At 39.6% G+C, this 57671-nt stretch carries 40 protein-coding genes (1 of these 40 cut by a window edge); 27 read left to right on the forward strand and 13 right to left on the reverse strand.

The window, feature by feature from the left end:
* Positions 1-471: 471 nt before the first annotated feature.
* Positions 472-1143, reverse strand: coding sequence for a S24 family peptidase (locus CRO54_RS19260; protein WP_097133700.1), 672 nt, complete (start codon positions 1141-1143; stop codon positions 472-474).
* A 121-nt stretch (positions 1144-1264) separates the two neighbouring features.
* Here CRO54_RS19260 and CRO54_RS19265 point away from each other — a divergent pair, with 121 nt between their 5' ends.
* From CRO54_RS19265 to CRO54_RS19285, 5 genes are all read left to right on the forward strand, one after another.
* Positions 1265-1453, forward strand: coding sequence for a hypothetical protein (locus CRO54_RS19265; protein ID WP_097133701.1), 189 nt, complete (start codon positions 1265-1267; stop codon positions 1451-1453).
* A gap of 95 nt (positions 1454-1548) precedes the next feature.
* On the forward strand, positions 1549-1734 hold the full coding sequence (locus tag CRO54_RS19270; RefSeq protein WP_097133702.1) for a hypothetical protein: 186 nt from the start codon (positions 1549-1551) through the stop codon (positions 1732-1734).
* Between the two features lie 1693 nt (positions 1735-3427).
* Entirely contained in the window at positions 3428-9571 is a 6144-nt protein-coding gene (locus CRO54_RS19275; RefSeq protein ID WP_097133703.1) for a T9SS type A sorting domain-containing protein, read from the forward strand.
* A 699-nt stretch (positions 9572-10270) separates the two neighbouring features.
* Positions 10271-16384: a T9SS type A sorting domain-containing protein gene (locus CRO54_RS19280; RefSeq protein ID WP_097133704.1), complete on the forward strand. Its 6114-nt coding sequence runs from the start codon at positions 10271-10273 to the stop codon at positions 16382-16384.
* A gap of 568 nt (positions 16385-16952) precedes the next feature.
* Positions 16953-18443: a YfgM family protein gene (locus CRO54_RS19285; RefSeq protein WP_097133705.1), complete on the forward strand. Its 1491-nt coding sequence runs from the start codon at positions 16953-16955 to the stop codon at positions 18441-18443.
* Positions 18444-18599: 156 nt separating this feature from the next.
* Here CRO54_RS19285 and CRO54_RS19290 read toward each other — a convergent pair whose 3' ends face one another.
* The 4 genes from CRO54_RS19290 to rsfS all read right to left on the reverse strand — a co-directional run bounded on the left by CRO54_RS19290 (position 18600) and on the right by rsfS (position 23078).
* Positions 18600-19676, reverse strand: coding sequence for a 3-oxoacyl-ACP synthase III family protein (locus CRO54_RS19290; protein WP_097133706.1), 1077 nt, complete (start codon positions 19674-19676; stop codon positions 18600-18602).
* Between the two features lie 79 nt (positions 19677-19755).
* A complete protein-coding gene (locus CRO54_RS19295; protein WP_097133707.1) occupies positions 19756-20400 on the reverse strand; it encodes a LutC/YkgG family protein in 645 nt (214 codons plus the stop codon).
* Positions 20401-20598: 198 nt separating this feature from the next.
* Complete coding sequence (gene ftsH, locus CRO54_RS19300) at positions 20599-22683, reverse strand: ATP-dependent zinc metalloprotease FtsH (RefSeq protein ID WP_097133708.1); 2085 nt, start codon at positions 22681-22683, stop codon at positions 20599-20601.
* A 20-nt stretch (positions 22684-22703) separates the two neighbouring features.
* Positions 22704-23078: a ribosome silencing factor gene (rsfS, locus tag CRO54_RS19305; RefSeq protein WP_097133709.1), complete on the reverse strand. Its 375-nt coding sequence runs from the start codon at positions 23076-23078 to the stop codon at positions 22704-22706.
* A gap of 46 nt (positions 23079-23124) precedes the next feature.
* Here rsfS and CRO54_RS19310 point away from each other — a divergent pair, with 46 nt between their 5' ends.
* The 7 genes from CRO54_RS19310 to CRO54_RS19340 all read left to right on the forward strand — a co-directional run bounded on the left by CRO54_RS19310 (position 23125) and on the right by CRO54_RS19340 (position 29755).
* Positions 23125-23904, forward strand: coding sequence for a biotin--[acetyl-CoA-carboxylase] ligase (locus tag CRO54_RS19310; protein ID WP_097133710.1), 780 nt, complete (start codon positions 23125-23127; stop codon positions 23902-23904).
* A gap of 44 nt (positions 23905-23948) precedes the next feature.
* On the forward strand, positions 23949-24398 hold the full coding sequence (locus CRO54_RS19315) for a protein-disulfide reductase DsbD N-terminal domain-containing protein (RefSeq protein ID WP_097133711.1): 450 nt from the start codon (positions 23949-23951) through the stop codon (positions 24396-24398).
* Between the two features lie 63 nt (positions 24399-24461).
* Entirely contained in the window at positions 24462-24902 is a 441-nt protein-coding gene (locus CRO54_RS19320) for a protein-disulfide reductase DsbD domain-containing protein (RefSeq protein WP_097133712.1), read from the forward strand.
* Between the two features lie 78 nt (positions 24903-24980).
* On the forward strand, positions 24981-26672 hold the full coding sequence (locus CRO54_RS19325; protein ID WP_097133713.1) for a protein-disulfide reductase DsbD family protein: 1692 nt from the start codon (positions 24981-24983) through the stop codon (positions 26670-26672).
* Positions 26673-27656, forward strand: a complete 984-nt coding sequence (pfkA, locus tag CRO54_RS19330) for a 6-phosphofructokinase (protein ID WP_097133714.1) — start codon at positions 26673-26675, stop codon at positions 27654-27656.
* Between the two features lie 92 nt (positions 27657-27748).
* Positions 27749-29287, forward strand: coding sequence for a YifB family Mg chelatase-like AAA ATPase (locus tag CRO54_RS19335; RefSeq protein WP_097133715.1), 1539 nt, complete (start codon positions 27749-27751; stop codon positions 29285-29287).
* 168 nt (positions 29288-29455) lie between these two features.
* Positions 29456-29755: a GIY-YIG nuclease family protein gene (locus tag CRO54_RS19340; protein ID WP_097133716.1), complete on the forward strand. Its 300-nt coding sequence runs from the start codon at positions 29456-29458 to the stop codon at positions 29753-29755.
* A 167-nt stretch (positions 29756-29922) separates the two neighbouring features.
* Here the strand turns inward: CRO54_RS19340 and CRO54_RS19345 are convergent, their stop codons facing one another.
* The 3 genes from CRO54_RS19345 to CRO54_RS19355 form a co-directional block, all read right to left on the reverse strand.
* A complete protein-coding gene (locus tag CRO54_RS19345) occupies positions 29923-30150 on the reverse strand; it encodes a hypothetical protein (protein WP_097133717.1) in 228 nt (75 codons plus the stop codon).
* A gap of 3 nt (positions 30151-30153) precedes the next feature.
* Positions 30154-30429, reverse strand: coding sequence for a hypothetical protein (locus CRO54_RS19350; RefSeq protein ID WP_097133718.1), 276 nt, complete (start codon positions 30427-30429; stop codon positions 30154-30156).
* A gap of 129 nt (positions 30430-30558) precedes the next feature.
* Positions 30559-33528, reverse strand: coding sequence for a DEAD/DEAH box helicase (locus tag CRO54_RS19355; protein WP_097133719.1), 2970 nt, complete (start codon positions 33526-33528; stop codon positions 30559-30561).
* A 659-nt stretch (positions 33529-34187) separates the two neighbouring features.
* Here CRO54_RS19355 and CRO54_RS19360 point away from each other — a divergent pair.
* From CRO54_RS19360 to CRO54_RS19370, 3 genes are all read left to right on the forward strand, one after another.
* Positions 34188-34862, forward strand: a complete 675-nt coding sequence (locus CRO54_RS19360) for a GIN domain-containing protein (protein WP_097133720.1) — start codon at positions 34188-34190, stop codon at positions 34860-34862.
* A gap of 108 nt (positions 34863-34970) precedes the next feature.
* Positions 34971-35552: a Crp/Fnr family transcriptional regulator gene (locus CRO54_RS19365; protein WP_097133721.1), complete on the forward strand. Its 582-nt coding sequence runs from the start codon at positions 34971-34973 to the stop codon at positions 35550-35552.
* Positions 35553-35632: 80 nt separating this feature from the next.
* Complete coding sequence (locus tag CRO54_RS19370; RefSeq protein ID WP_097133722.1) at positions 35633-37096, forward strand: FAD-binding oxidoreductase; 1464 nt, start codon at positions 35633-35635, stop codon at positions 37094-37096.
* A 42-nt stretch (positions 37097-37138) separates the two neighbouring features.
* On the opposite strand, the gene amaB is transcribed toward CRO54_RS19370, so the two are convergent.
* Both amaB and CRO54_RS19380 read right to left on the reverse strand, forming a co-directional pair.
* A complete protein-coding gene (gene amaB / locus CRO54_RS19375) occupies positions 37139-38680 on the reverse strand; it encodes an L-piperidine-6-carboxylate dehydrogenase (RefSeq protein WP_097133723.1) in 1542 nt (513 codons plus the stop codon).
* Positions 38681-38820: 140 nt separating this feature from the next.
* Entirely contained in the window at positions 38821-39282 is a 462-nt protein-coding gene (locus CRO54_RS19380) for a nuclear transport factor 2 family protein (RefSeq protein ID WP_097133724.1), read from the reverse strand.
* A 241-nt stretch (positions 39283-39523) separates the two neighbouring features.
* On the opposite strand from CRO54_RS19380, the gene CRO54_RS19385 reads away from it, so the two are divergent.
* From CRO54_RS19385 to CRO54_RS19415, 7 genes are all read left to right on the forward strand, one after another.
* Entirely contained in the window at positions 39524-40927 is a 1404-nt protein-coding gene (locus CRO54_RS19385; RefSeq protein ID WP_097133725.1) for a tetratricopeptide repeat protein, read from the forward strand.
* Between the two features lie 157 nt (positions 40928-41084).
* Positions 41085-41846, forward strand: coding sequence for a phosphosulfolactate synthase (locus CRO54_RS19390; RefSeq protein ID WP_097133726.1), 762 nt, complete (start codon positions 41085-41087; stop codon positions 41844-41846).
* A gap of 56 nt (positions 41847-41902) precedes the next feature.
* Positions 41903-42652: a shikimate dehydrogenase family protein gene (locus CRO54_RS19395; RefSeq protein ID WP_097133727.1), complete on the forward strand. Its 750-nt coding sequence runs from the start codon at positions 41903-41905 to the stop codon at positions 42650-42652.
* An 88-nt stretch (positions 42653-42740) separates the two neighbouring features.
* The gene (gene gldD / locus CRO54_RS19400; protein WP_097133728.1) at positions 42741-43331 is read left to right on the forward strand and encodes a gliding motility lipoprotein GldD; all 591 of its coding nucleotides are present in this window, start codon (positions 42741-42743) and stop codon (positions 43329-43331) included.
* 89 nt (positions 43332-43420) lie between these two features.
* The gene (locus CRO54_RS19405) at positions 43421-44062 is read left to right on the forward strand and encodes an MBL fold metallo-hydrolase (protein WP_097133729.1); all 642 of its coding nucleotides are present in this window, start codon (positions 43421-43423) and stop codon (positions 44060-44062) included.
* Positions 44063-44090: 28 nt separating this feature from the next.
* Positions 44091-45326, forward strand: a complete 1236-nt coding sequence (locus CRO54_RS19410; RefSeq protein ID WP_097133730.1) for an ABC transporter permease — start codon at positions 44091-44093, stop codon at positions 45324-45326.
* Positions 45327-45329: 3 nt separating this feature from the next.
* A complete protein-coding gene (locus tag CRO54_RS19415; RefSeq protein WP_097133731.1) occupies positions 45330-45716 on the forward strand; it encodes a hypothetical protein in 387 nt (128 codons plus the stop codon).
* A 307-nt stretch (positions 45717-46023) separates the two neighbouring features.
* Here the strand turns inward: CRO54_RS19415 and CRO54_RS19420 are convergent, their stop codons facing one another.
* The 3 genes from CRO54_RS19420 to mqnB form a co-directional block, all read right to left on the reverse strand.
* Positions 46024-46878, reverse strand: coding sequence for a 1,4-dihydroxy-6-naphtoate synthase (locus CRO54_RS19420; RefSeq protein WP_097133732.1), 855 nt, complete (start codon positions 46876-46878; stop codon positions 46024-46026).
* A 52-nt stretch (positions 46879-46930) separates the two neighbouring features.
* Entirely contained in the window at positions 46931-48049 is a 1119-nt protein-coding gene (locus CRO54_RS19425; RefSeq protein ID WP_097133733.1) for a PAS domain-containing protein, read from the reverse strand.
* Positions 48050-48199: 150 nt separating this feature from the next.
* The gene (gene mqnB, locus CRO54_RS19430) at positions 48200-48832 is read right to left on the reverse strand and encodes a futalosine hydrolase (protein ID WP_097133734.1); all 633 of its coding nucleotides are present in this window, start codon (positions 48830-48832) and stop codon (positions 48200-48202) included.
* Positions 48833-49282: 450 nt separating this feature from the next.
* Here mqnB and CRO54_RS19435 point away from each other — a divergent pair, with 450 nt between their 5' ends.
* The 5 genes from CRO54_RS19435 to CRO54_RS19455 all read left to right on the forward strand — a co-directional run.
* Entirely contained in the window at positions 49283-49693 is a 411-nt protein-coding gene (locus CRO54_RS19435) for a 6-pyruvoyl trahydropterin synthase family protein (protein ID WP_097133735.1), read from the forward strand.
* A gap of 12 nt (positions 49694-49705) precedes the next feature.
* Entirely contained in the window at positions 49706-50341 is a 636-nt protein-coding gene (folE, locus tag CRO54_RS19440; RefSeq protein ID WP_097133736.1) for a GTP cyclohydrolase I FolE, read from the forward strand.
* A 168-nt stretch (positions 50342-50509) separates the two neighbouring features.
* The gene (fabD, locus tag CRO54_RS19445) at positions 50510-51394 is read left to right on the forward strand and encodes an ACP S-malonyltransferase (protein WP_097133737.1); all 885 of its coding nucleotides are present in this window, start codon (positions 50510-50512) and stop codon (positions 51392-51394) included.
* Between the two features lie 168 nt (positions 51395-51562).
* Entirely contained in the window at positions 51563-55291 is a 3729-nt protein-coding gene (locus CRO54_RS19450; protein ID WP_240775144.1) for a sensor histidine kinase, read from the forward strand.
* 32 nt (positions 55292-55323) lie between these two features.
* Positions 55324-57671 carry the 5' portion of a hypothetical protein gene (locus CRO54_RS19455; RefSeq protein ID WP_240775143.1) on the forward strand. Its footprint extends 1066 nt past the window's final position, so only the first 2348 of its 3414 coding nucleotides appear in the window; it begins with the start codon at positions 55324-55326; its stop codon lies off the right edge, out of view.

Genomic DNA, 57671 nt, shown 5'->3' on the forward strand with positions numbered 1-57671 from the left:
AGTTAACCAAGCATGGTGTTAGATTCCTCCGGATGTTGGAATGACGTGCTTAGGAAAGGAAGAGCGGAAATGAATCCGGCGTGTTCCCATTTCCGTCATTTCGAATGAGGAACGAAGAGAAATCTAACGTATAGTTAACCAAGCATGGTGTTAGATTCCTCCGAATGTTGGAATGATGTGCTTTGGGGAAAGAAAGGAAAAGAAAATTACCGATAAGTCAATAACCAATTAATCAAAAAACTAAAATCCATTAGCAATTGAACATTCACAATTAACATCCCTAGCAGGTCATCCCTGTTGCTGTAAATAGTCCATTATTTATTGCCGTTGGTTTCAACCAACGGTATAAAAAGAAAATATTTCGGTTTTTAACCCATCACTATCTCGCTGATCAGGATTACAAACCGAGCCTTAGCGAGCTCACGCAATAAATCCCGATTAGCAACTGTCACCCATCAGGCAGCCAACCCTTTACTCCATCCTTAAAACCCCAACCACAATAGCAATGTTATAGATGTTTTTTCTGTGGATGTGAAATGGAGGATAATTCTTTTCGTTTTCCGACCGGCACCACAATACATCCTTGTCATGCTCGTCTTGGTAGAGGAACTTAATTAAAGTGCCCTGATTGGTGTTGAGTACATAAACTCTGCCCCATTGAAAAAAAGTAGGGTTGCCAATGGGCTTACAGGCCAGCAAATCGCCATTGCTAAATTTGGGGTGCATATCCGAGCCATTTACGCGAACCAAGTATTTGGCGCCCTGCTCATTGAATTCCGGAATCACATAGGTTTCCTTAACGATAATTCCATGATGGTTTTGCTCGCTATTGACAAAGCCGGGCACCGATTCGGTAGAAATAAGTGGTATAGCTTGACCTGGATTTATCGTACTTAGCATTGGCTCGTTGTCAAGGCTAGAAATATCAGTTTTCGACGACCTGAGCATCATGCCTTTGCCTGTAAGCAGCCATTCTAAATCCAGATTAGGGTATATCTCTATAATTCGTTCTAGTTTGTCTATTCCTATACTTTTGGTAATGCTGTTTACATAACCGTTAGATGCGTTTATGCTTTTTTCGAAAGCGTTTATGGGAATGTTTATCTCTGAAACAAAGTCTTTAATTCGTTTTTTTACGCTCATTATCAGTGGTTTATGCAAGATAGAGTTAATTAGAGTATCATTCTATTGCATATTTCAGCTAATTAGACTATTAGTCTATATCTTTGTATATGTGTTAACAAAAGTAAATATTAATTTAATAATGGCGAAAGAAATACGATACCCCGAAAATTTGCCTCTAAGGTTTGAAGTCTTCAAAAGTGGCAGAAAAATGAAGGAGCTTGCCAAAGCAATTGGCATCTCCAGAGAATTGCTGAGCTATACGATTAACGGACATTACAAGGGAATCAACGTGGTCCCCAAGTTAAAGAAGGAACTGGGAATTGAATAGAAATCAAGAGTTAGGATCCAGCAATTTTTAGCGAAAAGCCAATTTATCAGCCTGTCTTTGTATTGTAACCAACCAACCAAACAACCAAAAAATGAATGAACGAACCAAAGATACGATACCCCGAAAACTTAGTTTTAAAAGCGGAGGTAGAAAAAAGCGGTAGAACAATAGAGGAGCTCGCCGATGCGATCGGTGTATTTAGCCTATTGCTGAGCCACACCATTAACGGTTATTACAAAGGAACCAACATTATCGCTAAACTGAAGAAAGAGCTTAGATAATGGTTAATTATCAATTGTTGATGATAAATGAGGGGCTGAGATTAGTTAATTAAGGGGCTGATAATAGTAGACCATAAATTATTAATGATCAATGAAAGAGATAAGGGCTAATAATAGCTACACCGGTTTGTAGGCGATTGCAATTAACCATTAATAATTAACCATTAATAATTAACCATTAGCTATCAATATCCGTTTTATTGTGTGACTAAGTAGATTTTTATTAACTGATTATCAATTACTTATAAACGTTAGAGCTATAGGAAGTGAACATGTAGCCCGTATTTTAGTCATGCAGATGATTAGTTTTTACATTTGGCTTATTATTAAGGAATTGCGAGTCGGTCGCCACTTTTGGGCTGCCCATTTAAGCAGTTGACTAAAATAACGATGTACAATGTGCCAAGCCGATACACCATGAACTATTCTACACTAAACTATCAGCCTAGCGCTGATGACAGCCGTTACTCCAGAACCATTTTAAGCTGTGAACCGAGCCAAAGCGTGCTCAAGGTGTAAACCTCGATACTTGACCCTTATAAGTGCTCCCTCTTTCTTCGTTTAAGCCTCCTACTTTAGAAAATATCCAATTGAATAAATTACCAATAAGTCAATGACCAATTACCAATGAACTAATGAACCAATTGACGAATGGCGTACTTAGGAAAAGAAGAGCGGAAATGAAACCGCAGAGACTACTCCGATTTCCGTCATTTCGAATGAGGAACGAAGAGAAATCTAGCGCATAGTTGACCAAGCATGATGCTAGATTCCTCCGAATGTCGGAATGACGTGCTTGGGAGAGGGGAAAGGAAAAAAACCAATGAACCAGTGACCAATGAACTAATGACCAATGAACTAATTAACCAATGCTGTGCTTAGGAAAAGAAGAGCGGAAATGAAACCGCAGAGACTACTCCGATTTCCGTCATTTCGAATGAGGAACGAAGAGAAATCTAGCGCATAGTTGACCAAGCATGATGCTAGATTCCTCCGAATGTCGGAATGACGTGCTTGGGAGAGGGGAAAGGAAAAGAAAGCAATGAACCAATGACCAATTAACCAATGACCAATGAACTAATGAACCAATGCTGTGCTTAGGAAAAGAAGAGCGGAAATGAAACCGCAGAGACTACTCCGATTTCCGTCATTTCGAATGAGGAACGAAGAGAAATCTAGCGCATAGTTGACCAAGCATGATGCTAGATTCCTCCGAATGTCGGAATGACGTGCTTGGGAGAGGGGAAAGGAAAAGAAAGCAATGAACCAATGAACCAGTGAATCAATGACCAATGAACTAATGACCAATGAACTAATGACCAATGAACCAGTGACCAATGACCAATGAACTAATGAACCAATTGACGAATGGCGTACTTAGGAAAAGAAGAGCGGAAATGAAACCGCAGAGACTACTCCGATTTCCGTCATTTCGAATGAGGAACGAAGAGAAATCTAGCATAGTTAACCAAGCATGATGCTAGATTCCTCCGAATGTCGGAATGACGTGCTTGGGAGAGGGGAAAGGAAAAAAATAAATTACCAATGAACCAGTGAACCAATGACCAATGAACCAATGAACTAATGTTGAGCTTGCGAACCGAGCCTTGGCGAGCTCACAACGTAAATCCCGATACTTCGGGAAACCAAAAAACAATTAATAATTAACCATTTATCATTAAACATTTCTATCATGAAAAAAAGACTACTTCTTTTATTAGCGATGGGACTAGGCTTTGGAGCCCATGCCCAGCTCGTTGGAGGTACCGTTTACCCCATTAACGGAACCGACAACGTGAGCCCGCGTACCTTTGCTTCGCTACGCTCGGCAGTAACCTATGTAAACACCGCGGGTTTAAGCGGTACTGGCCAGGCCATTCTGGAGTTTACGGCACCTTATGCCAACGAAGCCGTAGCTAGCCCAATTATTATTAACGCTTTGCCTGGTGCCAGCGCTACTTTGGGTTTAACCATTAGGCCGGCAACGGGTATGACCGTAAGTTTAACGGCAAATTTATCAGGCCAACGCCTTATCGACCTTAATGATGCCGATTATGTGACCTTAGACGGCAGACCGGGCGGCGTGGGAACCAGCAGTGCCTTTACGCTGGAGAACACCAATACCACTAATACTGGAGGAACTAGTGTGGTAAGGTTAATTAACGATGCCCAATTTAACAAACTAAGCTACCTAACCTTTAAAACGGCGGCAGCAGTAAATACGTTATCTGGTGCGGTTTTACTAAGCACTAGTGCGGCAGGTACTACAGGTAATACCGATAATAGCATTAGCCACAATACCTTTACCTTTGCCAGTACCTATGTAGTGGCAAATGCACCGGGAATACAAATAGCCTCGGCTGGTACGGCTGCTAGGCCCAACAACAGAACCCAAGTACTAAATAATAATTTTGAGTATTGGGGTGGCAGGGGCGCTATTTTAGCAAACGATGGTGCAGCCTGGCAAATTAACAACAACCATTTCTATAATACCTTTGCCACCCAACCTTTGGTTGCCGATGGCAATAATGGTTTTGCGGCAATCTATTTAGCTGGCAGTACCGGTGGCCACACCATAGATGGCAACTTTATTGGTGGTAAAGCGGCAAATGCGGGCGGTGCCAAAATGGATATCACAGCGCAAAATGTACAGTTCATTTATGTAAGCAGTACTTCTACGGCCGCCAAAACTACCGTACAGAACAACACCATTGCCAATATCAATGCGAGTACACCAACTAACGGGATTACATCTTACTTTAGAGTTATCTATACGCCTGGAAGCCAGATTGTAGATATATTGAACAATACCATTGGCTCGGCCAGCACCGCCAATAGCTTGGTAATGACTAGAAACGCCACAGCAAATGGTACTTATCCAATGATACTATTGGACAACACAGGAGATACGCCCAGTAACGTTAAAAATAATACCATCGCCAATCTGCAGTTTAATGACCTTGCCGGCGGCAACAATTTCTTTTATGGAATTCTTGCAAATGCAGGCACTGGTGGTAAAATCATCGACGGCAATACAATTACCAAGCTAAAGCTGAGTGGCGCTTTGAGTGTTGCAACCATGATCATAAACTCTGTGGACGGCGAGATTACCAACAACAATATTGGTTCGCAAACACTTACCAACGATATTGTGGTAGAAACCACCCGCACGGGTACCTCTAGTGCTGTTTATAGCACTGGCGATTATGCCACTAAAATTACCGGTAACCAGATAGGCGGTTTTAGCGTTAAAACTACACTGGCTACAGCGGCCTCATCAAATTTCTACGGTATTTATGCTGTAAATTCTCTTTCAGCGGGCACGCTTAAAACCGTAGAAAACAACTTGGTGGGTGGTACCGTGGCCAATAGCTTACAAACCATTCCTGGTGGTGGTGCGGGTACAGCGCAAGTTGGTATCGCAGGAATATTTACTAATGGATCAATTAACCGTAACAATACCGTCAGAAACATCACAGCCGATGAGACTGGTACGCTAGTCGGCATCCAATTTGGTAGTACTGTATCGGGAAATATAGAAAGCAATACGATCGAAAATCTGACCCTAAATGGGCAGGCTTCCAGTTCCTATGTTGCTGGGTTGACACTTAATGCTGTTGGCGGTACTACCCCAATTATCGACAATACGATCTCAGGAATTAAGAGCAGCAATGCTGTTGCTTTATCAAGTGTAGGCATCAAACATGTAATGGGCATTTATGGCAATGGTAGTGGCGCACTTAGCAGCAATAAAATTTCTAACCTAGAGGCTACCGGTGCTGGAGCCACTTCGGTATATGGTATAGTATCTAGGTCTGGCAATGTCTTGAAAAATAGGATCTACGATCTGAAGAGCAGCAATGCTACCGTTGGTGCAAGTATAGGCGGTATAGCTTTAACCGCAACTTCAAGTACCACTGCCTCATTTACCGTTTCGAACAACGTAATCAATGTAAATTACAGTGGAGATGTGCCTGCTTATGGTATCCTGGCAGAGTTTGCAGGTACTGGAACAGACCCCGCTTTAACCATCAGAGCATTTTACAATACCATTTTGTTAGAAGGTACGGCTAGTGGTTCAGCTATTTCTTCGGCTATTTACCGTACTAGTGATAGCCCGTTAGATGTAAAGAACAATTTGTTCTTCAACAATCGTAGCGGTGGCTCGGGTATCCATAGTTTATATGGGGCTACTACTACGGCGCCGGCTTGGGTATCCAACTACAACTTTTTGGCTACGCCAGCTGGCAACAGCAACGTAGGCAACTGGAACGGTACAGCACAAGATTTTGCAGCATGGAAAGCTTCACAAAGCGGTCAGGATGCAAACTCGGTGAACAATATGACCTTAACGCCAAGCACTTTATTTAACACTACCTTGGGAGCTACAGATTTCTTGAGAACTACGGTAGCACACAATCAAAAAGTGGCTGGAAAAGGTACTACGGTTTCAGTAACCGATGATATACTGGGCGCTACCAGGGCAGCAACACCTAGTATGGGTGCTTTCGAGGAAGAATTAATCTTGCCTTTGGCAGGCGGTACGGTGTACCAAATTAACGGTACCGATAGCGGTAATGGTGCTACCCGTACCTTTGCTAGCTTGCGCTCTGCATCGGTATTTGCCAATACTTATGGCTTAACAGGTACAGGACAGGCGGTATTAGAATTTACGGCGCCTTATACCAACGAAACCATCGGTGCTACATCCATTACCTTTAATGCCCTAGCCAATGCCAGTGCCACTTTGGGCCTAACCATTAGACCGGCAACGGGCATGAGCGTTAGCCTAACGGCAAGTTTGGCGGCGCTACCACTTATCGATCTTAACGATGCCGATTACATTACCCTAGATGGTAGACCGGGCGGTGTGGGTACTACAGGTGCCTTTATCGTACAAAATACGAACACCAATGCCGCTTCGAGTACCATAAGGATGATCAACGATGCGCAGTTTAACAAACTGACCTATCTAGATATTCGATTGGCCTCGGTGTCTAACGCTACTACCGCTGCGGTACTACTGAGCACCAGTGCTTCGGGTACTACGGGTAATACCGATAACAACATTAGCTACAATACCTTTAGCATGCCTGCTTCGGGTTATACTGCAGGGGCTACGCAGACTACACAGATTCTGTCTGCGGGTACAGCGGCAAGGCCCAACCACAATACCAGTATCCTTAACAATAATTTTGCACACTGGGGCGGTTTAGGCGCAGTTTATAGCACCTCGGGCAATAACTGGCAGATCAATAATAACCATTTCTATAGTACGCTGGCCGTAAAAGGTTCGGGTTCAGTTCAATCTGGAGCCATTAACCTCAGCAATAGCGATGGCCACACCATTGATGGCAATTTCTTTGGTGGCCAAGCAGCAAATGCCGGCGGCAGTAAAATGGGAATAGATGCCTATAACTGGAGTTTTATCTCGGTAAATGGTACCTCAACAGCTGCCAAAACCACCATACAGAACAATACCTTTGCCAATATGGATGCCGGCACCCCTTCGGGAAGTACTGCTGCTAACTTTAGGGCTATTTATACCTTGGGCAACCAAATGGTAGATGTGTTGAACAATACCATTGGCTCGGCCAGTACGGCCAACAGCTTGGTGATGAACAAAAATACCACAAATACTGGCCTTTATTACTTTATACAGACAGATAATACAGGCGATGTAGCCACTAATATCAAAAACAATACCTTTGCCAACCTACGGTTTAACGGGCTTGGCGGTGCTAGTCTCTCTAACATTTATGGTATCTATGCCAATGTGGGCACTGGTGGTAAAATGATAGACAACAATACCTTTAGCAAAATTACTGCTACTGGGACTTTAAATGAATTTAGGTTGATCTATACTAATGTACTAAGCGAGATTACCAATAACAAGATTGGTTCGCAAAGCAGCACCGCTGATATTGTAGTAGAAAGTACAAGACAAAATCCTTTTTATGGAATTGGTGCTTCTGGTGATTTTGCCTCCAAAATTACGGGCAACCAAATAGGAGGGATCAGCAGAAAAGTAACCCTGGCCACTTCAGGTAACGGTGGAGCTTTTTATCTCTACAATATTTCAGGTTCAACTACAACGGCAACACTAAAAACGGTAGAGAACAATATTATTGGTGGTACAGTGGCAAATAGCATACAGACCATTGCTGGTGGTGGTGCAGGGCAGGAGAATATAGCTTTAGAAGGATTATATGGTAGTGCTGCTATAATACGGAATAACACGGTTAGAAATATGACTCTCAATACGGATGGATACATCATCGGAATTGATCCTAGTGGAAGTGTCGCTGGATCTTTAGTAGAAAACAATACCATCGAAAATCTGACCTCAAATGCGCAATCAAATAATGGTTTTGTGTCGGGGATTCTTACTTCTGGAACTTCAAACATTAATTCAAATACCATCTCGGGGCTTAAGAGCAGTAATGCGGTTACATTCTCAACAGCTAATAAACATGTAACGGGTATTAACCATGCTGGCAGTGGTACAGTTAGTGGTAATAGGGTCTATAATCTGGAAGCTACAGGTGCAGGAGCAACTTTGGTCTATGGTATTGTAGCTAGACCTAGCAGTATCTTAAAGAACAGGGTCTATGATCTGAAGAGCAGCAATGCAACCACCGGCGCAAGCATAGGGGGTATAGCTTTGAATCCAATTTCAAGTAGTACAGGCTCATACACCCTTGCCAACAACGTGGTTAATGTAAATTACAGTGGAGATGTGCCTGTTTATGGTATCTTGGCAGAGTTTACAAATGGCGGCACAGATCCTGCCTTAGCGGTCAATGCATCTTACAATACGATTTTGTTAGAGGGTACGGCTAGTGGTTCAGCCATTTCTTCGGCCATTTACCGTACCAGCAACGGCGCCTTAGATCTAAAGAACAATCTGTTGTTCAACAACCTTAGCGGCGGTTCTGGTATCCATAGTTTATATGGTGCTACTACCACGGCGCCAGCTTGGGTATCCAACTACAACTTTTTGGCTACGGCAGCTGCCAACACCAACGTGGGCAACTGGAACGGTACGGCGCAAAATTTTGCAGCATGGAAAGCTAGCCAAAGCGGCCAAGATGCAAATTCTGTAAACGATATGGCCCAAACGCCAAGCGCCTTCTTTAACCTGGCTTCGGCTTCTACAGATTTCCTGAGAACTACCGCTAGCGGTAAGTTAAAGGTGGGCAACCTGGCTACGCCAACGTCGGTTACCGATGATATTTTGGGTACTTCAAGAGCGGCAACGCCTACCATCGGTGCCTTTGAGGAGGTAGTGGTACTTCCGGTTACCTTCAACGGTTTTACCGCCAGGTTAAACGGCAACAAGGTTAACCTAGCTTGGAACGTGAGCAGCGAGGTAGATATCATCCGCTATGAGGTAGAGCGTTTAACCAACGGTACAGATTTCGTAAAAGTGGCTACGGTAGCTGCAGGTCAGCTTAACGGCTACAGCGCAGTAGATGCCAACCCTCAATTGGGCAGCAACTACTACCGTTTGTTGGCCATCAACAGCGATGGTACGGCAACTTATTTCAACGAGATCAAAGAGGTAAAAGTAGCGAGCTTGGGCGAGTCTGCGGCTGTGGTATATCCTAACCCATTGGTGGGCAATACCATTCATGTGGCCATGGCTTCTTTTGCTAGGGGTACCTATACCTACAAATTAGTTGATATTACTGGCAAGCTGTTACAACGTGGCAGTTTTGTACATCAGGGCGGCAGCAATACCATTACGGTAGAGGCGGCCATGCCTAAAGGCGTTTATGTGCTACAGGTGAGCAATGGTAAGGAGCAAATCCAAACCAAGCTGATCAGGCCATAGACTCAATTTTTCTCAATTGATTTAGAGACCGCTGTAGTATTTATACTGCAGCGGTTTTGTTTTTTTAGGTATCAGGGGTCAGGTATCAGGGGTCAGGTATCAGGGGTTAGGGGTCAGGGGTCAGGTATCAGGGGTCAGGTATCAGGGGTTAGGGGTCAGGAGTCAGGAGTTAGGTATTAGAAGTTAGGTATTAGTTTGCGATTGATAGGCTAAGCACCTCGCTATTTCTCTCCCTTTTAGGGAGAACCGGAGTGAAACGTAGCTCATTGAAACAAAAATCAATAAGCCCTCTCAATAGATGCCCAAGGGGCAGAGAGGGTTATTAAAATTGGTTATACCTATTGTCTGCTTCACCCTCTCTGGCTTCGCCATCTCTCCCTGCGAGGGAGAGAAAAGCAGATTTGAAAGACCTATGCTATAGGTACTTTCGTTCCCCTCACAGCCACACCCAAGCACATCATTCTCTCAACTTATTACTTAACCCCCATCCCTAAGCTAGCTTACGTTTCCGGAGAAATCGCCAATAAGTTACAGTGGTAGAGCTATAAGGAGTGAGGAAGTTTGTCCAATCTTCCTTTGCCAGCGCAGTAGCTTTTATCTTTGTAGGTAATACTGAATAACATTCAATTTGTAGTTGGTTGATTTGCTTGCTGCTTGAATTTAAATTAGTTATAGAAATCGTTCATCTAATTTTATCTTATGAAAAAAATTCTACTCACCATTTTTGCGATGAGCTTGGCCTTGCTGAGCCATGCCCAGCTGGTAGGAGGTACCGTTTATCCTATTAACGGAACCGACAACGTGAGCCCGCGTACTTTTGCTACGCTACGCTCGGCAGTAACCTATGTAAACTCTGCTGGTTTAAGCGGCTCAGGCCAGGCCATTTTGGAGTTTTCTGCGGGCTACACCAACGAAGCCATGCCTAGCGCTATTGTTATCAACGCTTTGTCTGGTGCCAGTGCTAGCTTGGGCCTAACCATTAGGCCAGCAACGGGCAGGAGTGTAAGTTTAACGGGAAACTTAGCAGGCCAACCCCTCATAGACCTCAACAATGCCGATTACATTACGCTAGACGGTAGGCCAGGTGGTGTAGGAACTGCCAGTGCCATTACTTTAGAAAATACCAATACAAGCTCAACTAACGAAACCAGTGTAGTGAGGTTGATTAATGATGCACAGTTTAATAAACTAAGCTATATCACCTTTAAATCGGCGATTGCAGAAGGCATTGCTTGTGGTGCGGTCTTTTTGTCTAACAGTGTCTCGGGCACTACAGGTAATACGGATAACACCATTAATAACAGTACTTTTACCTATCCCAGTACCTATGTAGCTGGTACGGCATCAGGCAAACAGGTAATGACTAGAAGTACAACAGCGAGACCCAACAACAACATCAGTATTTTAAATAATAATTTTGAATATTGGGGGGGTAACGGAGCAGTTTACAGCACTTCTGATGGATGGAGGGTTAATAATAACCATTTTTATAGCACGCAACCTTTGTCGGTATCTGGCTCTACAAGCTTGATAGCCATTAATTTGTCTACCAGTAATAACAATACCGTTGATGGTAATTTTATTGGCGGCCAGACAGCTAATGCTGGTGGTGCAAAAATGAACGTAACTGCCTTAAATACCCGATTTATTTCTGTAGAGGGAAATGTCACTTCTAGCAAAACTGTGATACAGAATAATACCATCGCCAATATCAGTGTCAGTAGCCCTACCGATAATACATTATCCGAACTCAGGGCGATATATGCTTTTGGTAGCCAAGCGGTAGATGTATTGAACAACACGATTGGTTCGGTCAGTACAGCGAATAGTTTGGTGATGAATAAGAATGCTACCGCTAATAGTAATTATTACATGATACAATTAGGTAACACAGGTGTTGTTGCTAGTAACATCAGTAACAATACTTTGGCCAACCTACAGTTTAATGAGCTTAGTGGAACTGGCATTAATAACTTTTACGGTATTTATACCATTTCGGGCAGTGGAGGTCAGATGTTAGACAACAACACCATTACTAAAATTGCTACTATTGGTAGTATAAATGATGTTAGACTTATTCAGTCTAGTGTTTTAAGCGAAATTACCAATAACAAGATAGGTTCGCAAAGCAGCACGGGTGATCTTGTAATAGAAAGTACAAGAGCAGCCACATTTTATGGAATTAGGGCAGAAGGTAATTTTGCATCCAAGATTACGGGCAACCAAATAGGAGGCATTAGCAAAAAGACAACCTTGGGCACTTCGGGTGACGGTGGACTTTTTAATAACATTTATGTGGCAGGTTCTACTACAGTAGCTACGCTTAAAACGGTGGAAAATAACTTAGTGGGTGGTACGGTGGCCAATAGCTTACAGACCATTCCTGGTGGTGGTGCGGGCATAGCACAAATTGATGTGGTGGGGATAACCAATGCCGGAGGAATTTGCCGTAACAATACCGTTAGAAATATGACAGCCAACGAGACAGGATTTGTGTTAGGCTTGCAGCTAAGTGATAGCGTAAACGGTGTGGTAGAGAATAACAGTATCGAAAATATGACCCTAAACGGGCAGGCATCTAATTCTTATATTGGTGGTATTTATGCTAATAACATTAGTGCTAATACGATTAACAATACGATCTCAGGGCTTAAGAGCAGCAATGCTGTTACCTTGGCAGTTGCCAACCACAAACATGTAATGGGTATTTTTTCTAGTGGTACTGGCATCGTAAGTGGCAATAAAATTTCTAACCTAGAAGCTACAGGTGCCGGAGCAACTTCCGTTTATGGTATGGTTACTTATCGCACAAACGTTTTGAAGAACAGGATTTACGACGTGAAGAGCAGCAACGCTACCGCTGGTGCGAGCATAGGAGGTATAGCGCTATCAACTCTTTCCACGGCTGGTTTTAACATTGCCAATAATGTCATCAATGTCAACCATAGTGGAGATGTGCCTGTTTATGGTATTATAGTAGAAAGTACTGGTACCAACGCGATTACTGCTTCTTATAATACCATTTTGCTAGAGGGTACAGCTAGCGGTTCTGCAAATTCTGCGGCCTTTTACCGTACCAACAATAGCCCGCTAGACTTAAAGAACAATTTGTTCTTCAACAATCGTAGCGGTGGTTCGGGTATTCATAGTTTATATGGTGCTACCACTACTGCGCCAGCTTGGGCATCAGATTACAACTTCTTGGCTACGGCGGCTGGCAACACGAATGTGGGCAATTGGAACGGTACGGCACAAAATTTTGCGGCATGGAAAGCTGGGCATAGTGGGCAGGATGTAAACTCTGTGAACGATATGGCCCAAACGCCAAGTGCCTTCTTTAACCTGGCCTCGGCTTCTACAGATTTCTTGAGAACCACCGCTAGCGGTAAGTTAAAGGTGGGTAATCTGGCTACGCCAAATTCTGTTACAGATGATATATTGGGTACTGCAAGGGCTGCAACGCCTACCATTGGTGCCTTTGAAGAAGATGTGCCATCGCCTTTGGCAGGTGGTACGGTTTATCGTATCAACGGAACCGATGGGGGTAGTGGTGCTAGCCGTACCTTTGCTACGTTGCGCTCGGCAGCAACTTATGCCAATACTTATGGTCTTACAGGTACAGGCCAGGCCGTATTGGAGTTTAGCACTGGCTACACCAACGAAGCCATGCCTAGCGCTATTACCTTTAACGCATTAGCTAATGCCAGTGCTACTTTAGGCCTAACCATTAGGCCAGCAATGGGCATGAGTGTTAGTCTAACTGGAAACTTATCAGGGGCAATACCATTAATAGATTTTAACAATGCCGATTACATTACGCTAGACGGTAGGCCGGGCGGCACAGGAACTACCAGTGCCTTTAGTCTAGAAAATACCATTACGGGGAGTGGTGCACAAATTTCGGTGATCAGATTAATCAACGATGCCCAATTTAATAAATTAACCTACCTTACTATTAAAAGTGCATTGGGTCTACAAACTGCCGCAGCTGCAGTGGCGCTGGTCGAAACTAATTCGGGTATTACAGGTAATACCGATAACATCATTAGCTACAATACCTTTGCCGCAGCCAGTACCTATGTAGCAGGAGTTACACAGGGAATCCAGATTGTCACGTATGCTTTGTCGGCGGGCATACCAAGCCATAGAACCAATATCCTGAACAATAAGTTTGAACACTGGGGTGGCAGTGGAGCCATTTATAGTACTTCTGGCAATAACTGGCAGATCAATAACAATCATTTTTATAATACTCAGATAGCAAAAGGTAATGGCCCTAATAGGTCTGGTGCTATTGATCTTAGCAATAGCGATGGTCACACCATTGATGGTAATTTCTTTGGTGGCCAAGCAGCTAATGCGGGTGGCAGCAAGCTAGATATAGAAGCCTATTACTGGAATTTTATCTATGTAAATGGTGCTTCTACAGCTGCCAAAACCACCATACAGAATAATACCTTTGCCAACATCAATGCTAATACACCTTCGGGTTCGAGTGGTGCTCTCTTTTATGCTATTAATACAGCGGGCAACCAAACCGTAGATATCTTGAACAATACCATTGGCTCGACCAGTGTGGCCAATAGTTTGGTGATGAGTAAAAGTAGCACGACTACCGGTGGTTACTATATGATACGACCAGACAATGCGGGCGCTAGTGTAAGTAACATCAGTAACAATACCTTCGCTAACCTACAGTTTAATCATCTTATTGGAGCTAGCACTAGTAATTTTTATGGCATTTTTGCCAATGCGGGCAGTGGTGGTAAGGTGATAGACAATAACACCTTTAGCCAAATTACTGCTACTGGCGGTGTATCTGATATCAGATTCATTTCTACTGGTGTTTTAAGCGAAATTACCAATAACAAGGTAGGTTCGCAAAGCAGCACGGGTGATCTTGTAATAGAAAGTACTAGAGAGGCCACTTTTTATGGAATTAGGGCAGAAGGTGATTTTGCATCCAAAATTACGGGCAACCAAATAGGAGGCATTAGCAAAAAGGCAACCTTGGCCACTTCGGGTACTGGTGGCATTATTAATTACATCTATGTTGCAGGTTCTAATACAGTAGCTACGCTTAAAACTGTAGAGAACAACCTGGTTGGTGGCACGGTGGCCAATAGCTTACAAACCATTCCTGGTGGTGGCGCAGGCGTAGCGCAAATTGATGTCGTAGGAATAGTCAATATTGGAGCAATTAACCGTAACAATGTCATCAGAAATATAACAGCCAATGAGACTGGGTCTGTGACAGGCTTGATAACCAATGTTAATCCAACTGGTGTAGTAGAAAATAACAGTATCGAAAATCTTACGGTAAACGGGCAAACGTCAAGCTCATATCTTTGTGGTATACAGATCGCTAACGTTACCGCTAATACTATAGGTAATACCATTTCGGGTCTTAAGAATAGCAACGCGGTTGCCTTGGCAGCATCCCAATTCAAGCACGTAATGGGCATTTTTTCTGCAGGTAGCGGCATAGTTAGCGGCAATAAAATTTCTAACTTAGAGGCTACAGGTGCCGGAGCAACTTCGGTTTTCGGGATAGTGGCCTATCGCACGAGCATTTTAAAGAACAGGATCTACGATCTGAAGAGTAGCAATTCAATAGCTGGTTCGAGTATAGGAGGGATGGCTTTATTAACTTCAACTGGCCACAGCGGTAGCTTTACCCTGTCCAATAACGTGATCAATGTCAATTACAGTGGCTCTGCCTTTACCTATGGTATCTTTACAGAACTTTTAGTTGCATTTGACCCCGCCTTAACGATCAATGCTTCTTATAATACGATTCTATTAGAAGGTACCGCTAGCGGTTCAGCTATTTCTTCGGCTATTTATCGTAATAATAACAGTCCACTAGACCTAAAGAACAACCTGTTGTTCAACAACCGTAGCGGTGGTTCAGGTATCCATAGCCTGTATGGTACTACTAACACGTCGGCAGCTTGGGTTTCAGATTACAACTTTTTGGCCACTGCAGCAGGCAATACCAACGTAGGCAACTGGAACAGTACGGCGCAAAATTTTGCAGCATGGAAAGCGGGGCACAGCGGTCAGGATATAAACTCTGTGAACGATATGAGTCTAACGCCAAGTGCCTTTTTTAACATGGCCTCGGCTTCTACAGATTTCTTGAGAACTACCGCTAGTGGTAAGTTAAAAGTGGGTAATCTGGCTACACCAAATTCCGTTACCGATGATATCATAGGTACTTCAAGAGCTGCAACGCCTACCATCGGTGCCTTTGAGGAGGTAGTGGTGCTACCGGTTACCTTCAACGGTTTTACCGCTAAGTTAAACGGCAACAAGGTTAATTTAGGTTGGAACGTGAGCAGCGAAGTGGATATCATCCGCTACGAGGTAGAGCGTTTAACCAAGGGTACAGATTTCGTAAAAGTGGCTACGGTAAGCGCAGGTCAGCTTAACGGCTATAGCGCAGTAGATGCCAACCCTCAATTGGGCAGCAACTACTACCGTTTGTTGGCCATCAACAGCGATGGTACGGCAAGCTATTTTACCGAGGTTAGAGAGGTGAAAGTGGCGAGCTTGGTAGAGGCTACGGCTGTGGTATATCCTAACCCGTTGGTGGGCAATACCATTAATGTAACTATGGCTCCTTACAGCGCTGGTACTTACCAATACAAGATAAGTGACATTACGGGCAAGCTATTGCAAAGCGGTAGTTTCGATCATAAAGGTGGTGGTAATACCATCACGATAAGTGCGGCAATGCCTAAAGGTGTTTATGTGTTGCAGATCAGCAAAGGCAAGGAGCAGATCCAAGCGAAGTTGATCAAGCCATAGTCTAAATTTTCATAGGTTAATTGAAGCCGCTGTAGTATTTGTACTGCAGCGGCTTTTTTATTTAAGTGTAAGGGATTAGGGATTAGGGATTAGGGATTAGGAATTAGGGATCAGGTGTCAGGTTTCAGGGATCAGTTTGAAAGTGATAGGTTATGCACCTTGTGTCCCCCTTTGGAGTGCCTGTCCCGAGTTATTCGGGAGGGTAGGGGGAGGAGCCTTAATGCTGTCGCTAATAATTAGTTAGTGGTTAGTTTGTGAGTGATAGGTTAGGCGCCTTGCTATTTCTCTCCCTTATAGGGAGAACCGAAGTGAAACGTAGCTCATTGAGGCAAAAATCAATAAGCCCTCTCAATAGATGCCCAACGGGCAGAGAGGGTTATTAAAATTGGTTATGCATTTCGGTTGCTTCACCCTCTGGCTTTGCCATCTCTCCCTGTGAGGGAGAGAAAAGCGATCTTGAAAAGCTTATATTATTAATACTTCGTCACAAATGCCAATTTTTGACGTCCTAGAAAAACAAGAATAAAATAAATGCGTTATATACCTTTGCTTTTACTAAATTGTACTGATGCCTTTAAAAATATACCGTCTACCTCTCTTTTTGCTTGTTGTTCTACTGCCGTTTTCGGCTGCTGCTAATTTCGATTTTAATGCCAATTGCGTTAAAGCCTATCAATCAATTTTTGAATTAAAACTCGGTACTGCGAAAGCTTTAATTGCTGCCGAAAAGAAGGCCCGGCCGCAAAATTCGATTGTGCCCCTGCTGGAAAATTACGTAGATTATTTTTACCTATTGACTAACGAGAGTAAGGCAGAGTTTGAAAGATTGGAGGCTAATAAATCTAGCAGGTTAGACCAAATTAGCAAGGATGATAAAAATTCGCCCTATTATTTATATGCCCAGGCAGAAATCAATTTACAGTGGGCATTGGTGCGTGGGCGCTACGGGGCTTATTTTGCTGCTTCCAGAGAAATTAATAGAGCCAACGGCTTATTGAAAGATAACCAAAAAAAGTTTCCTAATTTTCATCTAAACACGAAGGGCTTAGGCTTAATTAATGTAGTGATTGGCGCATTGCCAGATGGTTTTATGAAATCGGCACTGTCTACTTTTGGGGTGAAGGGCGATATCCAAACAGGCATCAGTCAGCTGGATAAATTGGCAGAGGAACTGCCTAAATCGACCTATGAGCCGTTTTATGAGGAGGTAATTTTCTATTATGCCTATATCCTCTCTGATGTAGCTAAAAGCCCGCAGGCCTATCCTAAAATCATGAAATATACTTCCCGCATTGCGGATAGTAGTCTGCTGAAAACGTACATGCAGGCTTATGCTTGCGCCAGAAACGGAAAGAATGAGCAAGCGATAGAAATTTTAGAAAGTAGACCCAAGGGGAACGCTTATCAGCCATTTGCTTACCTAGATTACCTACTGGGCGTGGCTCGTTTAAATAAGTTGGATGTTAAGGCTGCGGCAAATTTCAATCAGTTTTTACAGGTTAATAAAGGCAACAATTATATTAAAGATACTTACCTACACTTGGCATGGATTTCTTTGTTAAAAGACGATACCGCCGATTATAAAGCCTTTTTGAACAAGGTGAAGAGCAATGGAGCAACTTATGTAGAAAAGGATAAGCAGGCGCTTAATGAAGCTAATGCTCCCACGCCACATTTGGTATTATTAAAAGCTAGGTTATTATATGATGGCGGTTATTTAACTCGTGCTTTAGAAGTGTTGTCAGCTAGCAAAGCTGATGATTTTAAGACGGTAAAAGATAAGGCCGAATATGCTTACAGATTGGGACGTGTATGCGACGATTTGGGCAAGGATGATGTCGCCCTTGCGCATTATCAAACAGCGTTTAATACAGGTAAAGGACTAAAATACTACTATGCCGCAAAATCGGCGGTACTGATGGGGAATATCTACGAAAAGAAGAAAAATTTAGTACAGGCGAAAGCTTATTTCAATTTAGCGATTGGATTAAAAGACCACGAGTACGAAAATAGTATAGAGAATGAAGCTAAGCAGGGCTTGAAAAGGATAGGGGGGTAAGAGGAGCAAAGAACAAGGAATAAGGAATAAGGAGCAAGGAACAAAGAACAAGGAGCAAGGAGCAAGGAGCAAGGAACAAGGAGCAAGGAGCAAGGAACAAGGAGCAAGGAGCAAGGAATAGGCTATATCTTTGTTCCTTGCTCCTTGTTCTTTTATCTAAAATTTATAAACTATCGCATTGATATGCATACCCGCACCAACGGAAGCGAAAACCGCATGGTCGCCTTTTTGGATTTGATAGCCATCAACTTTGTTTTTTAACACTAAATCTATTAAAGTTGGAACGGTAGCTACAGAGCTGTTGCCCAGCCAAGAAATGGTCATTGGAACTAATTTCTCTGGAACGGTATCTTCGCCGTAAAGCTTAAATAGACGTTTCATAATGGCATGGTCCATTTTACCATTAGCTTGGTGAATGAATACCATTTTGATTTGCTTTACATCTACACCCGATTTATCTATGGCTTGTTTTACCAGTTGCGGAACGGTAATTACTGCAAATTCGTACAGCTTACGGCCCTTCATTTTGATGTAAGTGTTGCCGTTGGTTTCAGCTGGGTTATTGCTACCATCCATAGTTAGCATGTCTGCATAACTAGCATGGGTTTGTGCTCTATGCGCCAAAATTCCGGTTCTTTCCTCGCTTTCACTTTCTACAGCTTCCAAGATGGTTGCACCTGCGCCATCGGCAAAAATCATACTGTCACGGTCGTGATGATCAACAATTCTCGACAAGGTTTCTGCACCAATTACCAGTACTTTTTTAGCATCACCAGATTTGATGAGGTAATCTGCCTGTATCATGCCTTGTACCCATCCTGGACAACCGAAAATAATATCGAAAGCCACACAGTCTGGGTTGGCAATGCCTAATTGAAGTTTCACTTTAGCCGCTAAAGCAGGAAGCATATCTATGCGGTTGCTACCATGCTTTACATCTCCAAAGTTATGGCAGAATAAGATGTAATCTAAAGTTTCTTTATCAATGCCTGCATCTTCAATTGCTCTGTGGGCAGCAATAAAACCTATATCGTGATTAAGTTGGTTGTCGTCTATGTAGCGTCTTTCGTTAATTTCGGTGATGTCTGCAAACTTTTGAATGATTTCCTCATTCTCCTTTTCAATTTTTACCCCACCATCAAAAAAAGTATGCTCAAGAAAGTGCTTTCCAGAAATTATATTTTCGGGAATGTAGCTCCCAGTACCGGTAATTACCGATTGAATTTTGTTCATATACAGTTTTGTTTACACCTTATACCAGTTCGGTATTCGGTATAAATGTAATACTGTTTAATGATAGAACAAAATTCTTTTAAGAAAAATCGTCGATTAAGAATACAAAAAGTTCCTTTGGCCCATGTGCGCCAAGCACCAATGTTTTTTCAATATCTGCTGTACGGCTTGGTCCAGTAATATTGCTAATCATAGACGGGATTTGACTGCCATATTTGTTTTTTATCAAAGCAAAGGCATCTTTTAAATCTAAAACCAGTTGACCAGTTCTGGCAATTACAATGTGGTGATGTGGGAATATACTTAATCTTCTGCCAGCTGCATTGTGGTTGCTTACCATCACAGAACCGTTGCGGGCAACTAAGGCTTCACACATGGTGATACCTACTTCTGCCTGTTCAAAATCTTTGTCGGTTTGGTAAAAAGGGAATTCGTAGGTACTTAGCAGTTGTTGTAATTCTGGTTCCCAACAGTAAATTTTACGCCATTTGTACTTGTCTGCCAATTCTAAGATGTTTTCGATGAAATCAACTCCGTTTTCACAGAAAATAAAATTTCCAGAAACGGCACTCAATTGCTCGGCAAATAGAATTTCTAGCTCTTCTTCATTTTGTTGGTACAAAGGGCTTTCCTCTAAGTTAGGATAAGGGTTGTCACGCTTTTCTAATAGCGCTTTCCTTATTTTTTTAAGCATTAATTCTCTTGAGGTAATGTTTTCTTTCATCTACTGCAAAGATAAGTATTGTTGAGACGTTTTGTTCGCTTTTTTGGCCACAGACTTGGGATGAGTGGCTTGAGTTGATTTTTCTAGCCACAGATGCACAGATTAATTGAATAAATATTATTCTTCTTGAAAAACATCTGTGCATCTGTGGCTAAAATTTTTCGCAAAAAAAATCCCGAGATAAACTCGGGATAAATTTTAGTGACTCAGTCCCTTGTTTTCGTTATCGGGAAGGTCTGTATTTTCTACCGCTGGAATAACTGGTTGGATTGTAAGTTCTTCTGCTGGTACATTTTCTGCTAGTAATTCTGTGCTTTCACTGTCTGACTTTCGTTTTCCGAAAATCTCTTCTAAATCTTCTTTGAAAATTACTTCAGAGGTTAAGAGCTTTTCTGCCAATTTACCTAGGTTCTCTTGGTTGTCTCTTAAAATCTGCAAAGCACGAGCATATTGCTCTTCAATAATCTTACTTGCTTCTTCGTCAATAATTCTTGCCGTAGCTTCAGAGTAAGGTTTGGTAAAGCTTTCCTGGCCTCTTGAATCGTAGTAAGAAATGTTACCTAACTTTTCGTTTAAGCCATACATAGACACCATAGCATAAGCCTGCTTGGTTACTTTTTCCAAATCGCTCAATGCACCAGTACTAATTTTATTGAAAGTGATTTTTTCTGCAGCTCTACCGCCCATAGTGGCACACATTTCATCTAAGATTTGCTCTGTGGTGGTAATACTTCTTTCTTCCGGTAAATACCAAGCTGCACCTAGAGATTGTCCACGAGGAACAATAGTTACCTTGATTAAAGGATGTGCGTGTGGCAATAACCAAGAAACAGTAGCATGTCCAGCTTCGTGGAAAGCAATCGCTCTTTTTTCTTCTTTAGTAATGATTTTGTTTTTCTTCTCTAAACCACCAATAATTCTATCTACAGCATCTAAGAAATCTTGTTTCGTAACCGATTCATGACCTTTTCTAGCTGCAATTAATGCTGCTTCGTTACAAAGGTTAGCAATATCTGCTCCAGAGAAACCTGGCGTCTGTTTAGCCAAGAAATTGATGTCGATGTTGTCTTCTAACTTAATTGGCTTTAAGTGTACACCGAATATTTCCTTACGTTCGTTAATGTCAGGCATATCCACATAGATTTGTCTGTCGAAACGGCCTGGTCTTAATAAGGCACTGTCCAATACGTCAGCTCTGTTGGTTGCGGCCATAATGATGATACCACTATCGGTACCGAAACCATCCATCTCTACCAATAATTGATTTAAGGTGTTTTCACGCTCATCGTTTCCACCCATCATATTGCCTTTTCCCCTAGCTCTACCAATGGCATCAATCTCATCAATAAAGATGATGCAAGGCGCTTTGTCTTTTGCTTGCTTGAACAAATCACGTACACGAGAAGCACCAACACCCACAAACATCTCCACAAAATCAGAACCTGATAGGGAGAAGAAAGGAACTTGAGCTTCGCCAGCAACGGCTTTAGCTAATAAAGTTTTACCTGTTCCAGGAGAGCCTACCAATAAAGCTCCCTTAGGTATTTTACCTCCCAAATTAGTGTATTTTTTAGGGTTTTTAAGGAAATCTACAATTTCCATTACCTCTTGTTTTGCTTCTGTTAAGCCTGCAACATCGTTAAACGTGATGTTTACTTGGCTTTCTTTGTCGAATAGCGTTGCTTTAGATTTACCAATATTGAAGATTTGGCCACCACCTCCTCCTCCGCCACCACTCATGCGGCGCATCATGAAAATCCATAAACCAGCAAATAACAATAAAGGCAAAATGATATTTAAAAATACACCTGCCCACGCATTTGATTTAGATACAGTTTCTACCTTAATCTGATTTGCTGGCGGAACATTAGCCTGAGATTCTTTCAATAACCTTTCCAGTTGGTCAGGGGAAGAGGCATTGAAAACCACCATTGGACCTCTATTACTACCAAAGCCTGTTTTGCTTTGGTATTTTTTATACTTAGGGTCGTCTTTCTTACTGTCTTTGATATAAACCTCTGCCTTTACAATGTCATCAGCTTTGTAAGAAACAATCTTCTGCACATCGCCAGGAATTAGCATTTCTTTTTCAAAAGTGCTATAACTGATTTGCTGTGCGTTATCGGAATTGAATAAAAAATTAACTGCTAAAAGACCAATAATAATGGCGGCATACACCCAAAAAATATTAAACTTTGGTGTTTTTTGAGGACGCTTAGGAATGTTAGGCATTCGCTTAGATGGTTTATTCGGCTTATCGGTTGAATTGTTGTTTTGTTCCATGTAAAATGTTTTTTAAGGAGTTATGCACTCTTGTATGTAGTGGCTTCGGCATCGCCCCATAATTCTTCTATACCGTAAAATTCACGTTTTTCAGTTCTAAATATATGAACAACAATTTCCGAATAGTCTAAAATAATCCATTCAGCGTTGTCCTGTCCTTCTTTTTTCCAAGGATTGGTTTGCGTTAATTTATAGATTTCATCTTCTACACTATCAGCGATTGCTTTAACTTGTGTAGAAGAATCTGCATTGCAGATAATAAAATAATCGGAAACTGAACTATTTAGTCCCCTTAAATCCAATCGCACAATATCGTTCCCTTTTTTTTCTTGAATGCCTTGTACGGCTATTTCAGATAGGTATGTAGAAAGGTTGGCATTTTTCTTTTTTACCATTAAAAAAATTAATTTTGGTCTTCAATAAAATAATAAAAATCAACACTTGCAAAATAACACTTTTTCAACATTATTTGTTGGTCAAAATCTTATCAAATTATCAGCGGTTGATTCTACTAATAATTATCTGAAAAAACTAACTTCAAATTCCGAGCCATTGCCAGAAGGTACTGTAATTATGGCAGAGCATCAATTTGCTGGAAGAGGTCAGTTGGATAACGTGTGGCATGCAGCGCCTGGAAAGAATTTAACCTTTAGTTTGTTGTTAAGGCCAAACTTTCTTGCTGTAGAGAAACAATTTGCATTAAATATGTTAGTTTCTGTTGCTCTAAGCAATGTTTTGCTCAAATATTTACCTGTTGGACTAAGTGTGAAATGGCCAAATGATATTTACGTAGGTGATAAGAAAATTGGCGGTGTTTTAATAGAAAATATACTGGTTGGCAGTAAAATCAAACAAAGCATTATTGGCATAGGCTTAAATATAAATCAGTCAGATTTTGCTGATGATTTGAACGATCGCATCACTTCTATATCGCAAATTTTACAACAAGATGTGAATTTAATGGTGCTTTTGAATGAGATTTGCACGCAAATTGAGCAGTTGTACTTAAAGATGAAGGCTGGAACGGGTACAACGTTGCAAGATTTGTACGTTAGTAAACTGTACAGGTTAAATAAACTAGCAAAGTATAGTGCAAAAGGCCAGATTTTTGAAGGTACAATAGAAGGAATCAGCCCAGAAGGATTATTGCGAATTAAACCTTTAGATGGACATATTGTCGAATTTGGCTTTAAAGAGGTGGCTTTTATTCAGCAACAATAGAAATTAATTATAAATTGAATTTGACTAACTTATTAAATAAACAAATGAAAAAAATCACATTAGTATTTGCTATAGTAGTGATGGCAACCATCAGTGCTTTTGCTCAATTAGAAAATCCGGTAACTTGGCAATATGCTGCTAAAAAAACAGGTAAGAATGAAGCTATACTTTACATTAAGGCAAGCATCGACCCTAATTGGCATTTATACTCTCAAAACATCAAGCCAGGTGGTCCAAATAAAACTGAATTTACTTTTTTGCCTTCAAAAGAATATACTTTAGTTGGTAAAACTTTAGAGCCTAAGCCAATTACTAAATATGAAAAAGTATTTAAAATGGATGTAAGCTATTTTGAAAACGAAGTTCTTTTTACTCAAAAAGTAAAACTAAACAAGGCTACCACCGCTGTAAAAGGTAAAGTAGAATTTATGGTTTGCGACGATAAGCAATGTTTACCACCAAGCGAAGTCACATTTAGCATTCCGGTAAAATAACTGAAATAAATGATAGGGAAGGAAGGCATTAGCTTTCCTTCTTTTGTTATAAGAGCTTGGTAGATGAAAAGATTAATACTGTTTGTTCTCCTTATGCAAAGCGGGATGGCTTTTGCTCAGTTGCAGAAACCTGTTACGTGGTCTTATTTGTCTAAGAAAATCAACAAGCAAGAAGCCGAAGTTTATTTGAAGGCAACGATCCAAAATGGTTGGCATATTTATTCGATGCAAGTCAGTGGAGGCCCAATTCCAACAAGTTTCCATTTTAGTCCGTCTAAAGCTTATCGCTTAATTGGTAAAACCATAGCGCCAACACCATTAGCGAAGTATGACAAGGTAATTCAGAAAAAAATTACATTTTTTGAAAAAGAAGTGGTGTTTAAGCAACGCATCAAACTGCTAAAGCCTAAGGTGGTGGTAAGTGGTGTACTCGAATTTATGGTGTGTAGCGATAAGAGTTGTTTACCCGCTGAAGAAGTAGCTTTTAAAATCCCTGTATCTTAAAGGTTAGGCTTTTATGATGTGCAATTGACCTGATAAATTGAAAATTATCACTAATTTCACGCTCCACACAACACACAAATGAAAAAACTAAACTTATTATGGGTGCTTTTAATAGCACTTTTTACCGTATTTTATGCTGATAACGGCTATGCTCAGCAATCTCAAGAAGATACCACGGCAACTGCCGATATGGGCGACATTGAGTTTACCACTATTGGTTCTAAGGAAGATAGTATTGCGAACAGTAAAATTCCAGCATCTAAAGAAGCAGCTGTAGATACTGTTAAAAATGGAACAGCGGTAACTGCTACTGCAACTCCGGCAGAACCAACTTCCCTTTGGGTAACTTTCGGATTAGGTTTGCTGGCAGGTTTAGCCGCATTCTTTTTACCTTGTATTTTTCCGATGGTGCCACTTACCGTTGGTTTTTTTACTAAACGGGCAGAAAGTAAAGCCAAAGGGATTAGAAGTGCCATTATCTATGGTTTATCTATCATCGTTATTTACGTTGGTTTAGGTATCATCATCACTTTAATTTGGGGTGCAAGCGCACTCAACCAGATTTCTACCGATGGCTTCTTCAACGTTTTCATCTTCATTATTCTATTGATATTTGGTATCTCGTTCTTAGGCGCATTTGAAATTATGTTGCCAAGTTCTATCGTAAACAAACTCGATGCAAAGTCAGATTCGAAAGGTTTAGGTGGGATATTCTTCATGGCAGCAACCTTGGCTGTAGTTTCGTTTTCTTGTACTGGACCACTAATTGGAACTTCGTTGGTAGCCATCAATACAGATTTGCTTACGCCAATTGTGGTGATGTTCGGTTTTTCACTTTCGTTAGCTTTAATCTTTACCACATTTGCCATCTTCCCAAGCTTAATGACTGGCTTGCCTAAATCTGGAGGTTGGTTGAACTCGATCAAAGTAGTTTTGGGTTTTTTGGAGTTAGGCTTATCACTGAAATTCCTTTCTACTGCAGATTTGGCTTACCATTGGGGTATTTTAGATAGAGAGATTTTTCTAGCTATTTGGATTGTATTGGCCATTCTTTTAGGGGTTTACTTATTAGGAAAAATCAAATTCTCTCACGATAGTGATTTGCCTTACGTTTCTGTACCAAGGTTTTTTGTAGCAGTTGCAAGTTTTGTTTTTGCAGTTTACTTAATCCCAGGCTTATGGGGAGCACCTTTAAAAGCAGTAAGTGCATTGGTACCGCCTTTGGCTACTCAAGATTTTGTAATAGGAGAGGGTAGCGGAACGGGTACGGCTTCGCATAGTGATAACTCTGGAAAGAAAAAGAAATATGCCGATTTTCTTCATATCCCCCATGGAATAGATGGCTATTTCGATTACGAAGAAGCTCTAGCTTATGCCAAAGAAGTAAAAAAGCCATTATTTTTAGACTTTACCGGTCACGGATGTGTGAACTGTAGAGAAATGGAAGCACGTGTTTGGTCTGATAAACGAGTGTTAAAAAAATTGAAAGAAGATTACATCGTAGTCTCGCTTTATACTGACGATAAGACGGCTTTGCCAGAGGCAGAACAATTTTATTCGCAAATCTTGAAAACTCAAGTGAACACGGTTGGAAAAAAATTCCAACATTTGCAGGCAGAAAGATTTGGTACCATTGCGCAGCCTTACTATGTGCTGCTTGATACCGAAGAAAAAGAACTGGTTTCTCCGCCGATAGGTGTTGAATTTAATATAGATGCATATTTGGGCTATCTTGATAAGGGATTAACTGAATTTGCTAACAAAAAATAAATGAGCAAAATACAAAATATAGGTGTGCTAACTTCTGGGGGCGATTCTCCAGGAATGAATGCCGCAATTAGAGCTGTTGTTAGAGGTAGTTTATACTACAAGTTGAAAGTTACGGGGGTTTTAAGAGGGTATGATGGTTTAATCAATGCTGATTTTATTCCGATGGATGGTAAATCTGTTGCGAATATTATTCAACGTGGTGGAACTATTTTAAAAACTGCCCGTTGCGACGATTTTAGAAGTAAGGAAGGAAGAGCTAAAGCCTATAAAAACTTAGTTGAGAGCAATATAGATGCTTTAGTAGTAATTGGCGGAGACGGAACTTTTACTGGTGCAGACGTATTCTCGCAAGAGTATGATTTTCCCATTATTGGTTTACCGGGAACTATTGACAACGATTTAGAAGGTACCGATTTAACCATTGGTTACGATACTGCGATTAATACGGTAGTAAATGCTGTAGATAAGATTAGAGATACGGCAGAATCTCACGATAGGCTTTTCATTGTAGAGGTGATGGGTCGAGATTCGGGCATGATTGCTTTAAGAAGTGGTATTGGCGTAGGAGCTGAAGCTATTCTTATCCCAGAAGCAAAGACTGGAATTGAAGATTTAATACACCGTGTAGAGCACGGACGTAAAGACAAAGCATCGAAAATTATTGTGGTAGCCGAAGGCGATGAAGCTGGTGGTGCTTACAATGTTGGGGAGGCTTTAAAAGCAAATTTCCCTCACCACGATATTAGGGTTTCGGTGTTGGGACACATCCAACGTGGTGGAAGTCCTTCTTGTGCAGATAGAGTATTGGCAAGTCGTTTAGGTGTTGCCGCTGTAGAAGCTTTGCTAGAAGGAAAGTCGAAAGTAATGGTTGGACAAATCAATAAAGAGATTGTATTTACGCCATTTTCTAAGGCGATTAAACATATCGATGCGACGCAAGTTACACCAGCTTGGTTGAAATTGGCAGAGATTTTATCACTATAAGGAATAATCGTTAGGTATAAAGCCAGTGTTAACCGCACTGGCTTTTTTGTTGTCTGTAAATTTCATACCTTGAAATTGAAAAACATCTATCTATGCTTGTAAAAACTTATGGAAGTGCCGTTTACGGGGTAGACGCTATTACCATTACCATTGAAGTGAACGTTGGGGCTGGCAGCAAATATTATATGGTAGGCTTACCTGATAATGCTGTGAAAGAAAGTCTTCATCGAGTAGAAAGCGCTATCCGTGTTGCTGGATACCACATGCCTCGTCAAAAAATATTGGTCAATTTAGCACCCGCTGATATTAGGAAAGAAGGTTCTGCCTACGATTTGCCTATTGCTATTGGTGTTTTGGCCGCTTCTGGTCAGATAGATGGCACAAAACTGGAAAAGTATGTGATTATGGGCGAGCTATCGCTTGATGGCGGCTTGCAGAGTATTAAAGGTGCTTTACCTATTGCCATACAGGCTAGAAAAGAGGGCTTTGAAGGATTGATTTTGCCGAATGTAAATTCGAGGGAAGCCGCCATTGTAAATGATGTAGATGTTTATGGAATGGAGAGTTTGCTGGATGTCATCCACTTTTTTACTGGAAAGGAACAGCCGCAACCCATTAAAGTAGATACTCGCGAAGAATTCTATAAACAAATTAATAGCTACGAACAGGATTTTTCTGATGTGAAAGGACAGGAGAATATTAAGAGGGCGTTGGAGATTGCAGCAGCTGGTGGTCACAATGTGATTTTAATTGGCCCACCAGGTGCAGGTAAGACCATGCTGGCGAAAAGATTGCCTACTATTTTGCCGCCGTTGAATTTACATGAAGCTTTAGAAAGCACTAAAATCTATTCTGTGGCTGGTCGCTTAACGGCAAGTAATGCCTTAATGACAGAACGACCTTACAGAGACCCTCACCATACCATTTCGGATGTAGCGCTCGTTGGTGGTGGAATGAATCCGCAACCTGGGGAAATTTCTTTAGCCCATAATGGCGTTTTGTTTTTGGATGAACTCCCAGAGTTTAAGCGTACTGTACTGGAAGTGATGCGTCAGCCTTTGGAAGACAGAAAGGTTACCATTTCTAGGGCTCGGTTTTCGGTGGAATATCCAGCGAGTTTTATGCTGGTAGCTTCTATGAATCCCTGTCCATGTGGCTTTTATAACCACCCAGAAAAGGAATGCGTTTGCGGTCCAGGCGTAGTGCAAAAATACCTCAGCAAAATCTCGGGACCATTATTAGATAGAATTGATTTACACGTAGAAGTTACGCCTGTTAATTTCTCGGAATTGTCGTCGTCTCGTCCTGCGGAAAAAAGCAATCTGATTAGAGACAGAGTGATTAAAGCAAGGGAAATACAAGATCAACGCTTTGTGGAAATGGATGGTGTGCATTCGAATGCGCAAATGAGTGCCAATATGGTAAGAAAAATCTGTGAAATTGATGAAGTTGGTAGGGGCTTGATTAAACAGGCAATGGAAAAGTTAGGTTTGTCTGCCCGTGCTTACGATCGTATTTTGAAAGTATCCCGCACCATCGCAGATTTAGCAGGCAGCGATAAAATAGAAATTGAGCATTTGGCAGAGGCCATTCATTATAGAAGTTTGGATAGAGAAAGCTGGGCAGGGTAGTCTTTCGTATATCGAATATGTAATTAGGCGTTTCGTCATTTCGACCTTGTGGAGAATTGCAAATCAGCGAAGCTAAATCTTTTAAGGTGGGTTGGGAATGTTCAAAGATCTCTCCGCTACGGTCGAGATGACGGCAGAATAACTGAACAGTCAAATAATATAAATTAAATGGAAAGAGGCGGTTGTATCTACATTATGACTAATTATCAAAGAAGCACCTTGTATATAGGCGTAACTTCAGATTTAAGAAGTAGGATATGTGAACATCTGACGAAGTTTTATCCCAATTCTTTCACTGCTAAATATGAGCTGACAATTTGTGTCTATTTCGAAATACATCTTACAATAGAAGAAGCAATTGCTAGGGAGAAACAGCTGAAAAAGTGGAACAGAGCGAAAAAAGAGATTTTAATTAATAGGTCTAATAAAGAATGGAAAGATTTAAGTCCAGAAATAATGGAGTGGTAATTTTGATTTCCTAGACGTGTCGTCATTTCGACCTTGTGGAGAAATCTTTGAGGTTGGTTGGGAATGTTCAAATATCTCTCTCCCGAAGATTCGGGACTGCGCTTCAGTTGAGATGACGATTGATTTTATGCTTCATTGCCGTCGGTTTAAACCGACGGCAATGAAACCTATGAGGTCATATATTTTTCGATAATGGCACCAAAATCCTCTACTTCATCATTTTCTTCAATTACTGGCTCATCAGTTTTGTAATCAATACGCACCCATTTTTTGCCATTTAGCTTGGTAATCAATAGATATTCTTCTTCCATCTTGAAAATGGTGAAGGTGTTATCTTCTTCGGGGACTATTTCGTAAACTAAGCCACGAAGTTTAAAGTGAAAAGACTCTTCCATAGATTAATACTCCTCGTCGCTTTGGTCGCTCTCGTCGTTCTCTTCGTCTTCTTCAGGTTCTTCCTTGTAAGCTTCAATTAGCTTTCCTAAAGCATTCACTTCTTCGTCCGATTCAAATACAGGTGTGCCAGTTTCACCGTCAAATTTAATCCATTGCTCTCCATCATCTTTTTGGATTTGCAAATATTCTTTACCGTCTTTGTAAATGGTGTAAGTTTCTTCCCCCTCTGGGAAAACAGCGTAATTGATGTTGTTAAGTTCTAAATCGAAAGGCTGCATAATAAGTTAAAAGTTTAAAGTAAAAAATTGTAGATGTTTAAACATAGCGTTTTGTCAGGCTGAGCTTGTCGAAGCCTTTGCGAAACATTTCGAAAAGCTCAATGTGACACGGACCCTGCTTCTTTGGGTTTACGCCAAAAGGTCTCTAATATCATCTTTACTTAATGATTTAAAGAAGCTTTCTTCCGTAGTAATTAACGAGCTTGCTAGTGATTTCTTGCGACGCTGCAAGGCCAAAATTTTCTCTTCTACGGTGTCTTTTGAAATGAACTTGTAAATGAATACTTTTTTGTCCTGACCAATTCTATGCGTACGGTCAATGGCTTGTTGCTCAATAGCTGGGTTCCACCAAGGGTCTAGGATAAATACATAATCGGCTTGGGTTAAGTTTAAGCCCACACCACCCGCTTTTATGGAGATTAAGAAAACCTTTAAATCTTCATTCTGTTGGAAATCTGCTACGATTTCTCCTCTGTTTCTAGTGCCGCCATCTAAATAAGCATAGCTGATTTGCTCCTTTTCCAGATGCTTTCTAAAGATATCCAAGTGTTTCACGAATTGAGAGAAAATCAAGACTTTGTGCCCACCTTTCAAAACGTTGTCCAGCGTATGCATCACATTTTCGAACTTGCCAGAATCCGAAGTATATTCATTGTCAATCATAACAGGGTGGTTAGCCAACTGGCGTAAAGCGGTTAATCCCTGCAAAATCTGGATTTGTTTTTTGGCGTAAGTGCCATTGTCCATGCTGCTTAACAAATCGTTGCGATAAGCCGATTTCGTTTTTTCGTAATAAGCCGCTTGGTCTTCGCTCATATCGCAATAGAAAATATGTTCCGTTTTAGGAGGTAGCTCCGAGGCAACTTGCTCTTTTGTTCTACGTAAAACAAAAGGTTTGATGATAGCCTGTAGCTTCTTCGCTTTATCTTCGTCCTTGCGTTTTTCGATGGCTTGTACATACTCCTCGTTAAAGAAAGCTTGCGTACCCAATAAGCCTGGATTAAGAAAGGTTAACTGCGTCCATAAGTCACTAACCGAGTTTTCTATTGGCGTACCGCTCAGTACCAATTTGTGCCTCGATTTCAGCATTCTCACCGCCTTGAACGACTTAGAAGAAGGATTTTTGATGTTCTGACTTTCATCGAGAATGATGTAGTTGAAATAAAATCCCTGCAATACATCAGCATCTACGCGGGTTACACCGTAAGTGGTAATCACTACGTCGTACTTGTCAAAAGTAGCGACATCCTTATTCCTGTTGGTACCAGTATGCGAAAGAATTTTTAAGGACGGCGTAAATTTCTTTGCTTCGTTAATCCAGTTGTAAATTAGAGAAGTAGGCATAATAATTAACGAAGTGCTGTGGCTGTTCTGTTGTACATCCTCTTCCTTCATCTTTTGCAGCATGGCTAAGGTTTGGATGGTTTTACCCAAACCCATATCGTCTGCCAAGCAACCTCCAAAGTTATATTCACGTAAAAAACTGAACCAATTGTAGCCCGCTTTTTGGTAATGACGTAAGTCACCTTTGAAATTTACAGGCATCGAAAAATCATCGATTTGCTCAAAATCGTTCAACTTTTGCAATTTGCGATCTAGCGTGACATTGGCAATGCTGTCTTCGGCCAAATCGTTAATTAAACCGATATGGTATTTTTTCAACTTCAATTGCTTGCCCCCATCAGCTAAGCTAAATAGGCTGCTGTATTGCGTAAACCACTTTTCAGGGATAACGGCAATATCGCCATCTGGCAAAACGAATTCCCTTTTTTTATGAAGGATATGCTGTTTCAGTGAAATGAACGGAATAGGATGAATGCCAAAATAAACGATGGCGTTGATATCAAACCAATCATTGTCTTCTTTGATTTCGAAATCAATTTTATTGCTGCCAAGTACAAAACGCTTGGCACTGTTGGCTTGCTCCACTTCAAAACCATGCTCCTTTAAAACATCAATATGCTCATTTACCCAACTAATGATGGCATAAGAAGCATCGTGGTTTTCGTTTAAAATAGGTAGTTCTAAATGATGGAAAAGCGCACTCACTTTTTTTAAGCCTAAGCCTGTTAAGAAGTTGAATTGCTGTTTCTCCCAATCAATATTTCTTTTGATGCGATGGAAGGTATAGTTTACCGTTGCATTAGCAGTGCTAGGTTCATCGTCGATTATACTTTCTGCAAGAGCAGTATTAGCATTTTCCTTAACGCTCTCTTTAGTTAAGCGAACCGTAACCTTATGCTCGTTACCCATGGCAAACGAGTATTCACCATATTTGAAATAAAGCTGTATTTGCGAAATGCCGCCCTCCACGTAAATCACCTTGATGGCTGCCTTGGGTTCATGCTTTTCGGTTTTAATGTCGAAACCTTCTGCATAAACATGGTATTTCTCTATTAGCGGAGCTACAAACTTCTCGAAGTAAGTTTCTTCCGTCGCTTTTGGGATGGTAATGTATCTTTTGTTAAGGAAAGGCGTTAGTTTTTTACCTTCAAAATCTTGTTCGAAGAAATACATCACGTCGTTTAATAACAACCAAGCAGGCTGATTGCAAATAACTTGGGCATCTTTAAACATAAAATCAATACGCAAGCCCTGATATTTGATGGTCGGAAAATATCGAGTTTCCATTTCGTTTCTACGGAAGTGAAATAAAATCGTAGAAGCTTCGGTAGCCAGTTCCAGTTTCCTCTCGGCGGGCCAGCCGTCTTTATCCATTAAATATAAACCGCCTTTAGTTTTAAGGATTTCCAATACCTCCACCAGCTTTTTCTCCATCTTTGGTCTTACAGAATCGTAAAATTTCTGGTCGTAAAACTTGCTGAAAAACTCAAAAGGCCTAATTGCTTTTTTATAGTATTTTTTGATGATGAAATCTTGCTCGGTCTCATCCAAAATCTTGATGAGCTTAAAATCTAAATCGGTAAGGTGTTTGGCAAACTCTTGTGCCGTGTGTGTGAATAGTCTTTGGTAGGTTAACGAGAAATCGCCTTGCGGATTGAGCTGAACAATATGCGGCTCAATTAAATAGCCCAGATAATCGTGTTTGCACAATGAATACACAATCTGACATGGAGCTGAACTATTTACTCGTAACATTGATTAAAGGCTAAAACAATTAAAAGGTAAGGTGATTAAAATCTTTAAACTTACGGCAAATACTTGTTTTTTCAAAAAAAGCGTCAAACTATATTTAGCTTAATTCAGCGTATCAATAATTTTTGGAAAAGCAATGTTCCTACTACTATTTAGGTAAAGTCCCGCCATTCATTCCAAGTCCGCACTCATTACATTCGCTTGCGGGCTTTCCATTGCTGTCGGGTTTAATTAACAACCTTTGTGCAGATAAACTTTGTCAATCTTACTCGACATATCGCATATGAAGATTGACAAAGTTGAAAAAATGCCTTTGCGTTCTTTGCGCAAACTTCTAAAACCTTTGCTGTAATTCTTTTTAACGCGAAGAAAATAAAGGTGACGCGAAGAAGGCAAAGATGAGTTTTGGACGCATTGCAGGTGTTACAGCCATTAATATTGGCGTTCATTTTCTAAAAATTGAAAACCTAAGGTTAAGCTTCTTAAAAAAACGATGCCCGTTGGTCGAAAAATTACAGGCGTTGGTCTAGGGTTACATGCTCGTGGTATAAAACGGAGAAAAGCCGTGCAACGTTTTTATTTTCTCGCAGTCTTATATTCGAAAACATCCTGATAAAGGTTGACAATTAACAGAAAATCAAAAAGATAAAAATATTAAGATTATGAAAACTTCTATTAAAAATTTATTCGCAGTAGCATTAGGTTTAGTAACCATTTCTACTTCAGCATTTGCAAACGAGAGCATTAAAGACAATGTTAAAGCAAACACAAAAAACGCTTCAGCTGTAAAAAATGTAACCGTTTTAAACGAGGTGAAAAACATCAACAAAATTGTAGTATCGGGCAATGTTGAAGTGTTTGTAGTACAGGCGCCAACAGAAAGTGTAAAGGTGTACGATAGCTATTATTCAAAAAATGCTTTAGTACAGCAAAAAGATGGTGTGTTGCGCATCAGTTCTTTCGAAAAGGAGCCTTTAGCGGTAACGGTATACGTTCGTAACATTTCGTCTATCGAAGCAAGCGATAATGCAATGGTGAAAACTTACGGAAAAGTTAACTTTTTAAGCTTAGATGTGTTGTTGAAAGACAAAGCAACTGCTGATATCAATGCAAATACAGTGAATCTTTACACTTCAGTAAAAGACCAAGCAAGTTTGAAGTTGAGCGGTTCTACGGAAGAGCATTACGCTTTGATGGGTACATCAGCAAAAATGACTACCGGTAACTTTATCGCAAGTACTTCTGATGTGAAATCTATAGCTCCTAAATACATTGCACAAGCAAAGGCTGCAACTTTAGAAACGTTGCCTACAAGCGATGACCTTTTGGCAAAATAAAATCCGCTCCCTTTTACAGGGCTCTACATAAATATAAAAGGCAGTTCAATTGGTTGAGCTGCCTTTTTGTTTCTAGAAAAGTTGTTAATTTGCAGCTACCTACAAAATATGAAAAACATTAATGACTATGAACAGCTGTTTCAGGTGTTCTCCAAAATGGGCGAACTGCCTGTTTCGTTAAAAGAAGCTATTGTATCCAATAGCAAAGTTGTAAACTTTAAGAAAAACGAAAGGCTTTTAAGCGAAGGCGAAAAAAGTGACAGTATTTATTTTATTATCAGTGGTGCTGTTCGGGTTTCCTATTTGAATAAGGAGGGGATTGAAACGAATACATGGTTTTTGTTTGAAAATGAGTTGGTTATTTCGGTTTTTAGTTTTTTCACATTACAGCCTAGTTTTGAATATATCGAAACATTGGAAGATAGTACTTTCATAGTGCTAAAAAAAGATAAGCTTGACTGGCTTTATGAGCACTTTGTAGAATTTAACATCATAGGAAGACGGCTTACTGAGTTATACTATATCCGCAACGAAGCACAAGCAAATTCGCTGCGAATGTTTTCTGCAAAAGAACGTTATGAGCAGTTAATCCAACACCAGCCTAAGCTTTTAAATCGAATTTCTTTGAGCCATATCTCTTCCTATTTAGGAATAAGTAGAGAGACCTTAAGCCGTATAAGAAAAAAATAGCTACATTTTTCATTTTGTGACATTTGTCAAAAGCTGGGAGTAAATGATGTGATAGTTTTGGAGTGTAATTTTAAGAATTTATGAAAAAACGCTTTTGGAAAATCACCATCTTAATTTCAACTATTTTCATTTCCATTCCATTATTTCATCTTTTAAAAACGAAATGGAAAGAAGACGATGCTAGAATTGTAATACCAAAAGGTTATACAGATGATGCCAGTCGCTTGAATTTAACCAAAGTAGACACGATAATCAGTGTTCCGAATGGTAAAAAGGAAATTGAAATTCAGCTCAGGAATATTTTAAAATATGGAAAGGAAAATAAGCTGAAAATCTCCATTGCAGGTGCGCAACACAGTATGGGTGGACATACTATTTACCCAAATGGTATTGTATTAAATATGCTTCCGTACAAGCAAATGCAGCTAGATACTATAAATAATATATTAACCATTGGTTCGGGTGCCTTATGGGATGACGCTTTAACCTATTTAGATCAATATGGGAAATCTATAGCGGTAATGCAATCGTTCAGCTCGTTTTCGGTTGGTGGTTCTATAAGCGTAAACGGACATGGCTGGCAAAAAGCTTCGCCGCCTATTTCTTCAAGTGTTATTTCATTTACTTTGATGAAGGCAAATGGAGAAATCGTCAATTGTAGCAGAGAAGAGAATCCAGAACTCTTTCATTTGGTTGTTGGCGGTTATGGCTTGTTCGGAATTATTTTAGAGGTTAAACTGAAAGTGGTAGACAATGTAGCGTTGCAATATAAATACATCAAATTAAGTCCGGAAAATTATATCAGTCATTATAAAAAGTACGTGTCTGAAAATCCAAAAGTAAACATGGTTTATGGCAGGTTGCGTATCTCTGATAAGCATTTTTTAGAAGAAGCAACTTTAAATTTTTTCGAGAAAATTGAAGCTGAGCCCAAGCCGTTGCATGGGCAAAAAAATGTGGAAACGCAACGTTTGGTTTTTAGGGGAAGTGTGGATAGCGAATATGGAAAAAGGCTACGCTGGGATTTAGAAACAGGAGCGAACAAAGTCCTTAAGAATAGCGAATACACAAGAAATGAAGTGTTGAGCAGTGATGCTTCCCTGATTGAAAATAAAGATCATTCTGCTACAGATTTGCTTCAAGAATATTTCATCCCAGAAAGAAATTTCAATCGATATATTGAAGAAATAAAGCCAATATTAAAGCATTCTGAAATTGACTTGTTGAATATCACTATTCGAGGAGTTCATCAAGATAAGGATAGCTACTTGAGTTATGCTAGGGAAGATGTGTTTGGGTTTGTATTCTTGTTTAATCAAAAGAAAACAGTACAAGGAGAAAAGGAAATGAAAAATCTAACCAATGAACTTGTAGACGTAGCGCTAAATAATGGAGGAACTTTTTACTTGCCTTACAGGTTACACATTAACCGTGACAAAATGAGAAAGGCATATCCGCAAGCAGACAACTTCTTTAAATTGAAACTTAAGTATGACCCTGAGGAGTTATTTAGCAATAAATTTTATCAGCACTATAAATTATAGAGAAAGACTTACGAAGTTTTTAAAAACCTCGTAAGTCTTTAATTACAAATCAAACTTAATGCCTTGCGCCAATGGCAAAGTATTCGAATAATTAATCGTATTGGTTTGTCGGCGCATGTAAGCTTTCCAAGCATCGGAACCACTTTCTCTACCGCCACCAGTTTCTTTTTCGCCTCCAAAAGCACCGCCAATTTCTGCACCGGATGTACCTATGTTTACATTAGCAATACCACAATCAGAACCTTGCGCAGAAAGGAATTGCTCTGCTTCACGCAAATTTAACGTCATAATTGCAGAAGACAAACCTTGAGGAACGCCATTTTGTAAAGCAATGGCTTCTTCTAAATCGTTATACTTAATTAAGTAAAGAATTGGCGCAAAAGTCTCGTGCTGTACAATTTCGTAATGATTTTCAACTTCGGCAATGCAAGGTTTTACATAGCAACCAGAGTTGTATTCATCACCTGCTAACACACCACCTTCTACCACAAATCTGCCACCTTCTGCTTTACATTTTTCGATAGAAGCCAAATAAGCATTCACCGCATCTTTGTCAATCAGTGGACCCACATGGTTGTTTTGATCTAACGGATTTCCGATGCGTAATTGCCCGTAAGCCTTTACCAATTTGGCTTTAAAGGTTTCATAAACGCTTTCGTGGATGATTAATCTGCGTGTGCTGGTACAACGTTGTCCGGCAGTGCCTACAGCGCCAAAAACTGCTCCTATTAAAGACATTTCTAAATCCGCATCTTTTGAGATGATGATGGCATTGTTACCACCTAATTCTAAAATAGATTTTCCTAAACGATTAGCCACCTGCATCGCCACAGCTTTGCCCATTCGGGTAGAGCCCGTTGCCGAAACCAAAGGCACACGAGTATCGGCGCTTAGTAATTTTCCAATTTCGGCATCGCCTATGATTAAGTTAGAAACTCCTTCTGGAATATCGTTTGCCGCAAAAACATCTTCCGCTATACGCTGACAAGCAATGGCTGTAATTGGAGTTTTTTCTGATGGTTTCCAAACGCAAACATTACCGCACACCCAAGCCAAAGCTGCATTCCAGCTCCAAACTGCCACAGGGAAATTGAATGCGGAAATAATGCCCACAACACCTAGTGGATGCCATTGCTCATACATACGATGGTTTGGTCTTTCGCTGTGCATGGTTAAACCATACAACTGACGCGATAAACCTACCGCAAAATCGCAGATATCAATCATTTCCTGCACTTCGCCCAAACCTTCTTGCAAGCTTTTGCCCATTTCGTAAGAAACTAAAGTGCCTAGGGCGTGTTTTTGTTTCCTCAAAGCATCACCAAACTGACGTACAATTTCGCCACGTTTAGGTGCAGGAACTTTGTTCCAATATTTATAAGCTTCTTGAGCAGTGCTGATGACATGGTCATATTCTTCCAAAGATGCTGCGAAAACTGAAGATATTTTTTCTCCATCAACTGGCGACATGCTATGGATGTGCTCGCCATTTGCTGCATGGCTCCATTTGCTTCCGGTGCTATATGAAGGGTTATATCCGGCAATGCCTAATTGTGCTAAAATTGAACTGATATCTGGTTGCATAATTCTATTTTTTAACGGATGTCTACAAATCAACAAAAAATAAGAGAGAAAAGGAGTGTTTTCTAATGTTTTTTGCCACAGATGCACAGATTTTCATTTTAAGCTTTTAGTCAAAATCATCTGTGTATCTGTGGCTAATCTTAATTGCAATTTTCTTTTCTCCTTGTGTCTATTAAGTAAACGGTCTTCCATCCGTTTTCTGTCTTTACCAGTTGAAAAGAATTCACTCCGCAGTGGCTAAACCTTTTCCCAATGTAGAACTTGTAATCCGTCCACACGCTGGCTAAATTGTCATCTATCAAAATCTTGGTAAACGTAATTCTTTCGTCGTAAATTTCTGGGTGGGGCTTAGCAATGCTTGCAATGAAGGCATTCACATCCGAGCTTCTTACCACCGTACGACCTTCTTTAGTGTTGGCGATGGTTTGTAAGATAGCCCCTTGGTTAAATGCGTTCCTAACCAAAGTGCTATCAGATTTTCGCATGCCATCAAATAATTGATTAATAGTTTTTTTAATGGAACTTTCTTCTGTGTTCTGGGCATAAAGTATAGTAATTGAGAAGCAAACCAATAACGTTAATGAAATTTTTAGCTTATTCATGACTTTGATGTTACGTTTTTCAAACTAAATATATCGAAATTTGTATTTAATGAAGAAAGGCCCCTGCCAAGCGGTCGCTAATGCAATCACACGCTAACTCTCCTAATTCTTTTATTTATAAACATTTGAGTAGCATATTGTGTGTATGTTGATAATTTTTTGGTGACCTTGTTTAATAATTAACGTAAACTTATAGTGTATTACCAAGCAATAGGGCCTGTTCTTTTAAATATTCAAAAACATGGAAGAAGAATTTGAATTTGATTTTAATGAAGATGCGCAACACTCTGTAGAACGTTATGAAGAGATGATCCGTAATGAGGATCAGTACTTTTTTGATGCGCAGGCTTTTGAATATATCATAGATAATTATATAGAAAAGAACGATCCAGCAAAGGCATTGGAGGTAATTGATTTTGCCCTTAACCAACATCCTTATGCTGCTGTTTTCTTAATTAAGCAAGCTCAACTGTTGTTGTTTACCAATGAGGTTGACAGGGCATTTGCTGCGCTGGAAAAGGCGGAAATGTTAGAGGCTTCGGAAGCAGATATTTATATTCTGAGAGGTAATATCTATCAGAACATGGACCGCCATGCAGAAGCGTTGGAGAATTACGAAAAGGCGCTGACCTTGGCAGAAACCACCGATGAAATACTTTTGCAAATAGCATATGTGTATCAGAATATGCACGATTATGAAAATGCAATTGTTTACATCAAGCGTAGCTTAGAACAAAATATGGAAAACAAAGACGGCCTTTATGAGCTTGCTTTTTGTTACGATATTTTAGATAAGCAGGAAGAAAGTATACAGTTTTACCAAGAATACATTGATAGCGACCCTTATTCTTATGCTGCGTGGTATAATTTGGCAAATTCTTTCCATAAGCTAGAGCTTTACGAAAAATCAATAGATGCCTATGATTACGCCATCCTGATTAAGGAGAATTTTTCTTCTGCTTATTTTAACAAAGGAAATGCATTGGTACAGTTAGATAAGTACGAAGAAGCCATTGAAGTTTACAAACAAACTTTTGAGTACGAACCACCTAATGCAGATACGTATTGTGCCATTGGCGAATGCTACGAGAAGTTAGAGCAAATGGGCGAAGCTAGGTCTTATTACAAGAAATCTGTAAAAATGGACCCGAAGATGGCCGATGCTTGGTTTGGGATTGGTGTTACTTTAAACTCTGAAGAACGTTATTTTGAGTCGTTGCATTTTTATAAAAAAGCTTTAGACCTTGATAATGAAAACGCAGATTTCTGGTTCGCAATGGCTGATGCCTATTATAAACTGGGACAGATTGACGAATCGATTGAAGCTTACTACAAAGTGCTGGAGTTTAATCCGGTAGATGTGGAGGCTTGGTTAGATTTTTCGACTGTTTTGTACGAGCAAGGTCGTTTGGTAGAAGCTTCAGAAACCATGCTTGATGCAATTAAGAACAATCCAGATGCTGCGGAACTCTATTACCGAATGGTAGCTTATATGTTTGCCTTGGGTAAATTACAGGAAGGAGTAGAATACCTGCAAACTGCTTTGCAAATAGATTCAGACAAGCATTACATCTTATTCGAATATTTGCCACAACTGCAAAATAATAGCACTATTGTAGCAATAATTAGCAATTACATTAAATAACCTAAACTTAACCTTAGTGGGTGCTTTAAAAAAAGGCAGAGTTTTTTAACTTTGCAGCCAATATAAACTGTTTTGGACGAGCTGATAATTAATAGATAGAACTATCAATTTATTCAAAAAAGGTCCATCTTTTGATGGAGGCACAATAACGAAATAGATGAATTATACTTTACACAACATTCCTGAACGTACAGAAAAGCCACGCCAAAAGGGATTAACCATGGTAATGGACAAAGGCTTAAGTTTAAGGCAGGTTGAAGATTTCTTAGAAGTTTCCGGTACGCATACAGATATTGTGAAACTAGGCTGGGCTACCTCGTATGTAACGCCAAATTTAAAAGAGAAATTAGCTTTGTACCGTAGTGCTGGTATTCCAGTTTATTTTGGAGGTACTTTGTTCGAAGCATTTGCGATCAGAAATCAGTTTGAAGATTACCAAAGAGTATTAGATGAATTTGGAATGGAATATGCCGAAGTTTCTGATGGCTCGATGGATATTGTTCACGAAGAAAAGTGCGAGTATATTGCTAAATTGGCTAAACAAGTAACCGTAATCTCTGAAGTTGGTTCTAAGGACGCAACTAAGATTTTTGCACCATATAAGTGGATTCAATTAATGAAGGCCGAAATTGAAGCTGGTTCTTGGAAGGTTATTGCCGAAGCTAGAGAAGGTGGAAACGTAGGTATTTATCGTGGTACGGGAGAGGTAAGAGAAGGATTAGTGGATGAGATTTTGACTCAAATACCCGACGAGCGTATCATTTGGGAAGCTCCACAAAAAGAACAACAAGTATGGTTCATCAAGTTAATTGGTACTAACGTAAACTTGGGCAATATTGCCCCTGCAGAAGTAATACCTTTAGAAACTATTCGTCTTGGTTTGCGTGGCGATACTTTTGACTATTTTTTGAACAAATAATAACCGATATTTTAACAATCCATGCTAATTAGTGTGGATTGTTGTGCTTTTACGATATGAGAACTTTTGGCTTAATTGGCTACCCTCTTTCTGCGTCTTTTTCTAAGCAATTTTTTGCTGATAAATTCAAGGCAGAAGGTATTGAAGATTGCAAATATGAACTTCACCCTATTCCTCAGGCTAAAGAATTACTAGATTTAATTGAGGCCGACCCATTGCTATGTGGCATTAATGTAACTATTCCACATAAGGTGAGTGTGTTGCCTTTTTTAACCGAACTAGATGATGCTTCTGAGAAAATTGGAGCGGTAAATTGTATCGCCATAGACCAATCGGGGGAAAAACCGTATCTGAAAGGGTACAATACAGACGTTTACGGTTTCGAAGAATCATTGAAACCTTTGTTGAAACCTCATCATACCAAAGCGTTGATTTTTGGAGATGGTGGCGCTGCAAAAGCGGTAAAATATGTATTCAATCAGTTAGGTATCCCATTTATTTCTGTAGTTAGAAATGCACAGCCAGACGCGGTTTTATATTCTAGTGTTACTAAAGAAGTATTGGACGAATACACCATTTTGGTAAATACTACTCCATTGGGGATGTTTCCAAATGTAGATTCGTTTCCGCCAATTCCTTACCAACATTTAAGCGAAAAGCATTTAGCTTATGATTTGGTTTATAATCCAGAAGAAACAGCTTTTTTAACTAGGGTAAAAGAACAAGGTGGAACCATTAAAAACGGTTTGGAAATGCTACATTTACAAGCAGAGCGTTCTTGGGATATTTGGAACGAACAAATTTGATAATTAGCAGATGCGATGATTTGATAATGTAATTGACTAGTATTTCAAGCGTTATCACGTTATCAAATTCTCACATCACCACATCATTATGAGTTTATCAATTCGATTTTTTTTGCTGATATTGTTTGCAGCTGTATTAACCGCATGCAATAATGAAAAGGTATCAACGCCTAAGCCGAAGGGATATTTTCGTATCAATTTTCCAGAAAAAAAGTATCAGGTTTTTAACGAGGGCTGCGCTTATAGTTTTAGCTATCCAACTTATGCGAAACTTACCGATGATACAGATAAAAATGCTGCACCTTGCTGGAAGAATTTAGACTTCACGCAGTTTAATGGAACTTTGCACATCACTTATTACGATATTTTTTCTCCTAAAACCTATAATGAGATGACGGAGAATGCTCGTACTTTGGCAATGAAACATACCATTAAGGCAGATGCTATCGACCAACGTATGATCAACTATCCCGATAAAAAAGTGTATGGCGTTTATTATAGCATCGCTGGAAATACGGCCTCTTCAGTTCAGTTTTTCTTAACCGATAGTGCCAACCATTACCTACGTGGAGCACTGTATTTTAATGAACGCCCTCAATATGATTCTATTCAGCCAGTGGTTAAGTTTATCAAACAGGATATTGATAAGCTGATAGAAACGTTTCAGTGGAAGAAATAGGCCCTCTCTGCCTTCGGCATCTCTCCCCAAAGGGGCGAGAAAGCAAGAAGCAAAAAGCGTAACTCGTAAATCTAAAATCGTAATTCAAAATGATTAATCTACAAAAATTCACTTTTAATCCTTACCAAGAAAATACCTACGTTTTGTTCGATGAAACTGCAGAATGCGTAATTATTGACCCAGGAATGTACGAGGGAAGAGAGCAGAACGAATTGGTAAATTTCATTACAGAAAAAGGGCTGCAGCCAGTACTGTTACTGAATACACATTGCCACATCGACCATGTATTGGGCAATAAGTTTGTGTTTGATCAATGGGGGTTGAAGCCTCAATTTCATAAAGGCGAGCTGCCATTGTTGCATCGAGTAGTGAGTTATGCCCCACAAATGGGTTTCCAATATGAAGTTTCACCAGAGCCAGAAGTGTTTTTGGAAGAAACTGGTACCGTATCATTTGGTAACAGCGAGTTGGAGTTGGTATTTGCACCTGGTCATTCTCCGGCGCACTTGTGTTTTTATGCAAAGGCAGAGAATTTCTTAATCGGAGGTGATGTTTTGTTTTTCCGTAGCATTGGCCGTACAGATTTGCCAGGTGGCAACCATCAGCAATTAATAGAAAGCATCAAAACTAATGTTTTTGTATTGCCAGATGACTGCGAAGTTTTTCCTGGGCATGGCCCAAGTACTACCATTGGTTATGAGAAAGTAAATAACCCATTTTTGGTGGGCTAAGCATACACCTTTTCCCTATCTTTACAACATGAACACCGCCTTTTACATAGCTCGTAGGTATCTCTTCGCTAAGAAGTCTACCAATGCTATCAACATCATATCAGCAATTTCGATGTTGGGTGTAATGGTAGGTAGTGCCGCATTAATTATCATCCTTTCCGTTTTTAATGGGTTTGAGGATATGGTGCTGAAAATTTTTAATAGCATTACACCACAAATTGTTATTGCTCCTGCACAAGGCAAAACTTTCGATCCAAATACGGTTTATTTTAACCAATTAAAGAAGAGCGAAAAGGTATATTCTCTTACCGAAGTTTTGGCAGAAAATGCATTGGTAAGATACGGTTCTAAACAAACACCTGCGGTAGTAAAAGGAGTAAGCAGCGATTTCTTGAAGAACAAGAACTTGGATACCATTATGGTAGACGGTACTTTTGTTTTGGAAAATAGAATCGGTCAACCGCAGGCTGTAGTTGGGTCAGCTTTGCAGGCATTTTTAGATACTAATCCCGCCGATCCTTTTGAACAATTGCAGATTTATTCTCCAAAGAAAGGAGCCACAGGCAACGCTGTTAATCCGATGGATGATTTTACCATGCTGAGTATATCTCCTGCCGGAATATTCGAAATACAGCAAGATTTTGATAACCTCCTCATTGTGCCGCTAAGTTTTGCAAGAGAATTACTGGGCGAGGCTAAAAATTTATCTGCTATCGAAATTAATGTACAGCCAGACGTAGATGCCGAAGCTTTTAAAAAACAGGTGTCCGAAGATTTGGGCAGTAACTATGTAGTAAAAAACAGAATTGAACAAAATCAGGCCTTGTACAATGTATTAGGTTCAGAAAAATGGATGGTCTACATTATCCTTACTTTTATTTTGATTATTGCAATTTTTAATATCATCGGTTCGTTAACCATGTTAGTCATCGATAAGCAAAAAGATATATCGGTGCTGAGCAGTTTGGGAGCAGGAAAGCGATTAATTAGAAGAATTTTTTTAGCCGAAGGGATGATGATAACACTTACAGGTTGTATCTTTGGCATAGTAATCGGATTGATTTTTTGCCTGCTTCAACAACATTTTGGGTGGGTAAAAATGGGCGACGCAAATTTCATGCTCTCTAATGCTTACCCAATCGCTCTAAAGTGGAAAGATTTTGTGTTGGTATTTGTTACTGTTAGCTTTTTTTCTTTTATAGCTGCAGGTTTGGCATCAAATTTAAGTGTTAAAAAGATAGATCGTATTAATCAAGATCTTTAGCCTATGTGTAGTCGTAATAAATTAGTTTGTGGAGTGTTGTTAGCGGTAAGTTTCTTGTGGGCTTGTAATAATAATAATAAGGACGCTGGACAGGAAAAAGATAAATCTATTACCTTAAAAGGACTGTATAGCTTCGGACCAGAAGTGAAATCTTTTACCGACTGTGATGAAGGCCGCGAGTATTGGGTGGCAGACAGTGCTAAAAATCTAGAATTACAGTATGCAAATTTAGGTTTCGAAAAGCCTTATACACCAGTCTATATTGAGGTAGAAGCACATTTGGTAAAGTCTGATACTTCTACCGTAACAGGTGGCTACGATTCTACAATGGTAGTAACCAAAGTGCTTAAAGTACTTAAAGATATTCCAGAAGGGCCTTGTAATCAGTAGGTAGTTTACAGTTGCCAGTTTTTGTAAATTCACAATTTTTCGAAAATCAGTAATACTGGTACTATTAAAAATCAGCCCCGTTTTACGTTATAATATTTTTTGGGTGCTCTTTCCGTCATTTCGAATGCAGAGAGAAATCTCAGAGTTAAATGCTTTTATGTAACAGATTTCTAACTGCGTTCGAAATGACGCGGCAAAAAATTATTTCCACTTCAGCCAGGTTTATTTAACGCAGGTTTTAAAATTCAATTGAAGTTTGCGCTGCAGGGGCTATTGCGGTTAATCTCTATTCGTTGCTCCTTGTTCTTCAATCCAAAACGTACAAACTTTTTCCAATTGCTGGAATTACCTCATTTTTGGTAGCAATGTCAAACAAAGTATCGATTGCTTTTCTTCCTTCTATGCCTAGATCTACAGAATATTGATTGACATACAATTCAATGTGTTTATACATCACTTCTTCCTCCATAGCCTGTGCATGCTCACGTATAAACTCAATTCCAGACTTTGGATTGGCAAAAGCAAATTCTACTGATTTTTTCACTAAACGATTTACTTTTTCCTGAATTTCGACAGGTAGTTTTCTATTCACTACAATTCCACCCAGTGGAATGGCACAACCTGAAAAATCTTCCCAATAAGCACCCAAGTCTATCACTTTGTGTAAGCCTTTAGCTTGGTAGGTAAATCTATTTTCGTGGATGATTAAACCTAAGTCAATCTCATCATTTAGTAGGGCGTCTTCGATATCGGAGAAAACCATTTGTTGCTTGTCCGTTAAGTTTGGGTAAGCTACGCCCAACAAAAAGTTAGCGGTGGTGTATTTGCCAGGAATTCCGGTTTTCAGTTTCCAATCTCCAGTTTTCAGTTGACTTTCTATTCGCTCTGCATTTTCTTTTTTGCAGATTAATAATGGGCCGACACCAAAACCTAATGCACTGCCTGCATTTAACAAAGCGTATTGCTCTGCAACATATGCAAAAGCATGAAAACTCAATTTGGTAATATCTAATTCGCCTCGCAAAGCCTTTTGATTAAGTGTTTCCACGTCATCAAAAAATACCTTAAAGGTTAAACCTTCTGTATCTATTTTTCCATGAATAAGGGCGTCGAAAATAAAAGTGTCGTTAGGGCAGGGCGAAAAACCAAGTGTCAATTCCATGCGGTAAATTTATAGCTAGAGATTTAAATTACCGTCATTTAGAGTTCAAAGTTTAAGCAGAAACTTTTATAGGCGGTTTTTCGTTGGTGATATCCCGAGTTACTTTGGTGAAACCTACAATCTCTTTACGCTCGTTATGTACCGCAGTAATCACTACACGTGCCATAAATTCTGTATTGTCTTTTCTAGTTCTGTATCCTTCGTCTCTGGCCACGCCAAATTTCCTAGCTGTTTCCAGCATTTGTTGGGGCAGGCGTTCCATTTGTTGTTGGTTATTGTAGAAAATGCTAAAGTTCCTTCCAACAATTTCACTTGTTTTATAACCTTTAATTTTTTCTGCACCCTTGTTCCAGTTTTCTACGTTTCCTTGGATATCGAGTAGTAATATGGCGTAGTCTTCAATCTCGCCCACCATGTTGTTGTATCGAAAAAGTTTAATATCTGTAGTGCCTGTAGCCTCATGAACAACAGATCTGATTTTTGTGTCCAAGATTTTAGCCACATCTGTGATCATTTTCAACCATGTTTTGTCCATTACTACAGCATCTATTTCCGCTAGGTTTAGAAGCCCTAATACTGAAGAAAATGGTTGCCTTATTTCGTGTGATTGAAGCTGTGCAATAGCCCGAAGAGACTGGTTTTTTTCCTCTAATTCTTGTAAACGCTTATTTAGCTCCTTTTCAACCATCCTCGACTCAATAACATACATGATTTGCTGAGCTAATGACTTTAATATTCTAAGCTGGATATGGTCGAGATGGTTGGCTTTAACATCAATTAAACATAATGTACCTATCTTAATCCCATCATTGGTAGTAAGTGCTACCCCTGCATAAAACCGTATTTTTGTGTTTTCGGGGATTTCCAACGTAAAAGCCCTACTAAGATTGGTAGTGTCTTCTATGATTACTGGTTCGTCCGTAGTGATAGCAGCCCTACAAAATGTTAGTTCTGCATCATTTAATTTTAATTCTATTTCTGATGAAGAATTGAGCCAACTGCTACCATCTTCTGATAGCGAAATAATTGAAATGGGTTTGTTGCAGGTATCTTTAGCTAATTTAAGGATGTGCTTTAATTCCTCGACAATAGCATCGTTATGACGTAAAAAATCTCGAATCTTCTGCAGTTGTGCTGTAATTTCTGCTGCCTTATCTATTGTCTCTTCCAAGATTTATCGTAATTGAATGTACACTAATCCTAATTTAGATAGAGTTCATTCCTAATCGCTAAAAATATGCCATTTGTTTGTTTGCTAAGTAACAAAGGGGATAGGTAGCAGCGACAATTCGACTTTCAAAAAGATAAATGCGTTTGGGTTTTAAAACCTGTGGTTGTGTAAAAAGTTGGTTAACCAGTCGTTTAAACTAGACATTGCTAAACCGATTTGCCAGTTCTCTCGATTGCGAGGTTCTACATAATTAGAGATGGCACGTATTTGTAGGACGGTAATATTTAATTCCTTAGCGGCATATAAAACCGCAGCTCCTTCCATGCTTTCTGTTTGAGGTTGGTATAATTGGGTAACGTTTTCTATGCTTTGGGCATTTCCATGCACTTTGTTTACGGTAATACCCTTTACTATTTTTATGCCTAAATTGTCTGTTATGCCCGCAAACGAAGAGAAAGTATTCTCGCCAAAGCCCATTTTTGGTAGCGAGATGAAGTTTTCGTGGTCTTCGGCACCAAGTTCGGCTAAGGTGTCTTGAGTGATGTTAACAAGTTCTCCGAGTTCAATAGTGCTGTCGAAACTACCAGCGATACCTACGTTGAGTACTAAATTGTATTTGCTGCTAAGCTTCTGCCCAAGTGCAAATGCGGTAGCTACCATGCCTACACCAGTAATCAGTACATCGAATTTTTCTGTTTCGATAAAATTATTCGGTGTAAGGTTGAAATGCGCTAAAGTTGCTGCTATTTCTGCTTCGGTGGCTGCCACTACTAGGATTTTCATTGTGCTAATTAACGATAATTTTTTGGTTGTTTTGTTGTTTGGAAGCTTAGTTTTTTGGTGTTTGGCAATGTTTTTTGTGTGCTAAGTTGGTTTTTAACTTTGTCAATCTTAATTTGTGTCATTCATAGAAGATTGACAAAGTTTTTGTAGTGCCTTTTGCTTGCAAACCCCAATTGAAGTGAAATACTTTTTGTACGTCATTTCGACGAGGTACGAGGAGAAATCTAGCATGTGCCATATAAATGCTGGATTTCTCACATGCGTTCGAAATGACGATAAACGGTTCACAAAAAGATTGCAACGAAAAGCAGGGCTAACGTTACTATGGAAACTGATAATTGCTTTTCTAAAAAGAATAGTATTCTCAATTTTTTTGTTTCTGTATATCTTCGCCTATCAAACCTTTGCCTCTCGACTTTATACTGTATATTTGCATTTTATTTTGAAAAAATGATTTATATCACACGTAGAGAAAGCTTCAACGCTGCACATAAGCTGGCTAGACCAGATTGGACAGAAGATGAAAATACGGCGGTTTTTGGCAAATGCGCTAACCCGAATTGGCACGGCCATAACTACCAGTTGTATGTAACGGTTAAAGGAGAGGTTAATCCTGAAACGGGTTTTTTGGTAGATTTGAAGTGGTTGAAACAGGTAATTAACACCCATGTGATTGATAAGGTAGACCACAGAAATTTGAACCTTGATGTTGATTTTATGAAAGGTAAATTGGCATCGACTGAGAATTTGGCAATTGCCGTGTGGGATATTTTGAAACCGCATGTTAACGAAAGCGGTGCAGAATTGCACTGCATTAAAATTTACGAAACTGATAACAACTATGTCGAGTATTTCGGCTAATAGCATCTAAATATGGCACACAACCACGATCACGATGATGAGGAATTATTGGGCTATCAGAAGATAGAACGATATGATGATGATAAAATTAATTCTGTAGCGGTTCATTATAAAGATATCTTAGAGCGTTTGGGTGAAAACCCAGAGCGTGAAGGTTTGTTGAAAACACCTGAGCGTGTGGCTAAAGCTTTGCAATATTTAACGCATGGTTATGATATAAAACCTGAGGAAATTTTGCGTTCGGCAATGTTTAAGGAAGATTACAGCCAAATGGTGGTAGTAAAGGATATCGAAGTGTTTTCGATGTGCGAGCACCACATGTTGCCTTTCTTCGGCAAGGCGCATATTGCTTATATTCCTAACGGACACATTGTAGGTTTAAGCAAAATCCCTCGTGTGGTTGATGCGTTTGCCCGCAGATTACAGGTGCAAGAACGTTTAACCAACGAAATTAGAGACTGTATTCAGGATACTTTAAACCCAGCTGGAGTTGCAGTAGTAATGGAATGTAAGCACTTGTGTATGGCAATGCGTGGGGTTCAGAAACAAAATTCTGTAACTACTACATCGGCGTTTACTGGCGGATTTTTGAATAATGACAAAACCCGTGCTGAGTTTTTAAGGTTGATTACAGCGAATTTGCATTAATCATTGTTTTAAACCGCAAAGACACAAAGAACACAAAGCTATAATAGATAACTGTGTTAGAATGGTGTTGTGTAAGAAGTAGGAACAAATAATATAAATGTAATACGTGAGTTTAACTATTGGGATGAAGTCTCAAATCTCAATACTCACATCTCAAATCTAAAAAAAATGAAAGCATATATTTTTCCGGGGCAAGGTGCCCAGTTTGTAGGCATGGGCAAGGACTTGTACGAAAATAGTCCGCTGGCTAAAGAACTTTTTGAAAAAGCGAATGAAATTATCGGTTTCCGTATTAGCGACATTATGTTTAGCGGAACCGACGAAGAACTAAAACAAACTAACGTAACACAACCTGCAATTTTCTTGCACTCGGTAATTTTAGCCAAAGTTTTAGGCGAAGATTTTAAACCAGAAATGGTTGCTGGTCACTCATTAGGTGAATTTTCTGCATTAGTTGCGGCAAACGCTTTATCTTTTGAAGATGGTTTGAAATTAGTGATTGCTCGTGCTAATGCCATGCAAAAAGCTTGTGAAGTACAACCATCAACCATGGCAGCTATTTTAGGCTTGGCTGATGAAGTTGTAGAGCAAATTTGCGCTGGAATTGACGAGGTGGTAGTACCTGCAAATTACAATTGCCCGGGGCAGTTGGTAATTTCTGGTAGTATTGAAGGTATTGACAAAGCTTGTGAGCAATTAACTTCAGCAGGAGCAAAAAGAGCTCTGAAATTAAATGTAGGTGGTGCTTTCCATTCGCCATTGATGGAGCCAGCAAAAGTAGAATTACAAGCAGCAATTGAGGCTACTAATATTAATGCGCCAGTTTGCCCGATTTACCAAAATGTAAATGCACAGCCAACTGCTGATCCAGCGGTAATTAAAGAAAACTTAATTGCACAGTTAACTGGAGCTGTGAAATGGACGCAAACAGCAACAAATATGATTGCTGATGGTGGCAACGATTTTGTGGAAGTTGGCCCAGGTAATGTATTACAGGGCTTGGTGAAAAAAGTGAGTAGAGAAGTACAAACTAGCAGCGCAAGCATCGTTTAGTTTTTTCAATATTTATTGGGGCTGTTTAAAGGTAAATCAACCATCGGCAGAAAAAGTTTCAAAGATGTATAACATCATCGCTTTTTCTGTGTTTATACGTTGGAAATAAAGATTTTGCTTTTTACACAGCCCCATTTCTGTATATTTATATTTTAAAGCCAGCTCAGTTTGAATACAGGACTAAAAATTAGGTTATTGATGTTGTTGCTAGGGATATGTTGTTTTATCACAGCAATTTCCTTACGCAATTCAATTACTAAAAAAGACCTGTTGTTGCACGAAGCCAACGAGCTGCAAGAAAATCTGTTAGCAAGGGAAAGAATTATCTATGATTACCTTACATTCCCATCAAAGCTAGAAGACCTTAAGAAGTTTAGTGTAGACGAAAACTTAGCGAATAATTTTACTTCTGCGTATAGACCCGCAGGAATCAATGTACTGGTCTATAGAAATAATCAGTTAGAGTATTGGAGTACTTACAAAGCTGTTCCCAAAAATGTAGATAGGTTAAAGGACGGAACTTCATTTGTGTTGCTCTCAAACGGTTATTACGAGCTAGTTAAAAAGACCTTAGGCGAATATATGTTCGTTTTTATTGTGACGGTTAAAACCCAGTATGCAATAGAAAATCAATATTTAAAAAATGAAATTTGGCCTGGCCTTTTTAATAATAATACGCTAGAGATAGCCTCTTTTACAGACAAAGAAACTACCGAGATCTTTAGCTTGAGCAAGGATTATCTTTTTACCGTAAAGCTAAGTAACAACTATACCGATAATATTTTTACTTCTGCCGAGCTATGGCTGTGGTTGGTAGGAACTTTATTTGTGAGTTTATTTGTAAACTCTTGTGGTTTATGGTTGGCCAAACATGGCAAGGTATTGCTCGGAACGCTCCTCGTTGCGGTTTATTTTATAGCCTTTAGAATACTAGACCTTAAATATTTTTGGTTTAACCATCAGTTTGATTTAAAGATATTTGACCCTACAATATACGCAGAAAGCGATTTCCTTCCTTCATTGGGAGATTTGCTTTTGAATGTGTTGGCCTTTACTTGGATATGGATTTTCGTATATGCACATAGAAAAATGTATGTGTTGCCTAACTGGATTGCGAAGATAAAAGTAGTGAACTACATCTTGTTCGCTTTAATTGCATTATTGTTGTCGTGGGTAGGTTTCTTGACCGAAAATCTGTTTTTTGGTTTAGTTTACTATTCTAAAATCGAGTTTAATATTAGTAATATCATCAATTTGGGATGGGTAAGTTGGTTAAGTATATTCATTTTATGCTTGGTCTGGCTAAATATCTACCTGATGATTAATGCCATCGTTGTGCTGATGAAGCAGTTTGCGGTTGGTGCTAGAGAAAAGCTATTCGTTTTCCTACTTATCGTATTAGGTTTTACCATTTATAAAATAGCTACAGATTATACCGTATTTTATCTAGTTTATGCACTGCTAATTTTCATGGTTGCCTACAACAATCATATGCAAAATAGTAGGTTTTCTATTTCAGTAATGGCGGTTGTCTTCCTTTGCATGGCTACCATTACTTCTATTAAATACATTAGGTTTGAAGATGTAAAAGAGAGAAATACCCGAGCTGGGATAGCAGATAAGCTAATGTATCAAGATGATCCCAAAGTGATGAATGCCATTGAGCTTTTGGAACATGGTTTAACGTTAGACTCTCAGGTAGTTAGTTACTTTAAACAGCCGCTGCTGATACAAACCACAAACTTTCATAATTACATCTCTAAAAATTATTTGGATGGCTATTTGTCGCGTTTTGAATACAAAATGTTCGAATATAATAGTAGCGACCAATCTTTGAAAAGTGCCGAAAGCTTACCTATTAGCAAGTATAAGAACTTGGTGAAATATGGTGCGGTAAAAGCGCAGCAGGCAAATTATTTTTATCGCGTTAACGATACTTTCGGCTTCCAAAACTACTTTGGTATCATACCTGTATTTGATGGCGGGAACTTGCTAGGTACAATGGTGGTTGAGCTAACCTCAAGGCCATATGATTATAACACACTCTTCCCTGATTTATTAATAGATGGTAAGTTGAAAAGCGATGAAGATTTAAGTAAGTATTCATTGGCTTTTTATAAAGAAAATCAGTTGTTCAGTCAGTCTGGTAGTTACGTTTACCCAATGGTAAATACTTATTTTAAAGGTGAACGCGACAGGATTGAGTTTATGAACGAGTATACTGCTGATTATTCATACAGTCATGCGGTATACAAACCTGCGAATAATCGCTTGGTTGTAATCAGTTTAGAAAAGGTAGATTTTACCGTTAGATTGGCTACGCTTTCATTCTTCTTCCTTATTTTTATCATATTTGGAATTTTTGCATATATCATTGTTTGGCTGGTCATCAATATCAGCGATAGCCGTGGAGGCATATTCAATATCAACAGATATTTGATGATTAATGCCAACAAAATCCTTTATAAAACTCGTATTCAGTTTTCTATTGTACTTTCTGTAGTGGCTACTTTGGTAATTGTTGGATGGACGACTTTTTTCAACATCAAAAGCCAATATTTAGAGCAACAAACTGAACAGGTAAGAGAAAAGGTTAGAAAGGTACAATTGGCTTACGAAAAACAAATTGCCTTGGCCGGAACCATCAGCAACAATAGTGAAGCTCAATTTGAATTTAATCAGTTTGCTGACGTCAATGGAATCTATCTTAACTTGTATGATATCAACGGTAATCTGTATTTAACTACTTTGCCTAGAATATATGATTTGGGTATTATTGGACGTAAAATGGGACCAACGGCTTACATGCAATTGGCAGTGCAACAAAAATCAGAGTTCATTAATCCTTCAGAAAAAATAGGAACATTTAGTTATGCTGCGGCTTATGCGCCGGTAAGAAACGCTGATAATCAAACTATCGCCTATATCAGCATTCCTTATTATTCAAATGAGGAAGATTACCAAGCTCGAATTGGTCTGTTCATCAATACTTTAATTAATATATATGCACTCGTTTTTGTGTTGATTGGCGTGTTGGCTGTTTTCTTGGCAAATCAGATCACTAGTCCGCTAACCTTCATTCAGGAAAATATCCGTAGAACGAAATTGGGGCAGGCAAACCAGCCACTTGTTTGGCACCGACAGGATGAAATTGGTGTGCTTATTAAGGAATATAACAAGATGATTGCAGAGCTAGAAATTAGTGCCAATAAGCTGGCTCGCAGTGAAAGGGAAAGTGCATGGCGTGAGATGGCTAAGCAAGTAGCGCATGAAATTAAAAATCCGCTGACACCTTTAAAGTTGGGGGTGCAATTGTTGGAGAAATCTTGGAGGGAGAAGGACCCAAATTTTGAGAAGAAGTTTGCTAGTTTTAATAAGTCTTTTGTTGAGCAGATTGATAGTTTAGCTACCATTGCTTCAGAGTTTTCAAACTTTGCCAAAATGCCTGATACCAAATTGGAACACATTGCGTTGGTGCCAATTATTGAGCAGGCTAAAGAAGTTTTCAGTTCTATGGACCATGTCGAAATCCACATCTTAAATAGAAGTAATGTAGAGCTTTTAGTGCTAGGAGATAAGGATCAGCTGTTACGTTCGTTTAATAACTTGTTGAAGAATGCAATAGAAGCCGCCGATGGCAAGGAGAAATGTGTCATCAAAATACATATTGCCAATGATGAAAAACAAGCCTTTGTAGAGGTGGAAGACAATGGAAAAGGAATTGACCCAAGTTTGCACAGTAGCATTTTTAGGGCTAATTTTACCACCAAGTCTTCTGGCACAGGTTTGGGCTTGGCGTTTGTAAAGCAAGCTATAGAAAACGCTGGCGGAAAAGTTGAATTTACATCAGTATTAAACAATGGAACCATCTTCTATCTTAGCTTTCCTTTGGTGTAATGGTGCTTAGGGTTTGCCTCATATCGCTTTTAGTGATTTTGGTAAACACTGGATTAAGAGCACAGCTGAATACCAACCAACGCATTAAAAAAATTACAGCCACCAACAAAATTATCGCTTTGGATAGTTTGAGTATGGTGCCGCAATCGGTTAAAGTTCATTACAATGCCAACGTTCAGGTAGATACTTCTCTTTATCAGATAGATTATGCCAAAGCTACTTTTTTATGGAAAGGGGCAGAGGGTATTGAGCTTACCTTGAACTATAAAATATTTCCAATTTTATTTTCTAAAAGCTATTATCATAAAGATGTGAAGCTGATTGAGCAGTTGCCGATAGATAATAGCAGTTTCTATAGTTATAAGCCGCAAGCAGTAGAAAATACGCTCTTTTCGATGAAAGGCTTAAACAAGAGTGGAAGTATTTCGCGAGGGATTATGTTCGGTAATAACCAAAATCTTTCGGTAAACTCTAATATGGTATTGCAAATGTCGGGTAAAATTGGAAATGACATCGAGATTTTAGCTGCTATTTCCGATGACAACCTACCTATACAGCCTGAAGGAAATACCCAACAACTGAACGAATTTGACCGAGTGTTTGTGCAAATCAAAAAAGATAGCACAGTACTTACCGCTGGAGACTACGAGTTGAAACGTCCGAATAGTTATTTCATGAATTTTTATAAACGCACCCAAGGTGCCATGATTAGCCATGATTTTAAAACGGAGAAAGGCATTAGGTACAGTACTACCGTCGCAGCAGCGGTGGCTAAAGGTCGCTCAGCCCGAAATCAGATTATTGGTCAGGAAGGAAATCAGGGGCCTTATCGTTTAACGGGCAATAATGGTGAAACCTATATCGTGGTGATTGCTGGTACAGAACGTGTTTTTATTGATGGCGTGGCTTTAGTACGAGGTCAGGATAACGATTATATTATCGATTACAATACCGCCGAAATTACCTTTACTGCCAAGCAACTCATCAATTTAAATTCTCGTATCTCCGTAGAATTCGAATATTCTGATAAAAATTATTCCCGCTCGCTAACCTATTTAAGTCAGCAGATAGAAACAGATCAATTGGCTTTTCGATTGAACTATTATAACGAAAAGGATAACAGAAACCAACCTTTTTTGCAAACGCTGAATGATGAGCAAAAGCAGTTCATGGCTACCTTAGGTCGTGATATTTCGCAGGCTTATTACCCTAACGTTACCGAAGTTCCTTTTAATGAGAATGAGATCCTGTATGAACGATTAACTTCTGTAGGAGGCATTGAATATTATCGATACGCTACTGAACCGACGTTAGCTAAATATCGAGTTGGCTTTTCGTACATCGGCGAAGGACGAGGAAATTATCGTATCAATAGCCAATCGGCAGCTAATGGTAAGGTTTACGAATTTGTAGAGCCTGTAAGTGGAGTGATGCAGGGAAGTTACGAGCCCATCACTTTGTTGGTTACGCCTAAACAACAACAACTAATTACAGTGGCTGCTGATTTTAAGCCGAAGAAGCAAAGTCTTTTCAGTACCGAATTTGCCATTAGCAACAATAATGTCAACCTGTTTGCCGATAAAAGTGCAGCTAACACTTCTGGCTATGGATTAAAATTAGAAGCCTTACATCCCATTTTATTAAATGATAAAGGTTTGAAGTTAAACACCTCTGCCAATTACGAATATGTAAGCAGAACTTTCAAACCGATAGAACGCTATAGAACGGTGGAGTTTAACCGTGATTTTAACCTAGACGCCATTACTACAGAAGCAACCGAACATCTTTTTTCGGCAGGCTTACAATTGTTTAAAAAGGAAAACCAAAATATAGGCTATACACTTAATACGTTTACTAGAGAAGGACAATATCAAGGTTATCTGCATAGGGTTAATGGTTTGTACAAAGCAGGTAAATATGGTTTTAAATACGATGGAAGTTTGCTTAATTCTGATGCCACAGCAAATGATGGAACTTTCTTTAAGCATTACTTAGATGCTAATCGAGAGGTGTTTAATCTCGTGGCCGGATTTGTATTTGAACAGCAGCAAAATACCACTGCCCATAAACAAACCGATGCCCTGACAGGAAATAGTTTCTCCTATAGCATTTACAAATTATATCTGCAGAGCAAAGCTAGCCAAAGCAATCGCTATAAAATTGACTACAGCTTTCGTCAAGACCAATTACCTCGTGGAACTGAATTGTTGAACAGTTCGCACTCGCAAAGTGTAAACGTAGGTGTAGATTTAACCAAGAATGTAAATTCAATCTTGAGGTTAACAGCGGGTTACCGTAAAACGGGATATGAAAATGGATTTGCTTCCGTAAACAATGATGAAAGCTTAGTAGGTAGATTAGATTATAACCTCAATGCGAT

It is taken from the genome of Pedobacter xixiisoli (genome assembly GCF_900215335.1).
GTDB classification, from domain to species: domain Bacteria; phylum Bacteroidota; class Bacteroidia; order Sphingobacteriales; family Sphingobacteriaceae; genus Pedobacter; species Pedobacter xixiisoli.

Bases quoted from the DNA above. Each gene is read 5' to 3' on its own strand.
- CRO54_RS19410 (WP_097133730.1), top strand. From the start codon at position 44,091: ATGAACACCGCCTTTTACATAGCTCGTAGGTATCTCTTCGCTAAGAAG.
- CRO54_RS19295 (WP_097133707.1), bottom strand. From the start codon at position 20,400: ATGAAAGAAAACATTACCTCAAGAGAATTAATGCTTAAAAAAATAAGG.
- pfkA (WP_097133714.1), top strand. From the start codon at position 26,673: ATGAGCAAAATACAAAATATAGGTGTGCTAACTTCTGGGGGCGATTCT.
- rsfS (WP_097133709.1), bottom strand. From the start codon at position 23,078: ATGGTAAAAAAGAAAAATGCCAACCTTTCTACATACCTATCTGAAATA.
- CRO54_RS19390 (WP_097133726.1), top strand. From the start codon at position 41,085: ATGAATTATACTTTACACAACATTCCTGAACGTACAGAAAAGCCACGC.
- CRO54_RS19315 (WP_097133711.1), top strand. From the start codon at position 23,949: ATGAAAAAAATCACATTAGTATTTGCTATAGTAGTGATGGCAACCATC.
- CRO54_RS19360 (WP_097133720.1), top strand. From the start codon at position 34,188: ATGAAAACTTCTATTAAAAATTTATTCGCAGTAGCATTAGGTTTAGTA.
- CRO54_RS19280 (WP_097133704.1), top strand. From the start codon at position 10,271: ATGAAAAAAATTCTACTCACCATTTTTGCGATGAGCTTGGCCTTGCTG.
- CRO54_RS19435 (WP_097133735.1), top strand. From the start codon at position 49,283: ATGATTTATATCACACGTAGAGAAAGCTTCAACGCTGCACATAAGCTG.
- CRO54_RS19380 (WP_097133724.1), bottom strand. From the start codon at position 39,282: ATGAATAAGCTAAAAATTTCATTAACGTTATTGGTTTGCTTCTCAATT.
- amaB (WP_097133723.1), bottom strand. From the start codon at position 38,680: ATGCAACCAGATATCAGTTCAATTTTAGCACAATTAGGCATTGCCGGA.
- CRO54_RS19420 (WP_097133732.1), bottom strand. From the start codon at position 46,878: ATGGAATTGACACTTGGTTTTTCGCCCTGCCCTAACGACACTTTTATT.
- CRO54_RS19415 (WP_097133731.1), top strand. From the start codon at position 45,330: ATGTGTAGTCGTAATAAATTAGTTTGTGGAGTGTTGTTAGCGGTAAGT.
- CRO54_RS19260 (WP_097133700.1), bottom strand. From the start codon at position 1,143: ATGAGCGTAAAAAAACGAATTAAAGACTTTGTTTCAGAGATAAACATT.
- CRO54_RS19335 (WP_097133715.1), top strand. From the start codon at position 27,749: ATGCTTGTAAAAACTTATGGAAGTGCCGTTTACGGGGTAGACGCTATT.
- CRO54_RS19405 (WP_097133729.1), top strand. From the start codon at position 43,421: ATGATTAATCTACAAAAATTCACTTTTAATCCTTACCAAGAAAATACC.
- CRO54_RS19275 (WP_097133703.1), top strand. From the start codon at position 3,428: ATGAAAAAAAGACTACTTCTTTTATTAGCGATGGGACTAGGCTTTGGA.
- ftsH (WP_097133708.1), bottom strand. From the start codon at position 22,683: ATGGAACAAAACAACAATTCAACCGATAAGCCGAATAAACCATCTAAG.
- CRO54_RS19340 (WP_097133716.1), top strand. From the start codon at position 29,456: ATGGAAAGAGGCGGTTGTATCTACATTATGACTAATTATCAAAGAAGC.
- CRO54_RS19345 (WP_097133717.1), bottom strand. From the start codon at position 30,150: ATGGAAGAGTCTTTTCACTTTAAACTTCGTGGCTTAGTTTACGAAATA.
- CRO54_RS19290 (WP_097133706.1), bottom strand. From the start codon at position 19,676: ATGAACAAAATTCAATCGGTAATTACCGGTACTGGGAGCTACATTCCC.
- gldD (WP_097133728.1), top strand. From the start codon at position 42,741: ATGAGTTTATCAATTCGATTTTTTTTGCTGATATTGTTTGCAGCTGTA.
- CRO54_RS19265 (WP_097133701.1), top strand. From the start codon at position 1,265: ATGGCGAAAGAAATACGATACCCCGAAAATTTGCCTCTAAGGTTTGAA.
- CRO54_RS19350 (WP_097133718.1), bottom strand. From the start codon at position 30,429: ATGCAGCCTTTCGATTTAGAACTTAACAACATCAATTACGCTGTTTTC.
- CRO54_RS19320 (WP_097133712.1), top strand. From the start codon at position 24,462: ATGAAAAGATTAATACTGTTTGTTCTCCTTATGCAAAGCGGGATGGCT.
- CRO54_RS19355 (WP_097133719.1), bottom strand. From the start codon at position 33,528: ATGTTACGAGTAAATAGTTCAGCTCCATGTCAGATTGTGTATTCATTG.
- folE (WP_097133736.1), top strand. From the start codon at position 49,706: ATGGCACACAACCACGATCACGATGATGAGGAATTATTGGGCTATCAG.
- CRO54_RS19270 (WP_097133702.1), top strand. From the start codon at position 1,549: ATGAACGAACCAAAGATACGATACCCCGAAAACTTAGTTTTAAAAGCG.
- CRO54_RS19370 (WP_097133722.1), top strand. From the start codon at position 35,633: ATGAAAAAACGCTTTTGGAAAATCACCATCTTAATTTCAACTATTTTC.
- CRO54_RS19395 (WP_097133727.1), top strand. From the start codon at position 41,903: ATGAGAACTTTTGGCTTAATTGGCTACCCTCTTTCTGCGTCTTTTTCT.
- CRO54_RS19325 (WP_097133713.1), top strand. From the start codon at position 24,981: ATGAAAAAACTAAACTTATTATGGGTGCTTTTAATAGCACTTTTTACC.
- CRO54_RS19385 (WP_097133725.1), top strand. From the start codon at position 39,524: ATGGAAGAAGAATTTGAATTTGATTTTAATGAAGATGCGCAACACTCT.
- CRO54_RS19285 (WP_097133705.1), top strand. From the start codon at position 16,953: ATGCCTTTAAAAATATACCGTCTACCTCTCTTTTTGCTTGTTGTTCTA.
- mqnB (WP_097133734.1), bottom strand. From the start codon at position 48,832: ATGAAAATCCTAGTAGTGGCAGCCACCGAAGCAGAAATAGCAGCAACT.
- CRO54_RS19365 (WP_097133721.1), top strand. From the start codon at position 34,971: ATGAAAAACATTAATGACTATGAACAGCTGTTTCAGGTGTTCTCCAAA.
- fabD (WP_097133737.1), top strand. From the start codon at position 50,510: ATGAAAGCATATATTTTTCCGGGGCAAGGTGCCCAGTTTGTAGGCATG.